This window comes from Pseudomonas sp. SDI, from assembly GCF_003105155.1.
GTDB lineage: Bacteria > Pseudomonadota > Gammaproteobacteria > Pseudomonadales > Pseudomonadaceae > Aquipseudomonas.
The window spans coordinates 1-56,570 of the sequence record NZ_QETK01000016.1 but is presented as its reverse complement, the minus strand read 5'-3'; the positions used below and the strand labels follow the sequence as shown (position 1 = coordinate 56,570).

Annotated in this window: 51 protein-coding genes and 5 pseudogenes (1 of these 56 running past the window's edge); 27 read left to right on the top strand and 29 right to left on the bottom strand. The window is 61.7% G+C overall.

The features are described from left to right. The 5 genes and pseudogenes from DCO48_RS12615 to DCO48_RS22975 all read right to left on the bottom strand — a co-directional run. Positions 1-714 carry the 5' portion of a uroporphyrinogen-III C-methyltransferase gene (locus tag DCO48_RS12615; protein ID WP_116550940.1) on the bottom strand. Its footprint begins 396 nt before the window's first position, so the window shows 714 of its 1,110 coding nt (coding positions 1-714); the start codon lies at positions 712-714; its stop codon lies off the left edge, out of view. Between the two features lie 46 nt (positions 715-760). Next, a complete protein-coding gene (locus tag DCO48_RS12610; RefSeq protein WP_116550939.1) occupies positions 761-1,528 on the bottom strand; it encodes a uroporphyrinogen-III synthase in 768 nt (255 codons plus the stop codon). After that, positions 1,525-2,466, bottom strand: a complete 942-nt coding sequence (gene hemC / locus DCO48_RS12605; protein ID WP_116550938.1) for a hydroxymethylbilane synthase — start codon at positions 2,464-2,466, stop codon at positions 1,525-1,527. Before hemC ends, DCO48_RS12610 begins: the two co-directional genes overlap by 4 nt. A 103-nt stretch (positions 2,467-2,569) precedes the next feature. Next, a complete protein-coding gene (locus DCO48_RS12600; RefSeq protein ID WP_116550937.1) occupies positions 2,570-3,316 on the bottom strand; it encodes a LytTR family DNA-binding domain-containing protein in 747 nt (248 codons plus the stop codon). Continuing rightward, positions 3,313-3,420, bottom strand: a pseudogene (locus DCO48_RS22975) (sensor histidine kinase); the annotation flags it as partial. The pseudogene DCO48_RS22975 and the gene DCO48_RS12600, both read right to left, overlap by 4 nt. Positions 3,421-3,641: 221 nt before the next feature. On the opposite strand from DCO48_RS22975, the gene argH reads away from it, so the two are divergent. Beyond that, on the top strand, positions 3,642-5,036 hold the full coding sequence (argH, locus tag DCO48_RS12595; RefSeq protein WP_116550936.1) for an argininosuccinate lyase: 1,395 nt from the start codon (positions 3,642-3,644) through the stop codon (positions 5,034-5,036). A gap of 51 nt (positions 5,037-5,087) precedes the next feature. Here the strand turns inward: argH and DCO48_RS12590 are convergent, their stop codons facing one another. Next, the gene (locus DCO48_RS12590; RefSeq protein WP_116550935.1) at positions 5,088-5,750 is read right to left on the bottom strand and encodes a glutathione S-transferase family protein; all 663 of its coding nucleotides are present in this window, start codon (positions 5,748-5,750) and stop codon (positions 5,088-5,090) included. A 146-nt stretch (positions 5,751-5,896) separates the two neighbouring features. Here DCO48_RS12590 and DCO48_RS12585 point away from each other — a divergent pair, with 146 nt between their 5' ends. The 3 genes from DCO48_RS12585 to DCO48_RS12575 all read left to right on the top strand — a co-directional run bounded on the left by DCO48_RS12585 (position 5,897) and on the right by DCO48_RS12575 (position 9,527). Next, positions 5,897-6,181 (top strand): hypothetical protein, encoded by a 285-nt coding sequence (locus tag DCO48_RS12585; protein ID WP_116550934.1) that lies wholly within the window; start codon positions 5,897-5,899, stop codon positions 6,179-6,181. An 84-nt stretch (positions 6,182-6,265) separates the two neighbouring features. Further along, the gene (locus DCO48_RS12580) at positions 6,266-6,511 is read left to right on the top strand and encodes a TIGR02647 family protein (protein ID WP_116550933.1); all 246 of its coding nucleotides are present in this window, start codon (positions 6,266-6,268) and stop codon (positions 6,509-6,511) included. A 166-nt stretch (positions 6,512-6,677) separates the two neighbouring features. Then, on the top strand, positions 6,678-9,527 hold the full coding sequence (locus tag DCO48_RS12575) for a class I adenylate cyclase (protein ID WP_116550932.1): 2,850 nt from the start codon (positions 6,678-6,680) through the stop codon (positions 9,525-9,527). Between the two features lie 83 nt (positions 9,528-9,610). On the opposite strand, the gene rnk is transcribed toward DCO48_RS12575, so the two are convergent. The 3 genes from rnk to cyaY form a co-directional block, all read right to left on the bottom strand. Beyond that, positions 9,611-10,021, bottom strand: a complete 411-nt coding sequence (rnk, locus tag DCO48_RS12570) for a nucleoside diphosphate kinase regulator (protein WP_116550931.1) — start codon at positions 10,019-10,021, stop codon at positions 9,611-9,613. A gap of 172 nt (positions 10,022-10,193) precedes the next feature. Continuing rightward, positions 10,194-10,415: a DUF1289 domain-containing protein gene (locus DCO48_RS12565; RefSeq protein ID WP_116550930.1), complete on the bottom strand. Its 222-nt coding sequence runs from the start codon at positions 10,413-10,415 to the stop codon at positions 10,194-10,196. 1 nt (position 10,416) lies between these two features. Continuing rightward, complete coding sequence (gene cyaY / locus DCO48_RS12560; protein ID WP_116550929.1) at positions 10,417-10,749, bottom strand: iron donor protein CyaY; 333 nt, start codon at positions 10,747-10,749, stop codon at positions 10,417-10,419. Between the two features lie 183 nt (positions 10,750-10,932). On the opposite strand from cyaY, the pseudogene DCO48_RS12555 reads away from it, so the two are divergent. The 6 genes and pseudogenes from DCO48_RS12555 to DCO48_RS12530 all read left to right on the top strand — a co-directional run. Further along, positions 10,933-11,067: pseudogene (locus DCO48_RS12555) on the top strand (lipoprotein); the annotation flags it as partial. A gap of 12 nt (positions 11,068-11,079) precedes the next feature. Further along, positions 11,080-12,327 carry a diaminopimelate decarboxylase gene (gene lysA, locus DCO48_RS12550; protein ID WP_116550927.1) on the top strand — a complete coding sequence of 416 codons (1,248 nt, stop codon included), beginning with the start codon at positions 11,080-11,082 and terminating at the stop codon, positions 12,325-12,327. Between the two features lie 4 nt (positions 12,328-12,331). Continuing rightward, complete coding sequence (dapF, locus tag DCO48_RS12545; protein WP_116550926.1) at positions 12,332-13,162, top strand: diaminopimelate epimerase; 831 nt, start codon at positions 12,332-12,334, stop codon at positions 13,160-13,162. 13 nt (positions 13,163-13,175) lie between these two features. After that, complete coding sequence (locus tag DCO48_RS12540) at positions 13,176-13,910, top strand: DUF484 family protein (protein WP_116550925.1); 735 nt, start codon at positions 13,176-13,178, stop codon at positions 13,908-13,910. Further along, complete coding sequence (gene xerC / locus DCO48_RS12535) at positions 13,910-14,809, top strand: tyrosine recombinase XerC (protein ID WP_116550924.1); 900 nt, start codon at positions 13,910-13,912, stop codon at positions 14,807-14,809. The genes DCO48_RS12540 and xerC overlap by 1 nt, the downstream gene beginning before the upstream one ends. Beyond that, positions 14,806-15,501, top strand: a complete 696-nt coding sequence (locus DCO48_RS12530; protein ID WP_116550923.1) for an HAD family hydrolase — start codon at positions 14,806-14,808, stop codon at positions 15,499-15,501. The genes xerC and DCO48_RS12530 overlap by 4 nt, the downstream gene beginning before the upstream one ends. Positions 15,502-15,596: 95 nt before the next feature. Here DCO48_RS12530 and sutA read toward each other — a convergent pair whose 3' ends face one another. The 3 genes from sutA to glnK all read right to left on the bottom strand — a co-directional run bounded on the left by sutA (position 15,597) and on the right by glnK (position 18,003). Next, positions 15,597-15,917: a transcriptional regulator SutA gene (gene sutA / locus DCO48_RS12525; protein WP_116550922.1), complete on the bottom strand. Its 321-nt coding sequence runs from the start codon at positions 15,915-15,917 to the stop codon at positions 15,597-15,599. 375 nt (positions 15,918-16,292) lie between these two features. Next, positions 16,293-17,624, bottom strand: coding sequence for an ammonium transporter (locus DCO48_RS12520; protein ID WP_116550921.1), 1,332 nt, complete (start codon positions 17,622-17,624; stop codon positions 16,293-16,295). 40 nt (positions 17,625-17,664) lie between these two features. Continuing rightward, complete coding sequence (glnK, locus tag DCO48_RS12515) at positions 17,665-18,003, bottom strand: P-II family nitrogen regulator (protein ID WP_002555808.1); 339 nt, start codon at positions 18,001-18,003, stop codon at positions 17,665-17,667. A gap of 343 nt (positions 18,004-18,346) precedes the next feature. On the opposite strand from glnK, the gene DCO48_RS12510 reads away from it, so the two are divergent. From DCO48_RS12510 to DCO48_RS12495, 4 genes and pseudogenes are all read left to right on the top strand, one after another. Next, the gene (locus DCO48_RS12510; protein WP_116550920.1) at positions 18,347-18,610 is read left to right on the top strand and encodes an accessory factor UbiK family protein; all 264 of its coding nucleotides are present in this window, start codon (positions 18,347-18,349) and stop codon (positions 18,608-18,610) included. A gap of 268 nt (positions 18,611-18,878) precedes the next feature. Then, a pseudogene (locus DCO48_RS12505) lies at positions 18,879-19,892 on the top strand (YifB family Mg chelatase-like AAA ATPase); the annotation flags it as partial. Beyond that, entirely contained in the window at positions 19,886-21,601 is a 1,716-nt protein-coding gene (locus DCO48_RS12500; RefSeq protein WP_116550918.1) for a recombinase family protein, read from the top strand. The pseudogene DCO48_RS12505 and the gene DCO48_RS12500, both read left to right, overlap by 7 nt. A gap of 167 nt (positions 21,602-21,768) precedes the next feature. Then, positions 21,769-22,326, top strand: a complete 558-nt coding sequence (locus DCO48_RS12495; protein ID WP_116550917.1) for a type 4 pilus major pilin — start codon at positions 21,769-21,771, stop codon at positions 22,324-22,326. A gap of 142 nt (positions 22,327-22,468) precedes the next feature. Here DCO48_RS12495 and DCO48_RS12490 read toward each other — a convergent pair whose 3' ends face one another. Next, the gene (locus DCO48_RS12490; protein ID WP_116550916.1) at positions 22,469-23,476 is read right to left on the bottom strand and encodes a replication initiation protein; all 1,008 of its coding nucleotides are present in this window, start codon (positions 23,474-23,476) and stop codon (positions 22,469-22,471) included. Between the two features lie 196 nt (positions 23,477-23,672). Continuing rightward, a complete protein-coding gene (locus DCO48_RS12485) occupies positions 23,673-25,322 on the bottom strand; it encodes a hypothetical protein (RefSeq protein WP_116550915.1) in 1,650 nt (549 codons plus the stop codon). 440 nt (positions 25,323-25,762) lie between these two features. On the opposite strand from DCO48_RS12485, the gene DCO48_RS12480 reads away from it, so the two are divergent. Further along, entirely contained in the window at positions 25,763-26,881 is a 1,119-nt protein-coding gene (locus tag DCO48_RS12480) for a DNA methyltransferase (protein WP_116550914.1), read from the top strand. A 3-nt stretch (positions 26,882-26,884) separates the two neighbouring features. On the opposite strand, the gene DCO48_RS12475 is transcribed toward DCO48_RS12480, so the two are convergent. Next, positions 26,885-27,508, bottom strand: coding sequence for a hypothetical protein (locus DCO48_RS12475; protein ID WP_218276124.1), 624 nt, complete (start codon positions 27,506-27,508; stop codon positions 26,885-26,887). Between the two features lie 123 nt (positions 27,509-27,631). Here DCO48_RS12475 and DCO48_RS12470 point away from each other — a divergent pair. Beyond that, positions 27,632-28,177: pseudogene (locus DCO48_RS12470) on the top strand (ATP-binding protein); the annotation flags it as partial. Positions 28,178-28,223: 46 nt separating this feature from the next. Here the strand turns inward: DCO48_RS12470 and DCO48_RS12465 are convergent. Beyond that, positions 28,224-28,526, bottom strand: a complete 303-nt coding sequence (locus DCO48_RS12465; RefSeq protein ID WP_116550911.1) for a hypothetical protein — start codon at positions 28,524-28,526, stop codon at positions 28,224-28,226. Positions 28,527-28,528: 2 nt separating this feature from the next. After that, positions 28,529-29,911: a hypothetical protein gene (locus DCO48_RS12460; protein ID WP_116550910.1), complete on the bottom strand. Its 1,383-nt coding sequence runs from the start codon at positions 29,909-29,911 to the stop codon at positions 28,529-28,531. Between the two features lie 213 nt (positions 29,912-30,124). On the opposite strand from DCO48_RS12460, the pseudogene DCO48_RS12455 reads away from it, so the two are divergent. Further along, positions 30,125-30,915: pseudogene (locus tag DCO48_RS12455) on the top strand (mechanosensitive ion channel family protein). Positions 30,916-30,918: 3 nt separating this feature from the next. Here the strand turns inward: DCO48_RS12455 and DCO48_RS12450 are convergent. Together DCO48_RS12450 and DCO48_RS12445 are read right to left on the bottom strand one after the other, a co-directional pair. After that, complete coding sequence (locus tag DCO48_RS12450; protein ID WP_116550909.1) at positions 30,919-32,205, bottom strand: FAD-binding oxidoreductase; 1,287 nt, start codon at positions 32,203-32,205, stop codon at positions 30,919-30,921. 89 nt (positions 32,206-32,294) lie between these two features. Next, positions 32,295-33,785: an aldehyde dehydrogenase family protein gene (locus DCO48_RS12445; protein ID WP_116550908.1), complete on the bottom strand. Its 1,491-nt coding sequence runs from the start codon at positions 33,783-33,785 to the stop codon at positions 32,295-32,297. Between the two features lie 139 nt (positions 33,786-33,924). Here DCO48_RS12445 and DCO48_RS12440 point away from each other — a divergent pair, with 139 nt between their 5' ends. Beyond that, a complete protein-coding gene (locus DCO48_RS12440; protein ID WP_116550990.1) occupies positions 33,925-34,824 on the top strand; it encodes a LysR substrate-binding domain-containing protein in 900 nt (299 codons plus the stop codon). Between the two features lie 95 nt (positions 34,825-34,919). Next, positions 34,920-36,314 carry a VOC family protein gene (locus DCO48_RS12435; RefSeq protein WP_116550907.1) on the top strand — a complete coding sequence of 465 codons (1,395 nt, stop codon included), beginning with the start codon at positions 34,920-34,922 and terminating at the stop codon, positions 36,312-36,314. Between the two features lie 73 nt (positions 36,315-36,387). Here the strand turns inward: DCO48_RS12435 and DCO48_RS12430 are convergent, their stop codons facing one another. Further along, complete coding sequence (locus tag DCO48_RS12430; protein WP_116550906.1) at positions 36,388-37,332, bottom strand: LysR substrate-binding domain-containing protein; 945 nt, start codon at positions 37,330-37,332, stop codon at positions 36,388-36,390. A 152-nt stretch (positions 37,333-37,484) separates the two neighbouring features. On the opposite strand from DCO48_RS12430, the gene DCO48_RS12425 reads away from it, so the two are divergent. Continuing rightward, on the top strand, positions 37,485-38,879 hold the full coding sequence (locus DCO48_RS12425) for a NorM family multidrug efflux MATE transporter (protein ID WP_116550905.1): 1,395 nt from the start codon (positions 37,485-37,487) through the stop codon (positions 38,877-38,879). A gap of 17 nt (positions 38,880-38,896) precedes the next feature. On the opposite strand, the gene DCO48_RS12420 is transcribed toward DCO48_RS12425, so the two are convergent. Continuing rightward, entirely contained in the window at positions 38,897-40,561 is a 1,665-nt protein-coding gene (locus DCO48_RS12420; RefSeq protein ID WP_116550904.1) for a bifunctional diguanylate cyclase/phosphodiesterase, read from the bottom strand. A 168-nt stretch (positions 40,562-40,729) separates the two neighbouring features. Here DCO48_RS12420 and rep point away from each other — a divergent pair, with 168 nt between their 5' ends. Beyond that, positions 40,730-42,739, top strand: coding sequence for a DNA helicase Rep (gene rep / locus DCO48_RS12415; RefSeq protein WP_116550903.1), 2,010 nt, complete (start codon positions 40,730-40,732; stop codon positions 42,737-42,739). Positions 42,740-42,801: 62 nt separating this feature from the next. Further along, positions 42,802-43,374 (top strand): xanthine phosphoribosyltransferase, encoded by a 573-nt coding sequence (locus tag DCO48_RS12410; protein ID WP_116550902.1) that lies wholly within the window; start codon positions 42,802-42,804, stop codon positions 43,372-43,374. Positions 43,375-43,417: 43 nt separating this feature from the next. Here DCO48_RS12410 and DCO48_RS12405 read toward each other — a convergent pair whose 3' ends face one another. The 5 genes from DCO48_RS12405 to dadA form a co-directional block, all read right to left on the bottom strand. Further along, positions 43,418-45,283, bottom strand: coding sequence for an acetyl-CoA hydrolase/transferase C-terminal domain-containing protein (locus tag DCO48_RS12405; RefSeq protein ID WP_116550989.1), 1,866 nt, complete (start codon positions 45,281-45,283; stop codon positions 43,418-43,420). A 110-nt stretch (positions 45,284-45,393) separates the two neighbouring features. Next, positions 45,394-45,816, bottom strand: a complete 423-nt coding sequence (locus tag DCO48_RS12400) for a cytochrome c5 family protein (RefSeq protein ID WP_177410612.1) — start codon at positions 45,814-45,816, stop codon at positions 45,394-45,396. Between the two features lie 145 nt (positions 45,817-45,961). Next, on the bottom strand, positions 45,962-46,510 hold the full coding sequence (locus DCO48_RS12395; RefSeq protein WP_116550900.1) for a cupin domain-containing protein: 549 nt from the start codon (positions 46,508-46,510) through the stop codon (positions 45,962-45,964). Between the two features lie 108 nt (positions 46,511-46,618). Beyond that, a complete protein-coding gene (gene alr, locus DCO48_RS12390; RefSeq protein WP_116550899.1) occupies positions 46,619-47,692 on the bottom strand; it encodes an alanine racemase in 1,074 nt (357 codons plus the stop codon). A 115-nt stretch (positions 47,693-47,807) separates the two neighbouring features. Beyond that, complete coding sequence (gene dadA / locus DCO48_RS12385) at positions 47,808-49,109, bottom strand: D-amino acid dehydrogenase (RefSeq protein ID WP_116550898.1); 1,302 nt, start codon at positions 49,107-49,109, stop codon at positions 47,808-47,810. Between the two features lie 156 nt (positions 49,110-49,265). Here dadA and dadR point away from each other — a divergent pair, with 156 nt between their 5' ends. Then, positions 49,266-49,754: a transcriptional regulator DadR gene (gene dadR / locus DCO48_RS12380; RefSeq protein ID WP_042121505.1), complete on the top strand. Its 489-nt coding sequence runs from the start codon at positions 49,266-49,268 to the stop codon at positions 49,752-49,754. A 3-nt stretch (positions 49,755-49,757) separates the two neighbouring features. Here dadR and DCO48_RS12375 read toward each other — a convergent pair whose 3' ends face one another. Continuing rightward, positions 49,758-50,111 (bottom strand): YkgJ family cysteine cluster protein, encoded by a 354-nt coding sequence (locus DCO48_RS12375; RefSeq protein WP_116550897.1) that lies wholly within the window; start codon positions 50,109-50,111, stop codon positions 49,758-49,760. A gap of 114 nt (positions 50,112-50,225) precedes the next feature. On the opposite strand from DCO48_RS12375, the gene DCO48_RS12370 reads away from it, so the two are divergent. Continuing rightward, the gene (locus DCO48_RS12370; RefSeq protein WP_116550896.1) at positions 50,226-51,530 is read left to right on the top strand and encodes an FAD-binding oxidoreductase; all 1,305 of its coding nucleotides are present in this window, start codon (positions 50,226-50,228) and stop codon (positions 51,528-51,530) included. On the opposite strand, the gene DCO48_RS12365 is transcribed toward DCO48_RS12370, so the two are convergent. Then, positions 51,527-51,760 (bottom strand): DUF1127 domain-containing protein, encoded by a 234-nt coding sequence (locus tag DCO48_RS12365; RefSeq protein ID WP_116550895.1) that lies wholly within the window; start codon positions 51,758-51,760, stop codon positions 51,527-51,529. The two genes, DCO48_RS12370 and DCO48_RS12365, sit on opposite strands and share 4 nt — an antisense overlap. Positions 51,761-51,937: 177 nt before the next feature. On the opposite strand from DCO48_RS12365, the gene DCO48_RS12360 reads away from it, so the two are divergent. The 3 genes from DCO48_RS12360 to DCO48_RS12350 all read left to right on the top strand — a co-directional run bounded on the left by DCO48_RS12360 (position 51,938) and on the right by DCO48_RS12350 (position 55,308). Next, a complete protein-coding gene (locus DCO48_RS12360) occupies positions 51,938-53,362 on the top strand; it encodes a PLP-dependent aminotransferase family protein (protein ID WP_116550894.1) in 1,425 nt (474 codons plus the stop codon). A 63-nt stretch (positions 53,363-53,425) separates the two neighbouring features. After that, positions 53,426-54,979 carry a phospholipase D family protein gene (locus DCO48_RS12355; RefSeq protein WP_371919505.1) on the top strand — a complete coding sequence of 518 codons (1,554 nt, stop codon included), beginning with the start codon at positions 53,426-53,428 and terminating at the stop codon, positions 54,977-54,979. A 104-nt stretch (positions 54,980-55,083) separates the two neighbouring features. Continuing rightward, positions 55,084-55,308, top strand: coding sequence for an I78 family peptidase inhibitor (locus tag DCO48_RS12350; RefSeq protein WP_256584064.1), 225 nt, complete (start codon positions 55,084-55,086; stop codon positions 55,306-55,308). Positions 55,309-55,370: 62 nt separating this feature from the next. On the opposite strand, the gene DCO48_RS12345 is transcribed toward DCO48_RS12350, so the two are convergent. Continuing rightward, positions 55,371-56,510 (bottom strand): MFS transporter, encoded by a 1,140-nt coding sequence (locus tag DCO48_RS12345; RefSeq protein WP_116550987.1) that lies wholly within the window; start codon positions 56,508-56,510, stop codon positions 55,371-55,373. Positions 56,511-56,570: the final 60 nt, after the last annotated feature.

Genomic DNA, 56,570 nt, shown 5'->3' with positions numbered 1-56,570 from the left:
GCTCGGCCCATCGCCATCGGCGGTCATGCCGAAGAGTGGCTTGCCGTCGTTGTCGAATGCCGGTGCCAACGCACTCAACTGCACCACCTGCTCACGCAATGCAGCCAGTTGCAGGAACAGCCCGGTGCGGTCCGGTTGCTCGACACTGTTCAGCGCCGCCAGGCTGCGCGCCAGCTGCTCACGAGCAGCGAACGAGGCTGGGTCGCTCTGCTCGCGCAGGATCTGGTCGGCACCTTCGACCAGCGCGCGAGCGCTGGCGATGTCCTGCAAGGCCGACAGGCGCAGGCTGGCCAGGCGCAGCAAGTGTTCAGCCTCGGCCAGGCGCCAGTCCTTGCGGCTGGCACCGAGCACGGTTTCCAGGCGCTGGCTCAGGCGCTGCTGATCGCCCTGCAGTTGCGCCACCAGGCGCCGGCGGTCTTCCAGCTCGGTCGCCGGCGGCATCCCGGCGAGCTGGCTGGACAATTTCTGTTCGCGCTGTTGCAGGGCCTGGGTTTCGATCCGCAGTTCCTGCAACTGGTCGTTCTGCGTCAGGTGCACGCTCTGCAACTGGCGGACCTGCCAGACACCCCAGCCGCCAACGGCGACGCCCGCTGCACCGAGCAGCAGGGCAACCACGGCCAGGCCATTGCCGGCACGCTTGGGGGCCACGGGGAGTTGCGCAGGCGCCTCGGGCGTCGACTGCAGATCATCGTTGGGCAAGGCAGTTTCGCTCACGTATCCATCCTTTGCATTGAGGCACGTCGCCAATCAGCTTAGCGCCTTAGAGGGCGGCTGCAGGGGTTTCCTGCAAGGCCGCCAGCAAAGCCGCGGCACTGGCACCGCGGCAATCCACCACCCGTTGTGCACCGGCGGCTCGGGCCAGTTCGGCAACACGCGGGCTCGGTACGAACAATGGCCACTGCGCCAGGCGCGGCCAGGCATCGCCGGCCAGCTGACGCAGGTGTTCGAATCCCTGCCCACTGCTGACCACCAGGCCGTTCAAGCGTTCCGCTTCGATGCGCCGCAGCAGCGTGGCCGGCGGGTAGTCCGGCAGCCGACGGCGGTACAGCGGCAGATAATCGACATGCGCACCCAACGCCGTCAACTGCTCGGCGAGCAGCTCGCGGCCGTCTTCGCCACGCATGATCAGCACTCGGGGTGTAGGCCCGGCCAGCGCCGCACGCAACGACGGCAGTTGCAGCAGGGCTTCGCTGTCGTCGCCACGTTCGGGGAACTGCACCGTCAGGCCCTCGGCCGCAAGTACCGTGGCCGAGGCAGCGCCGACGGTGAACCAGGCCGGCGTCAACGTGGCCGGGCCGTGTTGCGCCAGCAAGGCCAGGCCCAGACGGGCCGCCGGCTTGCTGACCACGATCACGGCACAATAACGGTTCAGCTCGCGAGCGATACGCTGTTGTTCGGCGGTCGGCGGCAGTGCTTCGATATCCAGCAACGGCAGGCTGCTGCCGAACTCGCCGGCGGCGGCAAGGGTAGCGGCCAGCGCCGCACACTCCTCAGCCGGCCGGGTCAGCAGCAGGCGCCAGCCGCTCACGGGTGACCGGCCTCGCCATAGACCGCCTTGAGGATCGCTTCGGCGCCTTGTGCGAGCAGATCTTCGGCGACCTGCACGCCCAGCGCTTCGGCATCCTTGCGCAAGGCGCGGGCCTGGGCGCTGAGCAGTTTGCCGCCGCTCGGCTCGCCGACCAGGCCGCGCAGCCACAGGTGCTCGCCTTCGAGCACCGCGTAGCAGGCAATCGGCACCTGGCAGCCGCCATTGAGGTGTTTGTTCAGCGCCCGCTCGGCCGTGACCCGGTCGGCGGTATCGGCGTGGTGCAGCGGCGCCAGCAAGGCATGGATCTCGCTATCGGCACTGCGGCATTCGATGCCGACCGCGCCCTGACCACCGGCCGGCAGGCTGTCGTCGACGCTGATGCTGGAGGTGATCCGCGCATCGAAGCCCAGGCGGATCAGCCCGGCGGCGGCCAGGATGATCGCGTCGTACTCGCCGGCATCGAGCTTGGCCAGGCGGGTGTTGACGTTACCGCGCAGGAAGCGGATTTCCAGGTCCGGCCGCCGCGCCAGCAGCTGTGCCTGACGGCGCAGGCTGGAGGTGCCGACGATGCTTCCCGCCGGCAGCGCGTCGAGGCTCTTGAAGGTGTTGGAAACAAAGGCGTCGCGCGGGTCTTCACGCTCGCAGATGCAGAACAGGCCCAGCCCCTCGGGGAAATCCATCGGCACATCTTTCATCGAGTGCACGGCGATATCGGCCTGGTTCTCGAGCAGGGCGGTTTCCAGCTCCTTGACGAACAGGCCCTTGCCACCGATTTTCGACAGCGGCGAGTCGAGCAGCTTGTCGCCCCGGCTGACCATCGGCACCAGGGTCACCAGCAAGCCGGGATGGGCCTGTTCCAGGCGGGCTTTGACGTATTCGGCCTGCCACAGGGCAAGGGCACTTTTGCGCGTGGCAATGCGGATTTCACGAGTGGACATGGATCGATCCGTACAAGGTAAATGCCACGGATGATAACAGCACATCCGCGCGCGCTTGCAGATCTATGTCATCAGCGCGGGTCGCTGCTCGACCCGGCACCGTTCAAAGTTGCTGCATCATCTTGCGCACGCCGGCCACATGGCGCCGGCTGACGATCAGGGCATCGCCGTTGAGGCCCTTGAGGTAGAGCTGAAAGTGCCCCAGCGGGGTGCGCTGCAAGCGTTCGATACGCTCGCGGGCCACCAGCGCGTTGCGGTGGATGCGCACGAAACGCTCGCCGAACTCGTCTTCCAGGGCCTTGAGCGGCTCGTCCAGCAACACTTCGCCGCCTTCATGGCGCAAGGTCACGTACTTGTGGTCGGCAATGAAGTAGATCACCTGGTCGAGCGGGATCAGTTCGATGCCCTTGCGGGTGCGCGCGCTGATATGGCTGCGTGGACCGTTGCCGCTTTCGGCAGCCGGTCGGGTCAACGCCGCCAGTTGCACGCGATTCGGTCGCTCGGCCTTGCGCAGGGCGTCGCGCAGGCCGGCCGCATCGGTGCCCTTCAGCACGAAGCTCAAGGTGCTGTCCTTGAAGGCCTGCACATCGAATTCGTCTTCGCGGGTGGTGAACAGTACGGCCGGCGGCGATTCGCGCTCGCACAACCGCGCCGCCACCTGCAGGCCATCGACCCCGGGCATGCGGATGTCGAGCAGGACCACCTCAGGTCTGAGGCTGTCGATCAGCGCCAGTGCCTCGTCGCCATTGGTGGCGCTGGGCTCCAGTACTGTATAGCCCTCCAGCTCGCCCAGCAGTCGGCTCAGGCGTTCGCGGGCTTGGGATTCGTCATCAACGATCAGGACATTCATATTGCGCTGGATTCCTGCGTGAGTCTCGCACAAGGATAGCGTAGACAGGTGAGGTGACGACCGTCACGGCGATCCACGCTCAGACTCGCACGATGGCTAAAGATTCACTGAAGCGACCTTAAAGTCGCCAATCCTCTGTCCAACTGTAGACGGTTGCCGGAACGCTGCCGTTCAATCGATAAATATCCTTTCAGCGAGCTGCTGTCGCGCCCCCGAGCTGCGACATAAACCCGCATTTGTGCCGACCGCCGAGCCCCGGCAGGGCGTGCAACCCTGTTATCATCTGCGCCACTTTTTCCCGTTCACGCCTTCAACGAGTGAATCCATGAGCACTGACAAGACCAACCAGTCCTGGGGCGGCCGTTTCAGTGAGCCGGTCGACGCCTTCGTCGCCCGCTTCACCGCCTCCGTCAACTTCGACCAGCGCCTGTACCGCCACGACATCATGGGTTCGATCGCCCACGCCACCATGCTGGCGAAGGTCGGCGTCCTCACCGAGGCCGAGCGCGACACCATCATCGACGGCCTGAAGACCATTCAGGACGAAATCGAGGCCGGCAACTTCGACTGGCGCATTGACCTCGAAGACGTGCACATGAACATCGAGGCGCGCCTGACCGACCGCATCGGTATCACCGGCAAGAAGCTGCACACCGGGCGTAGCCGTAACGACCAGGTGGCCACCGACATTCGCCTGTGGCTGCGTGACGAAATCGACCTGATCCTGGCCGAAATCACCCGCCTGCAGCAGGGCCTGCTGGAGCAGGCTGAGCGTGAAGCCGAAACCGTCATGCCTGGCTTCACCCACCTGCAAACCGCCCAGCCGGTGACCTTCGGTCACCACCTGCTGGCCTGGTTCGAAATGCTCAGCCGCGATTACGAGCGCCTGGTCGACTGCCGCAAGCGTGCCAACCGCATGCCGCTGGGCAGCGCTGCCCTCGCCGGCACTACCTACCCGATTGATCGCGAGCTGACCTGCCAGTTGCTGGGCTTCGAAGCCGTGGCCGGCAACTCGCTGGACGGCGTCTCCGACCGCGACTTCGCCATCGAGTTCTGCGCCGCGGCCAGCGTGGCGATGATGCACCTGTCGCGCTTCTCCGAAGAGCTGGTGCTGTGGACCAGCGCCCAGTTCCAGTTCATCGATCTGCCTGACCGGTTCTGCACCGGCAGCTCGATCATGCCGCAGAAGAAGAACCCGGATGTACCGGAACTGGTGCGTGGCAAGACCGGCCGCGTGTTTGGCGCCCTTACCGGCCTGCTGACCCTGATGAAAGGCCAACCGCTGGCCTACAACAAGGACAACCAGGAAGACAAGGAACCGCTGTTCGATGCCGCCGATACCTTGCGCGACTCGCTGCGGGCGTTCGCCGACATGATCCCGGCGATCAAACCGCGTCACGCCATCATGCGCGAAGCGGCCCTGCGTGGTTTCTCCACCGCCACCGACCTGGCCGATTACCTGGTTCGCCGGGGCCTGCCGTTCCGTGACTGCCACGAAATCGTTGGCCACGCGGTGAAGTACGGCGTCGACACCGGCAAGGACCTGGCGGAAATGAGCCTCGACGAACTGCGTCAGTTCAGCGACCAGATCGAGCAGGACGTGTTCGCCGTGCTCACCCTCGAAGGCTCGGTGAATGCCCGTAACCACATCGGCGGCACCGCACCGGCCCAGGTTCGCGCGGCCGTGACCCGCGGCAAGGCGCTGCTGGCCAGCCGCTAAACCGTATCCCCAGGCTCGGCGGCGCAATGCCGCGAGCCTGGCCTGGTGCACTCAGCGCTTGCCGCTGCGCACCATCTCGAGGAACGCCGGCATCTGCGCCTCCTTGTCGGCGGCAATCTTCTGCACGTTGGGGTTCTGCTTGAAATGTTCGAGCAGGGCCTTGGCCTGTGGGAAATCTTCCAACACATCCATGTTGAAGACTTTCTTGCCCACGGCGTAGGCCAGGTCGACGGTGAAACAGAACATCACGTCGGCGATGGTCATCTGCTCGCCCGTCACATAGGGGCTGAACGTAGCGTTGCGCTTGAGCGTCGCCAGCCCCGCCAGCAGCTCGCCCTTGGCTTTTTCCTTGATCACCGGGTCGACCTGGGCGCCGAAGAACGCCTCGGGGAAGCAGGCACGCGCCGGCAACTCGATGTACAGCTCGATCTCCTTGGCCAGCTCACGCACCTTGGCCTGGGCGAAAGCGCCTTCGGGCAGCAGTGCCTTGCCGGGCTGGGTCTGCTCGATGTAGTCGAGGATCAGGCTGGTTTCGCTGAGAAAGCCGTGCTCGGTTTCCAGCACCGGCACCTTGCCGCGCGGGCTGATCGTCAATGCCTGTGGGCTCTGACCGCCGAAGAACAGCACTTCTTCGAAGGGCAGGCCCTTCTCCAGCAGCGCCAGCTTGACCATGTTGTAGTAGTTGCTGACTGCAAATCCGTGAAGCTTGAGCATAGGTGACAGCCTCCAGGCCGTGAGGGGATGGCCGGGCTGTTATAGACCCAATAATCGAGCCTGACCAGCACCATGCGACGCGTCGATAACAGGGCATTGACGGCGCGCTCATGGCAAACTGAGCGTCCATCACGAGGAGTCCGCCCATGAGCGAGCACAACGAAATCGACAACGACGAAGAAGAATTCGCCGAGTCGACCCTGATCGAGGCGATCGAAAACCAGATCGAAAGCGACAACCCGCCTGCCGCCAAGGCCACCTTCAACAAGCTCACGCTGGTGGGCTACGAGCGTGACGACATCCTCAACCTCATGGCCCACGTGCTGGCCTATGAGATCGACGCGATGCTCGAAGACGACCGCGCCTTCGACACCCAGTGGTACGAAACCGCCCTGCGCGCGCTGCCGGAACTGCCCCCGGAAAAGGAATAAGGCGAAGGCGAAATTCCCTGACTACACTGCAAGACCAAGCACTGACGACAGTGCTGCCCTCCTTGTCTGGAAGTCGGAGTTTCTATGTCGTTCACCCCCGATCTGATTGCCGAACTGAAAGTGCTTGCCTTGTTCAACCTGGATAGCAGCCAGGAAGGCATCAAGGTGCACAACACGGCCACCCAGGATGTCATCGCTGCTGCGAAGCGCCTGTATGAGAAAAAGCTTACCGACCAGCCCGATGGCGGTTACCTGACCAGCCTCGGGCATGATGCTGCCGAGCATGCGCAGCAACTGCTGACCATCTTGCAAGTGGGCGAGCCCGCCTGAACCTTTGATGACCCCTGTGGGCGCCAGCCTTGCTGGCGATGCCCGGCCTGGCCGGGCCTCACAGGCCACGCCCAAAAATCTGACGTCAAAAATCAAATAGCGCTAATCGCTCTGCCTTGCAGCGGCTAAACTCGCCTTTGCTCCCCCAAGGCCGGTTGACGCTGCCATGAACCACCCTCACGAAATTCGCCCCGACCTGGACCAGGGTATCGACCGCAAGGTACTCAGCCAGCTGCGCGCACGTTTCCTGCGGTTGAACGAAGGGCGCCTGGCACGGGCCATGGATGGGCTATCGAGCCGCCAGCAACAGGTGCTGAACCTGCTGCCGCTGTTCTTCCACGTCAATCACCCGCTGCTCCCCGGCTATGTTTCCGGCGCCACCCCGGCCGGCGTCTCCGGCTTCGAGCCAGCTCCCAACACCCTCGCCGAAGCCCAACGCCTGACCCGCTCGTTTGCCTACAAAGCCAAACGCGGCAACCCAGTTCAGCCGATCCACGGCCTGTTCCTGATGGGCAGCCTCGGCACCCTGGCGCAGGCCGAACAAAGCGACATGGACGTGTGGGTCTGCCATGCACCGAACCTGAGCGAGGACGAGCTGGCCGAGCTGCGCCGCAAATGCCAATTGCTGGAAAGCTGGGCTGCCACCCAGGGCGCCGAGGCACACCTGTTTCTGATCGAGCCGCAGCGTTTCGTCACCGGCGAACGCGACCGTACGCTGAGCTCCGACGACTGCGGGACCGCCCAGCATTACCTGCTGCTGGACGAGTTCTACCGCACCGCGATCTGGCTGGCTGGGCGCACGCCGCTGTGGTGGCTGGTGCCGGTCTATGAGGAAGGCAGCTACGCGCGCTATACCCAGACCCTGCTGTCCAAGCGCTTCATCCGCGCCGAAGACGTGCTCGACCTGGGCAACCTGTCGCAGATTCCGCCCGGCGAGTTCGTCGGCGCCGGGCTCTGGCAACTGTTCAAGGGCATCGAGTCGCCGTACAAGTCGGTGCTCAAGTTGCTGCTGACTGAAGCCTATGCCAGCGAGCACCCGCAGGTGCAGTGCCTGAGCCTGCAGTTCAAGCAAGCGGTGTTCGCCAACCGGCTCGACCTCGATGAGCTGGACCCGTACATGATGGTGTACCGGCGAATCGAGCAGTACCTGCGCAAGCGTGGCGAGCAGCAGCGCCTGGAGCTGGTGCGGCGCAGCCTGTACCTGAAAGTAAACAAGAAGCTCAGCAGCCTGGCCCGTCAGCGCAACGGTGGCTGGCAGCGGACGTTGCTCGAACGGCTGACCGCCGAATGGGGCTGGGACGAACGCCAGTTGGCGCTGCTCGACAGCCGCAGCCAGTGGAAGGTACGCCAGGTGGAAGTCGAGCGGCGCGAGCTGGTGGCCGAGCTGAACCACAGCTACCGCTTCCTCGGCCAGTTTGCCCGCAGCCAGAACGCCGCCAACCGGATCGACCAGCGCGACCTCAATGTGCTCGGCCGGCGCCTGTATGCCGCGTTCGAGCGGCGCGCCGGCAAGGTCGAGTTCATCAACCCGGGGATTGCCCCGGACATCGCCGAAGACACCCTGACCCTGGTCCATTCGCCCAACCGCAAGGAACCCGGGCAAAGCCACTGGGGCTTGTACAACGGCACACTGAATACCCTGGAATGGGAGCACTTCGCACCGATCAAACGCAGCCGCGAGCTGCTTGAACTGCTGACCTGGGCGCACCGCAACGGCATCATCGACAGCAGCACGCGGCTGGCCCTGCACCCAGGCAACAGCGACCTGAGCGAGTACGAGCTGTTCAACCTGCTCGGCAGCCTGCAGCAAAGTGTGGCGCTACCGCTGGCGACCGTCAGCGAGGCGCGCCTGCTGCAACCGAGCGTGGCCGACGAGATCCTGCTGCTGGTGAACGTCGGCGTCGATCCGCTGCGGCATCACCGCGAGCTGAACATCCTGATGACCACCGAACGCACCGACTCGCTGAGCTATGCCGGGGTACGCGAAAACCTGGTGCTGACCCTCGACCAGGTCACCCTCAACAGCTGGAACGAAGTACAGGTACATCGCTACGACGGCGAGCATGCGCTGCTGCGCTGTGTGCGCGATTACCTGAGTAACCTCGGCAAGGGCGCACACCGCCCGCGACTGCGGGTGAGCTGCTTCTGCCACAACCGCGCGCAAGCGATCGCTGCGCGCGTCGAAGAGGTCTTCGCCGCGGCCGCAGCGCTGCTGCGCCAGGGCCTCAACCACCGCTACCTGATTCAGGTGCAACAGCACACTCACGTGCTGGAGTTGCTGGCCGACAGTGTTCAACTGATCACCCTGGACGGGCAGGACGCCCTGCTCGCCTATCTGGGCGAGGAGCGCCTGGACTACAGCCCGTTGCACCTGGACGCCAACGTGCTGGAAGAGCATGACCTGGCGCAGGTGCTACCGCAGGCCCTGCCGCAATGTATCCAGGTGTTCTACCGAGTGCAGGACAGCTGGGCGGACGTGTATGTGCTGGATGAGTTCAACGCACTGTGGCAACAGCGCTTGCCGTACCACGACGAGAGCAGCCTGCTGCTACCGTTGCAGCGCTTCCTGCAATCGATCGTGTTCCGCCGCGATGCGCGCCTGCCGCTGGACAGCGTGCACGCCCAGGGGTCGCTGGACATTCTTTACTACCAGTTGCTGCCATCGGGTATGGGGCGGGCGCGCCAGGTGGAGCCGCGGCAGACGCCGGATATCAACGTCGATGCCCAGCACTACGAAGTACAGGCGATCATTCAGACGGGAGCGGACGAAGGTTTGCAGGTGACGCTGTACTGCAACCAGAAGGAGTTTTCAGAGCTGGAGCACGGTGACCAGCTGTACGCGGTGGTGGCCCGCGAGATCATTGGCCAGCGCCGTGAGGCGCAGCGCTATCGCTGCTACATCACCGACCTGGACCTGTCCGACCTGCTCGCCGACGGGCTGGGTTCGAGCAACCTGCACCTGCGCTACAAGCAGGACCTGGAGCGGGAACTGAACCAGGCGTTGTTGCTGGTGTGAGAGAGCTGCTCAGCTTTTGTAGGAGCGGGCGCGTCCCGCTCCTACAAAATCACCCCAAAGCCATCCCTAACAGGGCCAGCGAATCAGAGATCGAAATCCCCCGCCGCCTCCGGCTGGTACTCGACCGCCAGCAAGGTCAGCTTCAGGGTCTTGCCGCCTGGCGCCGGCCAGTCGATCTGCTCACCCACCGACAAGCCCAGCAAGGCGCTGCCAATCGGCGCCAGGATCGACACCTTGCCGTCACCGCCGGCATCTTTCGGGTACACCAGGGTCAGGTGGTAATCCTTGCCACTGGCTTCCTCGCGGCAATGCACACGCGAGTTCATGGTCACGACGCCCGCCGGAACCTCGGTGTGCGCGACCACCTGTTCGGCACGGTCCAGCTCGGCCTGCAACGCCAGCACGCCCGGCGTGTTCTCGTCGAGGTTGTCGAGCATCTCCTCCAGCCGCTGTACGTCCAGCCGGGTGAGGATAAGGGAAGGCTTGCTGCTCATGATCCAGTCAGACTCCTTGTTTCTGGGCTAGGAATAACCAAAAAGTTTCGCCAGGCGACATAAAGCAAAACCCCGCCCAAGGGCGGGGTTTTCAGGTATTTCGGCAAGGCCGATGAGGATCGACACTACCACAGCCCGGCAAATACACAAGCGCCCGAGCGCCGCAGGCGGATCAGCCCGCGCTGGCCGCCGCGCGGCGCTGTTCGGCCTGGCCGACGATCTGCCGGCGCTGCTGGTCGTCGGCCGCACGCCACTGACGAATGTCCTCGACGTGGCGGAAACAGCCCAGGCAGACCTTGGCTTCGTCGAGCCGACACAGGCTGATGCAGGGCGACGGCACCGCCGGGCTGACGTTGCTGTACAGCGGCTTGGCCGGTTTGCTTACGCTGCTCATCTCAGATCTCGTCGAAGTCGAGCTTTTCGCCGGCCCGCGCCCAGACGATGCGCTCGAGCATTTCACCGAGCAGTTCCTCGGTTTTCTCACAGGTCCACTTGTTGCTCTGCTCGTCGTAGTCGAAGTGGAAGCCACCGGAACGGTCGGCCAGCCACAACTGACGCAGCGGCTCCTGGCGACTGAAGATCAGTTGGCTGCCGTTGTCGAAGGTGATGGTCAGAACACCGGCGGCGTTCTCCATATCCAGGTCCATCCCGCTCTCATCGAACAGGTCTTCCAGGGCCTGTTGGGTCGCGTCGACCAGGTCGTGAAAACGCGCTTCGGTCAAACTCATTGCAAGAACCTCGAAAATATCTGCTCACACGCAAGCCGGGCAAGATACGAGCGCGGCGCCTCGAATGCAAAGATTAACACCCCATGCCACCCGTGCCGCCCGACGGCTGGCCGGCCGCATAGGCAAGCCGCCGGGCGCTCGGTATACTCGGGCGCAATACTGCTTAAATTAAAGGATTTCGCCATGAAGCGCCTGATTTCCTCCCTCGCGGCGCTCGTCGCGGTTGCCTGCCTTGTCTCCGCCTGCGGTCAGAAAGGCCCGCTGTACCTGCCTGAAGATGGCAAGGACGGCAAGAAGTCGCACTCGCACCAGCACCAGTAAGGGATCCCCATGGACGCTTTCAACTACCGCGACGGGCAACTGTTCGCGGAAGGCGTGGCCCTGTCGGCTATCGCCGAACAGTTCGGTACGCCGACCTACGTGTACTCGCGGGCCCACATCGAAGCCCAGTACCGCAGCTATGCCGATGCCCTGCAGGGTGTTTCGCACCTGGTCTGCTACGCGGTCAAAGCCAACTCCAACCTCGCGGTGCTGAACCTGCTGGCGCGTCTCGGCGCCGGGTTCGACATCGTCTCCGGCGGTGAACTGGAGCGCGTGCTGGCCGCTGGCGGCCGCGCCGATCGCGTGGTCTTCTCCGGCGTTGGCAAAACCCGTGAAGACATGCGCCGCGCCCTCGAAGTCGGTGTGCACTGCTTCAACGTCGAATCCACCGACGAGCTCGAACGCCTGCAAGTGGTTGCCGCCGAGATGGGCGTCCGCGCGCCGGTTTCGCTGCGGGTCAACCCGGACGTCGATGCCGGCACCCACCCGTATATCTCCACCGGTCTCAAAGAGAACAAGTTCGGCATCGCCATTGCCGACGCCGAGGAGGTCTACATCCGCGCCGCGCAGCTGCCGAACCTGGAAGTGGTCGGCGTCGACTGCCATATCGGTTCACAACTGACCACCCTCGAGCCGTTCCTCGATGCCCTCGACCGCCTGCTGGACCTGATCGACCGCCTGGGCGATTGTGGCATCCTGCTGCGTCACCTCGACCTGGGTGGCGGCGTTGGCGTGCGCTATCGCGACGAAGAGCCACCGCTGGCCGGCGACTACATCAAGGCGATCCGCGCGCGCGTCGGCGATCGCGATCTGGCGCTGGTGTTCGAACCGGGCCGCTACATCGTGGCCAACGCCGGCGTGCTGCTGACCCGCGTCGAGTACCTCAAGCACACCGGACACAAAGACTTCGCCATCGTCGACGCGGCGATGAACGACCTGATCCGCCCGGCGCTGTACCAGGCCTGGATGGACGTCAGCGCCGTGCAGCCGCGCGAAGGCGAAGGCCGCACCTACGACGTGGTCGGGCCGATCTGTGAAACCGGCGACTTCCTGGCCAAGGAACGCACCCTGAACCTGGCCGAAGGCGACCTGCTGGCCGTGCATTCGGCCGGTGCCTATGGCTTCGTCATGAGCTCCAACTACAACACCCGCGGCCGTTGCGCCGAGGTGCTGGTAGATGGCGACCAGGCATTCGAAGTGCGTCGCCGCGAAACCGTGGCCGAGCTGTTTGCCGGCGAAAGCCTGCTGCCGGAGTGACCCCATGCTGCTGCGTTTTACCAAAATGCATGGGTTGGGCAATGACTTCATGGTCCTCGACCTGGTCAGCCAGCACGCGCACATCCTGCCCAAGCACGCCAAGCAATGGGGTGACCGGCACACCGGCGTTGGTTTCGACCAGTTGCTGATCGTCGAGGCACCGAGCAACCCGGAAGTGGATTTCCGCTACCGGATCTTCAACGCCGACGGCTCCGAAGTTGAGCAGTGCGGTAACGGTGCGCGCTGCTTTGCGCGCTTCGTGCTGGATAAACGCCTGACCGCGAAGAAACGCATCCGCGTCGAAACCCGTGGCGGCATCATCGAACTCGACGTGCGCAACGACGGGCAGATCTGCGTCGACATGGGCCCGCCACGGCTGGTTCCGGCAGAGATCCCGTTCCAGGCACCGGCCCAGGCCGCAAGCTACCCGCTGGAAGTGGCCGGGCGCACGGTGGAACTGGCCGCGGTGTCGATGGGCAACCCGCATGCGGTGCTGCGCGTCGATGACATCAACAGCGCCCCGGTACACGAACTCGGTCCGCAGATCGAACACCATCCGCGCTTCCCGCAACGGGTGAATGTCGGCTTCCTGCAAGTGATCGACCGCCACCGCGCGCAGTTGCGCGTGTGGGAACGCGGTGCCGGGGAAACCCAGGCCTGCGGTACCGGCGCCTGTGCAGCTGCCGTGGCGGCCATCAGCCAGGGCTGGATGGATTCGCCGCTGCTGATCGACCTGCCGGGTGGACGCCTGTCCATCGAGTGGGGCGGTCCCGGCACGTCGGTATTGATGACCGGCCCCGCCGTGCGCGTGTATGAAGGACAGGTTCGTCTATGAGGAAGTACCAGCCATGAACGATCAGCCCCAGGCGCCAGCCGAACAGCCCAGCGACAGCAATGTGGAGGGCTCGACGCCCACCCTCGGGGCTGAAGCCGTGGCTGCCTACCTACGCGACCACCCGACCTTCTTCAGCGCGCGCGACGAGCTGCTCGCCGAACTGCACATCCCCCACCAGCGCGGCGACAGTGTGTCGCTGGTGGAGCGCCAGCTCACGCTGCTGCGCGAGCGCAACATCGAGATGCGCCACCGCCTCTCGCACCTGATGGACGTTGCCCGCGACAACGACCGCCTGTTCGAAAAAACCCGCCGCCTGATCCTCGACCTGCTCGACGCCGACAGCCTCGAAGCGGTGGTCATGGCCGTGGAAGACAGCCTACGCCAGGAATTCCAGGTGCCCTTCGTCAGCCTTATCCTGTTCAGCGAGAACGCCACGCCGATCGGCCGTTGGGTCAACACGGCCGAGGCCCAACAAACCATCGGCGGCCTGCTCGGTGGCGGCAAGACCGTCAGCGGCAACCTGCGCGAGCATGAGCTGGCGTTCCTGTTTGGCGAGGAGCAGCGCAAGGAAGTCGCTTCCAGCGCCGTCGCCCCGCTCGACTACCAGGGCCTGCACGGTGTGCTGGCCATCGGCAGCCGCGACCCGCAGCACTACAAGAGCACGGTCGGGACGCTGTTCCTCGGTTACATTGCCGAAGTGCTGGGCCGGGTCATCCCGCGCTTTACCACCCTGCGCCCGGTGCGCTGATGAAGCGCCAGCTGCAGGCGTTTTGCGCGCACCTGCGCAACGAGCGCCAGGTGTCCGAGCACACCCAGCTGGCCTACCGCCGCGACCTCGACAACGTCCTGGCCTTCTGTGAGAAGACCGGCATCGGCAGTTGGGGTGACCTGCACATTCAGCAACTGCGCCAGTTCGTCGCCCGCCAGCACCATGCCGGGCAGTCCTCGCGCAGCCTGGCGCGGATGCTCTCGGCAGTGCGCGGTTTCTACCGCTACCTGAACCGCGAAGGCCTGTGCAGCCACGACCCGGCCAACGGCCTGACAGCGCCGAAGGGCGAGCGCCGTCTGCCCAAGACCCTCGACACCGATCGCGCCCTGCAACTGCTGGACGGCGCGGTGGACAACGACTTCATCGCCCGCCGCGACCAGGCCATGCTAGAGCTGTTCTACAGCTCGGGGCTGCGCCTGTCCGAGCTGACCAGCCTCGACCTGGGCCAGCTCGACCTGCCGGCCGGGCTGATCCAGGTGCATGGCAAGGGCAGCAAGACCCGTGTGTTGCCAATTGGCCGCAAGGCCCGCGAGGCCCTCGATGAGTGGCTGAAAATGCGCGGCATCGGCGCCCCGCAGGACGACGCGGTATTCATCAGCAAGCAGGGTCGGCGGCTCGGCCCGCGGGCGATCCAACTGCGCGTGCAGGCCGCTGGGGTACGCGAGCTGGGGCAGAAGCTGCACCCGCACATGTTGCGACATTCCTTCGCCAGCCATTTGCTCGAATCGTCCCAGGACCTGCGCGCAGTACAGGAAATGCTCGGCCATGCCGACATCGCCACCACGCAGATCTACACTCACCTGGACTTCCAGCATCTGGCTGCGGTGTACGACAGCGCCCACCCTCGGGCCAAACGCAGTAAAGGCGACGACTCATGAGCATCCAGCTGATCACCTTCGACCTCGACGACACGCTGTGGGATACCGCGCCGGTGATTGTCAGTGCCGAAGCCGTGCTGCGCGACTGGCTGGCGGCCAATGCGCCGAGCCTCGGCGCGGTGCCGGTGGAGCACCTGTACGCGATCCGCGAGCGCCTGGTACAGGCCGAACCCGGGCTCAGGCATCGCATCAGCGCGTTGCGCCGACGGGTGCTGTTCCATGCCTTGGAGGACGTCGGCTACAGCGCCGCTCACGCCAAGGAACTGGCCAACGAGGGTTTCGAGGTGTTCCTGCATGCGCGGCAGCAGGTCGATATTTTCCCCGAGGTGCAGCCGGTGCTGGAGATCCTGCGGCACAGCTATACCCTGGGCGTGGTAACCAATGGCAATGCCGATGTGCGCCGCATCGGGCTGGCGGATTACTTCAAGTTTGCGCTGTGTGCCGAGGATCTGGGCATCGGCAAGCCGGACCCGGCACCGTTTCTCGAGGCGTTGCGCCAGGGCCAGGTAGAGGCCGGCGCGGCGGTGCATGTCGGCGACCACCCCGGCGACGACATTGCCGGCGCCCAGCAGGCCGGCTTGCGCGCGGTATGGTTCAACCCGCAGGGCAAGGCCTGGGCATCCACACAACGCCCGGACGCGGAGATCCAGCGCCTGTCGCAACTGCCCGAGGTGCTGGCACGCTGGCGCTGAAAGATCGGCCTTGACGCCTACAGGTACAGCGCCGAGCACCACACGCCCACAAAAAAGCCCGCAGCGACGGCGGGCTTCTTTGCTGACGGTAACCCTTAGATAGGGCGGCTACCGTACTTGTTGTCCGGCTTCTTGGGCGGGTCGGCGACCACATTGGCCTCGACTTCCTGCACCTTGCCGCCACGGGAGAGAAACTCTTCCATCGCCTTGGCCAGGGCATCACGCTCCTTTTGCTTGGCTTCCATGCTCGGCATTTCATCTACCGAAACAGCCGCCTTGGACTTGCCCTTGGCCACCGGGGCCGGACTGTCGTCACCGCTGTCATCGGCTACGTCGTCAGCAGCCGCGTCAAGGCCTTCATCGCCTTCGTCGTCGCCCACTTCGAGGTCGTCGGTTTCCAGATCGTCGTCGCTCATGTTTCTACCTCATGACTTGCGAAAAGCAGGTTAGTTATAGACCAGCAGCACCGGATGTCGAAAGCTGCCAGAGAAAAGTTCGGGCCCGGGGAGCATCGGCTCACGCTGCATCGGCGGCTTGTTCTTGGACAAGCCTAGCAAAGGGCGGTGAAGTCTGCGGACACTGTGTCTGCACCCCACGGCGCGCATTCTAGCGTGCTCTGGGAAAAAGCAAAGTGCCTAAATATCCTTGATGCCTGTAAGTTTTAAACCTACATCTCAGCCCCTTCGCACCTGACGGAAAAACTGCGCCAGTAAACCGTTTGCGCAGCGCTCAACGTTCAAAATTCGGGCAAAAAAATGCCCGGCGAACCGGGCACGTTTTTTTCGAGGTCGTTACAGGTTGTAGCCACGCTCGTTGTGCTGAGCAAGGTCCAGACCGACCGCTTCTTCTTCTTCGTTTACCCGCAGGCCCATCACCAGATCCAGTACCTTGAGGATCAGGTAAGTGACGATTGCAGTGTAGATCACGGTAAAGCCGACACCTTTGGCCTGAATCCAGACCTGCGCACCGATGTCGGTGACGGTGCCGAAGCCGCCCAGGGCCGGGGCGGCGAACACGCCGGTGAGGATTGCCCCGACGATACCGCCGATACCGTGTACACCGAAGGCGTCCAGCGAGTCGTCGTAGCCCAGCTTGCGTTTCAGGCTGGTGGCGCAGAAGTAGCAAACCACACCGGCCACCAGGCCAATCACCAGCGCCCCCATCGGGCCAACAGTGCCAGCCGCCGGGGTCACCGCAACCAGGCCGGCCACCACACCCGAGGCGATGCCCAAGGCACTTGGCTTACCGTGGGTCAGCCATTCGGCGAACATCCAGCCCAGGGCCGCCGCAGCGGTAGCGATCTGGGTCACCAGCATGGCCATGCCGGCAGTGCCATTGGCCGCCGCAGCGGAGCCGGCGTTGAAGCCGAACCAGCCGATCCACAGCATGGCCGCGCCCATCAGGGTGTAACCGAGGTTGTGCGGGGCCATTGGCGTGGTCGGGAAGCCTTTGCGCTTGCCCAGTACCAGGCACGCCACCAGGCCGGCGATACCGGCGTTGATGTGCACCACGGTGCCGCCGGCGAAGTCGAGTACGCCCCAGTCCCACATCAGGCCGCCGTTACCGCTCCAGACCATGTGCGCAATCGGTGCGTAGACCAGGGTGAACCACACGCCCATGAAGATCAGCATGGCGGAGAACTTCATCCGCTCGGCGAAGGCACCGACGATCAGCGCAGGGGTGATGATGGCGAAGGTCATCTGGAAGGTGATGAACACCGCTTCCGGGAACAGCGCCGTCGGCGAGGTCAGGCTGGCCGGGGTGACACCGGCAAGGAAGGCCTTGGACAAGCCGCCCACGAAGGAATTGAAGTTGACTACACCCTGTTCCATACCGGTGGTATCGAACGCCATGCTGTAGCCGTAGATAACCCAGAGCACACTGATCAGGCCGGTGATGGCGAAGCACTGCATCATCACCGAAAGCACGTTTTTGGACCGCACCATGCCGCCGTAGAACAGGGCCAGGCCGGGGATGGTCATGAACAGCACCAGGGCTGTGGCGGTCAACATCCAGGCGGTGTCGCCGGAGTTGAGCACGGGGGCTGCCTCCTCTGCCAGGGCCAGGCCGGGCATTACGAGGGACAAAAGGGCTCCTAGCCCTGCGAACTGACGCAGAGTCATGTTGTTATCTCCTGGGGCGTTGGGGTTTGGGGCGGCTTGTTTAGATCGCGTCGGTATCGGTTTCGCCGGTACGGATGCGAATAGCCTGTTCCAGATTCACCACGAAAATCTTGCCGTCACCGATCTTGCCGGTGTTGGCCGCCTTGGTAATGGCCTCGATGACCCGATCCAGATCCTTGTCGTCGATGGCGACATCGATCTTCACTTTTGGCAGGAAATCGACCACGTATTCCGCGCCGCGGTACAGCTCGGTGTGACCCTTCTGCCGGCCGAAGCCTTTGACTTCAGTGACGGTAATGCCCTGCACGCCGATTTCGGACAGCGACTCGCGCACGTCGTCCAACTTGAACGGCTTGATGATGGCAGTGACTAGCTTCATGAAACTTTCTCCCGAATTGGTGGACTTGCCCCAGGAAAACAAACCCGACTCAAGTCTAAGCGCAGTGCCTGGCTTTGTAACGCTTCGTCGACCGCAACTCACCGGACCGACATCAGTGCATGGGTCGTAATGGTCTAAGCAGAAACCTTGCCAGCTCTTACAAACGTCGTGTTTACAACGACTTGCAGACGACGCCGGATCTTGGCCAGTCGCCAGCAGTGAGCCCCCGCACAACAACGGTGCGCAGACGTTGCCGGGGGTGCGCGAAAAGCGTGCAGTTAAAGGCCGATTTGTCTGCGTGATACACTGCCGGCCTCATTGTGCAGTTACCGGACGGACGATCATGCTCGCGCCCAAAGCCTTTCTTGATGCCCTGAGCGATCAGGCCTCGCGCCTGTTCAGCGGCGACACCTCGCAACCGCGCAGCGAACTGGAGAGCCAGTTCAAGGCCCTGCTGCAGAGCGGTTTCAGCAAACTGGAGCTGGTGAGCCGGGAAGAGTTCGACAGCCAGATGGTGGTGCTGGCCCGCACCCGCGCGCGGCTGGAAGCGTTGGAGGCGAAAGTTGAGGAGATGGAAGCGCGGTTGCAGCCGGTAGCCGCCGAGTAAGCTGCTCCGCCTGACTGACTGGCAGCAATCGCCTGTAGGCGCTGGCTTGCCTGCGACCGAGTGCGCAGCGCTCGTAAAGCCTCAGCCCGCGATGTTCTTGAAACACCGCATGTATAGGTTTTGCTGCCGCTTCGCGGCAGATCGCAGGCAAACCAGCGCCCACCGTTTCTGACAAACCCTGACGCACTCTCCCCCGCGCAGTAGCCCCACGCCCCACTATCCTTTGCCAAGCCGCAGGACGCGGCCTCGTAGCGATCATGGAGCGTTCATGTCCCTTGCCCTTGTCCACAGCCGCGCCCAGGTCGGCGTACTGGCCCCCGCTGTCATCGTCGAAGCACACCTGGCCAACGGCCTGCCAGCGCTGACCCTGGTCGGCCTGCCCGAAGCCACGGTCAAGGAAAGCAAAGACCGCGTTCGCAGCGCGATCCTCAATTCAGGCCTGGAATTCCCCGCCCGGCGCATCACCCTCAACCTCGCCCCCGCCGACCTGCCCAAGGACGGTGGACGCTTCGACCTGGCCATCGCCCTGGGCATCCTTGCGGCCAATGGGCAGATGCCTGCGGCAGCGCTGCACGGCATCGAATGCCTCGGCGAGCTGGCCCTGTCCGGCGCCCTACGACCCGTGCAGGGCGTGCTGCCAGCGGCGCTGGCCGCCCGTGAGGCCGGGCGCGCACTGGTGGTCCCCAAAGAGAATGCCGAAGAAGCCTGCCTGGCCTCGGGGCTGGTCGTGTATGCGGTCGAGCACCTGCTGGAACTGGTCGGCCACCTCAGTGGCCAACAGCCGCTCAACGCCTATCAGGCTAACGGCCTGCTACTGCACAGCCGACCCTACCCCGACCTCTGCGAGGTGCAGGGCCAGTTGGCGGCCAAACGCGCCCTGCTGATCGCGGCGGCCGGGGCGCACAATCTGTTGTTCAGCGGCCCGCCCGGCACTGGCAAGACCCTGCTCGCCAGCCGCCTGCCCGGCCTGCTGCCGGCGCTGGATGAACGCGAAGCGCTGGAAGTGGCGGCGATCCAGTCGGTGGCCAGCCCGGTGCCACTGAGCAGTTGGCCCCAGCGCCCCTTTCGCCACCCGCACCATTCGGCCTCCGGTGCCGCCCTGGTCGGCGGCGGCAGCCGCCCGCAGCCAGGGGAAATTACCCTGGCCCATCACGGCGTACTGTTTCTCGATGAATTGCCCGAGTTCGAACGACGGGTGCTGGAAGTGCTGCGCGAGCCACTGGAGAACGGTGGGTGGTATTCTCACATTTTCTCAGGTGCGACAGGAGGCCCGCGATGGCCACGGCATACGCCTACATTCGTTACTCGTCCAAAGCCCAAGGCGAGGCTGGCAAGGACTCCGTAGACCGTCAAATGGCTTCGATCCAAGCCATTACCAAGCAACAGGGCATTGAGCTGCTGCCGGAGAACATTTTCTCTGATACGGGGATTTCTGCCCATGACGGTAGCAACACTCGGAAAGGCAAGTTAAAGCACATAATCGAGATGCTTAATGACGTTCACATTAAGCCGGGCGACTTTATATTTGTTGAAAGTATTGATCGGTTAAGCCGCCAAAGGCTGCTACAAGCAAAAGAGCTTGTTAACGGCATATTGGAAAAAGGCGTGATATTGATCACCACAATTGACGGCCAAAGATATGAAAAGCCCAACGAAACCAACCGCATCGACGATTTACAGCAAGATATATTGCTCAGCGTAATAGCCAAGCGAGCGCACGAAGAAAGCCGCACGAAGTCTATCCGCCGTAAATCCGCATGGAATAGGGCCAAGAAATTGGCTCAGGATGAAAAGGAAATTTTCAACGGGCACAATCCTCCATACGGCATTAGTTACAACAGCGATGAAGATAAATTCGAGATCATCGAAGAAGAGGCCAAAGAAATACGGGATATTTTTGAGAGCTTGCAGCATGTAGGCGTTTCGCTAACGATTAAAAAACTCAACGAATATTCAAAAAGAAAATGGACTAATAAAAACGTCCAGCACCTACTACAAACGAAATACCCCCTTGGCGCTTATATGGCGCAGCGTAGGGACGAAAACAAAAGAAAGGTATTTGAGCGTTATGTGGAAAACTATTATCCACAAATCGTCTCATACGAGCTTTTTAACAGTGCCGTTCAAGCTATGAAAAACCGGGCTGACAGAAAGCATTATGGTAATCAAACAGTCGGAAGCCTGAACATTTTCAGGCATGTTATTAAATGCCAGTGCTGCAATACCTCAATGCTTTTTGAAAAACAGAGGAATCCCAAGGGAATAATTTACCCGTATTTTCACTGTTTCACCCGAAAAGAATTGAAGAATGGTTGTGATCAACCTCGTTTTCGTTTCGACTTGGCTTTCGGCCTGCTCTTGGAACTGATCTATCAAGCGACAACCAGAGAAGACTTCGACCCGCACCCTTGGCAGTTACAGATACCAGACGATGAGCCTCCAATGAGCGAGGAACGAGCCATTGAGGAAGAAGACGCAAACACAAATTTCAGAGATCTATTATTCAAACTACTTTCCAGCAAGACCAGCAAAGCCGCTGACAATAAAAAAGCCTACGAACTAAACAATCTACTATTGGAGCAAAAAAGTTACAAAGAGAACCTGCTTAAATCATTTTCAGGTTTTACCAGCGGAATTATCCCAGCAGAATTTTTAGAGGTAGTCAGTAAGACAGAGCTAAAAATCAGCGAGACAGAATTAGCCCTATCAAAGCTGCAAGCAGAGATAAATACCAAAAGAACAGCAATAAACATTTACTCTGAAAATGACATTATTGACCTGTATAAGACTGAGCAGGGCCGACTGCGACTAAATCAGTTCTTTATAAACAATGATATCGTATTCAAACTTCAATTTGAAAAATCAACAAGGACGCTTTATGGCAAAATCTATCACGAAGGCAGGTTCGTAGATTTAATCGCCAAGCAGTTCAACCTGCACAATCCGCTGAAAGAATACGGCATTGACAACTTGAACCAATACTTCAATTAAGCATTAGTTTCATCGATCAAAAAAACCGCCTTACGGCGGTTTAGTGGCTCAGTTTAATAACAACAAAAAACACAAGCTACATTTAGGTTAACATTTCAATTTCCAATAGCAAGGCTATTTATAAAAAATAAGTGATAGCATGTTATATATAACAAAAAATCACAACAATGATAAAAAACAAAAAAGACCTCGCGGGTCTTACCTTAATTGAAGCGTTAATCTGGTTCGCAATATTTGCGGCAGTGGTTGCTGGGGTATTCGCACTTTACTCCCAATCGAGAAATTCAAGCAACGCATCAACTGTCAACAAAGAACTATCAACAATTTTCGCCCAAACTGAGCAACTATTTGCATCGGAAGATACTGCGCAATTGACATCTGGTGGAAATACATTAGCAATGAACCTTGGAATTTATCCAAGCAGTTTAAAAACAGCCAAGGGCAGCACTGATGTTCAGAATGTATTCGGTGGCAAGGTAACTATCTCAGGACAAACCCCCAGTGGTTTCACTGTAACCTACACAAACATTCCGAGAGGCGAAGTCTGTGCAAATATTGTTAAAGCTCAGAAAGCAGTTGGCTGGGATAGCGTAATCGACGGCAACGTAAAATATAATGAAGATTATAAGATATCCGACGTATCGACAAACTGCGGAAGTAATGGAAGCGGAGTAATCAGTTTGGATTTCGTCAGAGAGAACGCTAATGGTGGAACCGGAACATAAATATAATGGATAAATGACCGCCTTAGATGGGCGGCTTTTATTTTCCGAAACTTACCTATGAACTGGGATAAATCCTCGCCAAGATACTCCCCCTACGGGGCTATTATCCCTGATATAGTAAAAGTGCAACTTTAGTGCCAAATTACACACCACTCACTTCAATTAGACCTTGGCTTTTCTTCCTGTAATACGTTCTGCGGCTCATATTCATTTTCTCCCAAGGCTTATTTTGTGCCTCTATCGGACGTTCCGCATCCACATTATTCTCCTTTCTATAATAATAAGTCCTTTTCGGAATACCTTCTTCTTCCCAAGGCTTGCTATCGACATAGATAAGATTTGCAGAGCTTTTCTGCCTCGACTGTTTAGCCCTCTCGCTTTTCAACTCATTAAGCCTTTCTATTGAGAAATTACGGTTTACAAAGCGATAGACGCTATCAGCAATGGTATCAACCTCTCTGCGCCCTAATTGACACTCAAAGTTATTGAATTGCTCCGCCTGTTCATGGATCACTGATTGCAGCTCTGCGGGGTGATGGTGCTGCCAATTGTTATATGCCCAGACTCGCAAATTGTCGAACAGAGTGCAGTTCCTACCAGATGCAAAACCATCCTCTATGTTTTTCTTCTTTTTGGCTTCGCGTTGTTTTTTGACGAGATCTTTATCTACAAATTCGTTTAGGTAGTCCAGGTCATACGGCTGATCAGCGAATGAAAGAACTTTAAAGGCAGATGAGTTAAATGGATTCTTTGTCAGCAGCCCGTTGTAGTTCATATCTGCGCCTACTCTGACTGCAAGCCCATGCTCTACATCAGAGCAGTATTTAAGAGGCTTTAAACGGCCACTCACGTCGATTTTGACGGATGTATTTAGTATGTATGTCATGTGGGAGCGACCATTATCCAGATTTCTGACTATCAGATGCGGCGGTGGCAAGCCTTTATCTGACCAATCAAGCACACTCATATCACTATCCAAATCCAAGATTATAAAATATTTATGGGTTAATGAATTAGGTTGAAGATAAGTAGCCTTCAAAGCTGAATTTAAAGAGCCGACTTGCTTGCCGAATGTATAGTTGTTCGTATGGTATGGTTTTGGTGGAAGTTTTGACTTGTAAAGTTCAAGGGCTGTTTCGGTATCACGCATATTCTCCTCTAAAATTATTATTTTTAGGAGAAGATTACGTTTTACCCTTGCAACTGAATTCTTAAATGTTAAACTGAATTAGCAATCAGATAATGTAGAAATTAAATAGCTTGCCGGCCCGTAATCTCTACTCCTTTATATAAACTAACATTTACCCTTTAAAGTGCAAATTTTAAGGGGTTTGTTTTTTGTGCGCCTAATTTTTTGGTTTGATTATCATCCTCCTTACCTCATTGGATTTTGGAATGTCAGGGAAAATCTCCTGATATTTATCCAATACAGTTAGTTGATTATCGACCTCGATTTCGGCAGTCTTGGTATATTTCTTTTCTTTCGTCTTATCATTTGTAGCAACTCGTTCAAAAGCGCTTTGAGCTTGTTTGAGGAATTTATCTTGGATCTCTTTGCGTCTATCTGCAAAAAGCTCGCCGATCCATCCAACTACGCCATCTATCAGATGGGATAGATTCGTCCTGAATAGCTCTAACGTCGCTTGCTCGCGGGCTATCTCGGCACGGATGCGGGCGGATTCAGCAGTATTGTTCACGATTGTCTGCTGGCTAATAGCAGATCTACGACGATAAGCATCGGCTTGTTCGTATTCTTCGGCTGTGGCCTGTTCTGCAAGCCTCTGACGCTCTGCGGCGTCCTTTGCAGACTTCTTGGCCTGCTCTGCCTTTGAGATCTGTGTGGACACGTATTGCTTGGCTTTTTGGGTGAAGTCCTTCGCTTCGGCTGCTTGTTTTTGTGCCTGATCTCTTTTTTCTTTTACCTGCTGATATAAGCTAAATTCGCGTTCTGATTTAGGCTTTCTTGCCTCTCCGTTGATATATCTGAGCTTGCTCATGTGCTCCTGAGTTTTTTCGTGCTTTTGGGCACGATAAAGAGTGTTTTTCAAAAGTTTGTTATTGGTGTGCGCATAGAACATATCTTGCAAATAGCCGAATAAAAGTTGGGACTCCAAATAATCTGGCTTTTCGCTGATGTGATCTGTTCCAGGTCTAACCTTATCAAGGTAGGCATTCACTAATTTGATTTGTGTTTCACGCAAATCATAACGCCCGGTTTTACTGTTTTTCGTCGAGATAAATAGGTGCGGGTGGTCGCTGTGATCTGTTAGGTCTGCGTCTTCATCCCCATGCAGGACGATAAAATGGATCGGGTAATTTGGAAAAGCGGCTTGATAAAAGTCCTTAATCAGATCAATGCGTTTTTCTGGGCTTATACCCTTCACCTCGTTTCGAGCAGGAAACTTGAAGAACGCTTCTTGGATGACTGCCTGATTTTTCTTGATCAGCGGTTTAGGGCCACGCTCTATCTCGTTATGGCAATCGAGAAACTGCCTTGCAGTGTCGAGCTTCTGGCTTTTGCGCTTAATATCGAACTGATCAAGGTCGGATAGAAGCCGTTCAGTATCCGCAATGCCTGACACGTTCAAAATGTTCTGAAAGGCAAGGATGCTACCTTCGTCAGTTTCTTTCTTACTGGCATTCTTTACCGTGTTTTTTAGCTTGGCTCGCAGCGCTATAAGTTCAGCTCTGTTGCTTTTGTCGATAGTTGGTGATTCCGCCTCATCGGTTATTTGGGCAAGAAGTGCTTCCCTCTTTTCCTTCGGATAATCGTCGAGCTTTATCGTTCCGGTTTCTGGTAGCCAGATTAGATTTAAGTTTGATTGCTCATCGAACCATTCCAGCTTCTTGGGCTGGCTTGCTGGAATGCGCAGAGAGTGGCGCAGACTCTTGAACAACTGACGACGGCCACCATGCCCATTGGTGGATTTTTTCTTGATCTCATTCGTATAGTTCAGCGTTTTGAAAATCATTGAAGTTATTTTTTTGCCATTCATTTTATCCTCATGTTGATAGTTAATTTTGAGTCCACACGGCTTTTGCTTCTGCCCTTCCGGCAAGGAACCCGTGCTTATTACCGGAAGCGAAGCGTCTTAACGAAGTTAAGTCTGGTAATAAGCCCAACGGGTTAACCATATGCGGACTTAATCAGTTTAACATTTCAAAAATGGATCTCGGTCTGCTTTTGCTTTTAGCCGGACTTGTTCGGCTGGCCCTGACTTGTTAGGGCTGCTTTGGGCTGGATTTGTCCAGCCTGCACGAATGTGTTCGTGCTGCTTTTAAGGCGTAGCCGTGAAAGGTGCCCAAGCTTGCTTGGGTGGCTTTGACGGCTGATCAATGCGGGGATTTCGACTTTTGTGACGTCCAGACGTCAGGTAATCTTGACGTCTGGACGTCAGATCTATAACCTGACTTCGCTCATTAAGGATGAACGAAAATGTCAGTCGCACCGGGTGCTATCAGAGATAAAATCATTTCCTACCTCCAAACCTGTGAGGGGGACGCCTCACCGGCCGAGATTGTGAAAGGAATCTCTCCGAGGTTGGGCAGCGTTTCGTCCTCGTCTGTTCGCTCATACCTGAGCCTGAACACCCCCAAGACGTTCTCACGGACTGCGCCGGGCCGTTATCGCCTGAATCAACCCGGTTTTGACACTGCTCACCAGCTTCGTTTGCCAGTTTCATCCACGACCATTGGGCAAGCCACTCTGGTTCATACTGACTGTTTTGACTGGCTCGCATCTCAACCAGCGGCTTCGGTGCATGCCGTGGTGACAGATCCGCCTTATGGTCTGGTTGAATACACCACCAAGGAAACTGAAAAGCTCCGCTCAGGCCAAGGTGGTATTTGGCGTATTCCTCCATCTTTTGATGGTCACGCTCGCTCACCGCTTCCACGCTTCACTGTTTTGAGTGATCAGGATAGAGAAGCATTGAGGACTTTTTTCACGAAGTTCGGACGTTTGATAGAGCGAGTTCTTGTGCCTGGCGCAAACGTAGTGATCGCATCCAACCCGCTGCTATCGCATATCGTTGCGGACGCATTGAGTTTAGCGGGCCTTGAACTTCGCGGCTACATTGCCCGTCAGGTAATGACGATGCGGGGGGGAGATCGCCCCAAGAATGCACATCACGAGTTTGAAGGCGTATCAGTCATGCCACGCTCCCAGTGGGAGCCGTGGGTGGTTCTGCGGAAACCGCTTGAAGGTCGCGTTCAAGACAATCTTCGCAAATGGAAGACAGGCGGCTTCCGCCGACCAAATGCCGATCAACCGTTTGGGGACGTTATCCGATCTAACCCAACGCCAAGCGCGGAGAAAAAAATTGCTCCGCACCCGTCCCTAAAACCGCAAGCGTTCATGCGCCAACTGGTCAGGGGTGTTTTACCTCTTGGCGAAGGCATCATCCTTGATCCGTTTATGGGCGGCGGTTCGACCCTCGCGGCTGCAAATGCGATTGGGTATAACAGCATTGGTCTTGAAATCGACGAAGGCTTTTACGGATTGGCTGCTGATGCGATTCCACAATTAGCGTCAGTGATTGTCAAACCAGCTTAGCCATTACCGCCCTGTTGAAAGGCCGCGCGAGGGAGCTTTATACACCCAGCCTTCCCGCAATTTTTTAACGCCTTCGGCGTGGAGAGTTGCGGTTCGCGTGCCTAATTCACCTCGTTCGTTCCTACGGAAGTCATCGACCGTAACATACGAAAGATAGACCTCGGTAAACTGCATGGGAAAGCGCTCGCTGACCGGCTGAGTTTCATTATCAATCTCATACACAAATACACACATCCATTGGGCGCGAGCGCCATGCGTATCGACTGCACCACCTTTTTTACGAGTACTTTTTACTTCAACTCCCTCAGTCCCTGATTTTACAGAGTCATTAGCGTAAACACCTCTTTTAACTAAATCGGGATGCCCGTTAAAGTAGGTATTTTCTACAAGCGTTCTGGAAGAGTTAGCCAGAGTTGCCGTAATCATGTCAGAGATTAAGCCAGACATCATCGCTGGTCGGGCCATGTCATCCATTCTGCGCAATCCTTTTCCGGCAAGTGTGTTATTCACATCACCAAAAAAATCATACACATCCTGCATTGCATGCTCGAAATCGATCAGTCTCAAGTCATAAGGCAATTCGATATTCGGATTGAACCCGTTCCGATCAATCACATTCCTCTTCATCAAGAACCTCTTCCTTGATCACTATTTCGTAGGTTGGGATGGCTGAACGCCATTGATCCGCCCACCTTATCAAATCCAGCATCCGAGCAGAACCTTGACGTAAATGTGTGAGATTCACCCCTACCATTGGAGTCGGGCGAAATCGTGATTGCCCGAGCCAAGGACAAGATCCGCTTTCCGGCGCGCTTCCAACTGGTGGCGGCGATGAACCCGTGCCCCTGCGGCTACCTGGGCGACCCGAGCGGGCGTTGCCGCTGTGGCAGCGAGCAGATCCAGCGCTACCGCAATAAATTGTCCGGGCCGCTGCTCGACCGTATCGACCTGCACCTGACCGTGGCGCGCGAGCCCACCGCCCTGTCGCCCGGCGAGCACAACGGCGAAAGCAGCGCCAGCGTCGCCGCGCGGGTGGCGGCGGCGCGGCAGATTCAGCAGCAGCGGCAGGGCTGCGCCAATGCCTTTCTCGACTTGCCGGGGCTGCGTGCGCACTGTCCGTTATCCACAGCCGATGCGCGCTGGCTGGAAAACGCCTGCGAACGGCTGACACTGTCACTCCGGGCGGCGCATCGGCTACTGAAGGTCGCGCGGACACTGGCCGATCTGGAGCAGGTGGCAGACCTGAAACGCGAGCATGTGGCGGAAGCGTTGCAGTATCGGCCGGTGAATCAGTAGCCGCGGCCAGGCCTCGCCATGGCGAGACCCGACGTTGGCTGACTGCTCAGTGGAAATGGTGAATGATTTCTTTGGCAATGGCCTTCACTTGCGCCAGGCTTTTGCGGTCTTCGGGCAGCTCGGGGCTCTGCAGTTCGCCAGTGAGGTACTCCGCAAAGCCGTCCTCGTCATAGATCACCTCATGCGGTGAAGCGTCCTCACGGCCATCGTGGATACCCTTGACGATGCTCACCGCACTAGCGCGGTCGTGGCCCTGCTGCACCAGGGCTGCGGCCTCAAGTGCCTTCAGTTGCCGCATAGATTCCTCGAAGTCTTCCATTTGTTGCTCCAGGTGCAAGTCGCTGCTCATATTTACCTCGGGTTCAGGGGGTTGGGTGGCGTGTTGGCCAGCAGTTCTTCATGAAAACGCTGCAGAATCCTGACCACCGTGTGCGCCGAATACGCTTTGAGCTGTTTCGGTATCCGGGCAAAAAACTCGGTCCTTCGTACCTTGGCGCGTCCATGCTCTGCGACTGCGCTGAACGTGCCCATGCCCTCTTCGGTTTCTACCCAAAGCGCCATGGAGGCCGCACTGCACAGCAATACCCGCAGTGACGGGTCAATCGGCCCAGGTCTGCCATCCAGGGCAGTCTTTACCAGGGCCTTGAAAGCCTGGTATGCCGATACTTCGCGCGTGCCGCGGCCCATTACCGTCACCGGCCACTTGGCTTTGTTGCGCCGCATCTGCTGCGCCACCGTGGTCGCAATCGCCAGCTCCCGCGGGTATCGATCCGCCGAAGGCTGCGGCAGGCGGGCGTAGTGCAGGTACAGGTCCAACAGGACCCGGCCCTGACTGACGATGTCCTTGGCCATCACCCGCCGATCCAGATCAAGCAGTCTGCGTACCGCAGCACGCACCCCGTCGATGCTATCCGGCAGGTCGAGCTCACCGATGTTTTTCGGAATAAACTCGCCCACCCGCTGCAGGACATGCGCGTGGGTCGCTGCAGTACCCGTCCAGTAGCGGTTCTCATCGCCAAGGACGTTGAGTTTCAACAGCCGCGAGCGCACCGACTCCGTGTCCCGATCCGGCGCGAACTCGCCGCATACGCGGGTGAACAGGGCCTCGGCATCGGCCAGCGCCTCGTCGAAGGCGAAATCTGCGGGCAGTGATGCAGGCCAGTAGCCGTAGCCATGTTCAGGATGACGGCTGCCGGTTTTGTAGTTGTGCGCGTAAATCCGCTGCCGCTGGTGGTTGGTGATATAGGTATTCAGGCACTGATTGGCCATGGCCAATGCCGACGTGATCCGGTCGCCCCGGCCGCCGTCCTGCAGGTCCATCAGGTTTTCGAACACCGGGAAATCCGGGTCGCGCCGATGCATGCCGGCCAGCAGGGATTGGTAGATCATGTTCTGCAGCGCGTGATTGCGTTGAAGCATCTCGTCGCTGCCAGCCTCTGAAGCCTGCGCCTCAAGGATGCCCGCGCGGTCGAAGTCATACAGCCGCAGCCACTGCGGCGTCTCGATGCCTGCCATATGGCACAGGGTCAGCAAGCGCATGCGCTCGTGCGGCTCGATCCGGCTTAGCGGGAAGTCAGCCTGCTCCATCCATTGCAGAAAGCTGCGGGTGGAGAACTCGCAATCGAAAAGCGGAACAATGAACGCGGACAATTTCTCATCCGTGCAATCGGCCGCCGGGATGGGCGCACGGTGGTAAGGCAGATAGGGGCTGTCGTCGGGCGTGGGCTGGCGCATGTGATCGGACCTGATGTCGTTGAGTGATCACAGCCTACCGCGTCCTCCGCCGGCATCACGAAATGGCGGAAATTGACGACGCTCGAATGCGCCCAATTGCCACCCAGGATTGCCTCGCTGTGGGCGCCGCAGTGCCCTTGCCGGCGATCAGGCCAGTAGTATTTCCCGGCAACCTGCTCTTTACTTGCAACACCCTACCGCCCCGAGGCTGGCATGCCTGCATTCCTCCACGATTTCCCCCTGCTGATCGGCACCACCCTGCTGCTGCTCGACCTGCTGCTATGGCGCGCCATCCCGCCGGAACAACGCCACTGGCGCATCGCCGCGCGAGTCGTGGCGTTCCTGCTGTTCAGCTGGGTGCTGATCGACGCCGGCATGAGCCCGCTGCAACCACCGCCCTGGGCCGACGACGTGGCGCGCAACCTGCTGGCCACCCTGCTCGAAATCGTCTGGTGGCTGTTCGCCGCGCGCACCCTCAGCGTGGTCCTCGGCCTGATGCTGATTGCCCGCAGCGGCCACACCGGGCGCCTGCTACAAGACGTGGTCGGCGCAGTGATCTTCCTGATCGCCATCGTCGCCGCCGCAGCCTACGTGATGCAACTGCCGGTCAAAGGCCTGCTGGCCACCTCCGGGGTGATGGCCATCGTCCTCGGCCTGGCCCTGCAAAGCACCCTCAGCGACGTGTTCTCCGGTATCGTCCTGAACACCACCCGGCCCTACCAGATCGATGACGTGATCGCTATCGACGGCACTGAAGGCAAGGTCATCGACATCGACTGGTACTCGATGGCAACAGTTCCAATGCCGAGTTTCGCAGCCTGACCAGTTGCACCCTCTACCGCATCGACAAGAACGACGTGCGCGGCTGCCTGGAACAACGTGGCGAGGTACTGGCGGCGCTGAACAAGCTACAGCGCTTCCGCCAGCAGGCCAGCCAGTCACTCTTGCTGCAGAAGCCAGCCGCCGTGAAGAAAGGCGGCTTCCTCAGCTGGCTGCACAAGTAGCGCCTACAGCACCACCCGCAGGCACTGCCCGGCGTGATAGAGCGAGAAGCCGGTTTCATACAGGCCGGTGCGTAACGACGGCGCCGACACCGGTTTCATCGGCGAGAACGGAATCGGCAGCGCGTCGGGATCGTCCTGCATCAGGTACTGGGCGAAGGCCTTGCCGATCACTGTGCCGGTGGTGTTGCCGCGACCGTTGTAGCCGGTAACGGCCACCACCCCCGGTGCCGGCTCGAACAGGCGCATCAGGTGATCCGGGGTGAAGTCGATGCAGCCGGTCCAGTGCATCTCCCACTCGACCTTGCCCAGCTGCGGGAAGTAATGGCTCTGAATGCGGTCGGCCCAGCTGCGGATGAACCACGCCGGCTTGTTGTCGACCCGGCCCATGCTGCCAAGCAGCAGGCGGCCCTGATCGTCGCGCCGGATGCTGCTGAGCACGGTGCGCGTATCCCACGAGCCCTGGCCGTGCTTGAGCACGTTATCGGCGGCGCTGCCATGCAGCGGCAGCGACGCCACTTGATAGTAATAGCCACGGAAATAGTGCCGTTGCAGGTCGCTCCAGTCGCCTTCGGTGTACGCCCCGGTGGAGATCACCACCTTGTCGGCGAGCACGGCGCCACGGTCGGTTTTCACGCACCAGCCGCTGCCGGCGCGCTCCAGCCCTTTGACTGGCGACTGCTGGAAGATCTGCCCGCCCAGGCGGCGCACGGCACTGGCCAGGCCCAGGGTGTAAGCCATCGGGTTGATGGTGCCGGCGCGGCGGTCGAGCAGCGCGGCGGAGATCTTGTCGGTGCCGCAATACGCCTGGCAGCGCGCGCCGGTCAGCAACTCGACGTCGGCGCCGCGGCGACTCCATTGCGCGTGACGGGCTTGCAGGTCGGCCTCGCCGCTGGCGTTGTGGGCCATGTGCAGGGTGCCCTGGTGGCGGGCCTGGCAGTCGATGCCGAGGCGTTCGATGGTGGCGAAGACTTCGCCGGGGGCGTCGCCCAGCACTTTGTTCAGGCGGCTGCCGTGCGGCTGGCCGAGGGTGGCTTCGACGTCGTCGGGGCGAATCCAGGTGCCGGCGTTGACCAGCCCGACGTTACGCCCGGAACCGCCGTGGCCGATTTTCCAGGCTTCGAGCAAGATCACCGACTTGCCTTGTTCCAGCAGGTGGAGGGCGGCGGACAGGCCGGTGATGCCACCACCGATCACGCAGACGTCGGCGCGGGCCTCGCCGGCCAAGGCTTCGGCAGTTGCCGCCGACGGTGTAACGAACTCCCACAGACACTCTCGACGCAGTTCGGTCATGGCCGGCTCCGCTGTTGTTCTTGGTCTTCTATCGGTGCTGCTGCCTATCGCGGGACGCGGCGGGTCGCCGCGTCCCGCGATGAAGGCGCTCAGTCGAACACAATCCCCTGTGCCAACGGAAGCTCGCGCGAGTAGTTCACGGTGTTGGTCTGCCGGCGCATGTAAGCCTTCCACGCGTCCGAGCCGGACTCGCGCCCGCCGCCGGTTTCCTTCTCGCCGCCAAACGCCCCGCCAATCTCCGCGCCGCTGGTGCCGATGTTGACGTTGGCGATCCCGCAGTCGCTGCCCGCCGCACTCTGGAAACGCTCGGCCTCGCGCAGGTCGGTGGTGAAGATGCACGAGGACAGCCCCTGCGGCACCTCGTTGTTCAAGCGCAGCGCTTCGTCGAACTCGTCATACGCCAGCACATAGAGGATCGGCGCAAACGTCTCGTGCCGCACCACCTCGCTCTGCCCCGGCATTTCGACGATCGCCGGCGACACGTAGTAGGCGTTCGGGTACTGCTCGGCCAGTTGCCGCTCGCCACCGAACACCTGACCGCCCTCGTCGCGGGCGCGGGTCAGGGCGTCCTGCATGCCCTGGAACGACGCCTTGTCGATCAGCGGGCCAACCAGGTTGTCCTTGCGCGGATCGCCGATGCGCACCTTGGCGTAGGCAGCCTTGACCTTCGCCACTACCTCGTCCTTGATCGAGCGATGCACGATCAGCCGGCGCAAGGTGGTGCAACGCTGCCCGGCCGTGCCCACGGCGCTGAACAGGATGCCGCGTACGGCCAGGTCGAGATCGGCGCTCGGCGCCAGAATCATCGCGTTGTTGCCGCCCAGCTCCAAGATGCTGCGGCCAAAGCGCGCCGCCACCCGTGGGCCGACTTCGCGGCCCATGCGGGTGCTGCCGGTGGCACTCACCAGCGGTACACGCGGGTCGTCGACCAGCACCTGGCCGGCGTCACGATCACCGATGATCAGTTGGCTCAGGCCCGCCGGCGCATCGCCGAACAGCTTCAGGGCCTTCTCGAACAGCGCCTGGCAGGCCAGCGCGGTCAGCGGGGTTTTCTCCGACGGTTTCCACACCACGGCATTCCCGGCCACCAGCGCCAGCGTGGTGTTCCACGCCCACACCGCCACCGGGAAGTTGAATGCACTGATCACCCCGACCACGCCCAGCGGGTGCCAGGTCTCGCGCATGTGGTGGCCCGGACGCTCGGAGGCGATGGTCAGGCCGTACAGCTGACGCGACAGGCCAACGGCGAAGTCGCAGATGTCGATCATTTCCTGCACTTCGCCGAGGCCTTCCTGGGTGATCTTGCCGGCTTCGATCGAGACCAGCTCACCCAGCGCGGCCTTGTGCTCGCGCAGCACTTCACCGAACAGCCGGATCAGCTCGCCGCGGCGCGGCGCCGGCACATTGCGCCAGGCCTGGAAGGCCTGCGCAGCCTGGTCGATCTTGTTCAGCACCTGCTCCTTGGACTCCAGATACACCGCAGCAATCGCGCTGCCATCGATCGGGGTATGAACCGGGTGGTTGCCGTGGGTATAGGCGCTAGCCGCGACGCCCAGACGTTCAAGCAGTGCATCAACCATGAGTCTTCTCCAGCAAGGCGGTGAAAGGTTGTAATTGTCCTAGGGATCAGTATTAATCCGATCACTCTGGCGCAACAAACGACCTTTATTCAGCACATCATTCCGCCAGGTAATGATCTGCCGGGTGAGCGAGCTTTTCATGTCCAAACGTCTGGTGCCGTCGATGGCCGCCCTGCAATGCTTCGAGGCCGCCGCCCGGCACTTGAGCTTCACCCGTGCCGCCGAGGAGCTGCACCTGACCCAGAGCGCGGTGAGCAAGCAGGTGGCGCAACTGGAGGAAATGCTCCGTCATCACCTGTTCCTGCGCATCCGCCGGCGCCTGCAACTGACCCCGGCCGGCGCGCTGTACCTGGCCGAGGTGAACAAGATCCTCACCCAGGTGGACATGTCCAGCCGTTACATCCTCTCCTACGGCGAGCAGACTGAAGTGCTCAAGGTGGCCACCCAGCCGAGCTTCGGCGTGCGCTGGCTGATCCCCAGCCTCAAGGGGTTCGGCAAGCGCTACCCGAACATCCACCTCGACATCCGCAACGAAATGGAGCCATTCGCCCTGCTCCAGGCCACCGCCGACGTGGTGTTCTTCTATGGCCAGGGCACCTGGCCGGGCGCTACCTGCATCGAACTGTTCGGCGAGGACGTGCTGCCGGTGTGCGCGCCGGAGCTGCTGCAAGGCCGGGTGCTGCAGGATGCCAGCGAGCTGTCCGGGCTGGTGCTGCTGCAAAGCACCTCGCGGCCCGAGGCCTGGCATGAATGGTTCCTCGAACAAGGTCTGCATTCGGCCAACAGCTACCACGGGCCGCGCTTCGACACCTTTTATATGTGCCTGAGCGCCGCCCAGGCCGGCTGCGGCGTGGCGCTGGTGCCGCGCTACCTGGTGGAACAGGAGCTGGCCGAAGGCAAGCTGGTGGTCCCCTGGCAGCACAGCATGCGCAGCAGCGGCGCGCATTTCCTGGCGTTCTCCGAACACGCGGCCGAGGTGCCCAAGGTGCGCAGCCTGGTGAGCTGGATCGAGGAACAGCTCGCCAGCCAAAGGTCCTGAATTTGTGGAATGACAGCTCGACTTTTTTTCGCTTGAACTGAGCCTGCATTCCTCGCTTTCATGTAAGCGTGACCTTCACCACCAGGAAGCTTTCGATGCCCGCTCAAGATTTCGTCAGCCCGGACAGCATTCGCGCGCAGTTTTCTGCGGCCATGTCGCTCATGTACAAGCAGGAAGTGCCGCTGTATGGCCGCCTGCTGACACTGGTGAGCGAGACCAACCAGCAGGTGCTGGACGAACGCCCGCAGTTGGCCGAGGCCCTGCGCTGGACCGGTGAAATCGAGCGGCTCGATCAGGAGCGCCATGGCGCGATCCGCGTCGGCACCGCAGCGGAGCTGGCCACCATCGGCCGGCTGTTCGCGGTGATGGGCATGCAGCCGGTGGGTTATTACGACCTGAGTTCGGCGGGGGTGCCGGTGCATTCCACGGCATTTCGCGCGGTGCATGAACAGTCGTTGCAGGTGAGCCCGTTCCGCGTGTTCACGTCGTTGCTGCGCCTGGAACTGATCGACAACTCTGAGCTACGCGAGCTGGCCCGGTCGATTCTGGCCCGCCGGCAGATCTTCACCCCACGGGCACTGGCCTTGATCGAGCAATGCGAACGCGAAGGCGGCCTGCGCGCCGAGGACGCCCGCGCCTTTGTCCAGGAAGCCCTGCACACCTTCCGCTGGCACCCACACGCCACGGTCACGGCGGCGCAGTACCAGCAGTTGCACGACCAGCACCGGCTGATCGCCGATGTGGTGGCGTTCAAGGGCCCGCATATCAATCACCTGACACCGCGCACCCTGGATATCGACGCGATCCAGCGCGGCATGCCGGCCAAAGGTATCCCGCCGAAGGCGGTGATCGAGGGACCGCCGCCGCGCCAGCAGCCAATCCTGTTGCGCCAGACCAGTTTCAAGGCACTGGAGGAGCGCGTGGCGTTCAGCGATCAGACGGCAGCGGCCGGCAGCCATACGGCGCGCTTTGGCGAGATCGAGCAGCGTGGCGCCGCGCTCACGCCCAAGGGCCGGCAGTTGTATGACCGGCTGCTGGAGGCGGCGCGTGAGGCCTTGGGCGGAGTGCCGGCGGAAGCGAATGCCGAGCGTTACATGCAGTTGTTGAGCGAGCAGTTCGAAGCGTTTGCCGATGACCTCGGGCAGATGCGCGAGCAGGGCCTGGCATATTTCCGCTACTTCCCGACTGAGCGCGGGCTGGCGGCGCGCGGCGCGCCGGGGCGACCGACAACGCTGGAGGGCTTGGTGGCGGCCGGGCATGTGCACTTCGAGGCGCTGGTGTATGAGGACTTCTTGCCGGTCAGTGCGGCGGGGATTTTCCAGTCGAACCTGGGCGATGAGGCGCAGAGCGAATATGGCAGCAATGCCAATCGCGAGGCGTTCGAGCAGGCGCTGGGCAAAGCCGTGCAGGATGAGCTGGCGCTGTATGCACTGAGTGAGCAGCGGTCGCTGGAAGCCTGTGCCCGGGCCCTGGATCTGCCGGAGCTGTGAGCCTGAAACCGGCGCTGATTCGGCCAGGCATCGATTTGCCTGCGTCGGTTACCCGGATACTTAGCACAACCGATTATTCGCCGAGGATGGCCTCATTTGCCTTCAGGATTTTCACATCGGGCAACGCCATGGCCTGCACTTCGCCTTGCAGAAAGTCGGCCAGCCGACGCAGACGCTCACCGCCCGGGCGGGTGCGCGGCCACACCAGGAAGTAGTCCAGGCCACTGACCACCGCCGTCGGCCAGGGCAGGCTGAGGCGACCCTGGGCGACATCTTCGGCCACCATCAACAGGTCGCCCATCGACACGCCATAGCCGCGTGCGGCGGCGATCATGCCCAGTTCGAGGGTGTCGAACACCTGCCCGCCCTTGAGCGACACCTGCTCGCTGAGGCCCATGCAGGCCAGCCAGCTGCGCCAGTCGCGCTTGTCCGGCGTCGGGTGCAGCAGCTCGCAGGCAGCCAGGCGGGCGGCGTCCCACGGCTGCTCGCTGAGCAGCGCCGGCGCCCCCACCGGGATCAGCAATTCGGCGAACAGCCGGCGCACTTCCCAGTCCGGCGGAAAGTGGCCGTCGCCCAGCAGCACCGCGCAATCGAACGGTTCGTGATTGAAGTCGACGTGGTCGACGTCCATCCAGGCGCTGGTCAGTTGCACCTCGTTGCCCGGCTGTAGATGGCGGAAGCGGCTGAGCCGTGCCAGCAACCAGCGCATGGTCAGGGTCGAAGGCGCCTTCATGCGCAGCACGCCCTCCTCGCTACGTAATGTATTGCAGGCACGTTCCAGCGCACCGAAGCCTTCGCGCACACCGGGCAGCAGCAGCCGCGCCGCTTCGCTCAACTGCAGGGTGCGGCCGTTGCGCAGGAACAGCCGGCAGGCGAAGTGCTCTTCGAGGGTGCGGATATGGCGACTGACCGCGCTCTGGGTGATCGATAACTCATCGGCGGCACGGCTGAACGAGCTGTGCCGGGCGGCCGCCTCGAACGCGCGCAGAGCGTACAGAGGCGGTAATCTGTTTGACATGGGCGGCTCCACAGCGGGTCGTCGAATGGATGTACTGGATCATACTCGCATGAGTTTTAGTCATGCCAATGATCGTTTTTATCCTTTTGCGCAGTGGCCGGTAAAGGCCGAGAATCGACCTCTTGCTGATTGCTTCAAAAAGGGAGACCACCATGCAGGCTGCGCCCACTCATGAACTCAAGGCACTGTTGCGGCTGGCCGGGCCGCTGATCGCCTCGCAGTTGGCGCACATGCTGATGGTGTTGACCGACACCCTGATGATGGCCCGTATCAGCCCCGAGGCCCTGGCCGGCGGCGGCCTCGGTGCGGCCAGCTATTCGTTCGTATCGATCTTCTGCCTGGGGGTGATCGCGGCCGTCGGCACCCTGGTCGCGATCCGTCAGGGCGCCGGCGATATCGGCGGCGCCACCCGCCTGACCCAAGCCGGGCTCTGGCTGGCCTGGGGCATGGCGATCGTTGCCGCGCTGGTGCTGTGGAACCTGCAACCGGTGCTGCTTGCCCTTGGGCAAACGCCGGAGAACGTCGCCCATGCCGGGCAGTTCCTGCTGCTGCTGCCGCTGGCCCTGCCCGGTTACCTGAGCTTCATGGCCCTGCGCGGGTTCACCAGCGCGCTGGGGCGCTCGGCGCCGGTGATGGTCATCAGCCTGGTCGGCACGCTGCTGAACTTCCTGCTGAACTATGCCCTGATCGAGGGCCTGTTCGGCCTGCCCAAGCTCGGCCTGATGGGCATCGGCCTGGTGACGGCGATCGTCGCCAACCTGATGGCGGTGGCCCTGGCGCTGTACATCGGCCTGCACAAGGCCTACCTGGCCTACCCGATTCGCCAGGGCCTGAGCCGGCCGTCGCTGCCGGCACTGCGCGAGCTGTGGCGGCTGGGCCTGCCGATTGGCGGCACCTACACCGTGGAAGTCGGGCTGTTCGCCTTTGCCGCGCTGTGCATCGGTACCATGGGCAGCACCGACCTGGGCGCACACCAGATCGCCCTGCAGATCGTGTCGACGGCGTTCATGATTCCAGCAGGGTTGTCGTATGCGGTCACCATGCGGGTGGGCCTGCATTACGGAGGCGGCAACCTGTTGCTGGCACGGCATGCCGGGCGGGTCGGAATCGGCTTCGGCGCGTCGATGATGCTGGGCTTCTCGCTGCTGTTCTGGCTGTTCCCGGAGGCCCTGGTGGGGCTGTTCGTCGACCGTAGCGACCCGGCGTTTGCCGGCGTCTTCAGCCTGGCGGTGAGCCTGGTGATGACGGCGGCGTGGTTCGAGCTGTTCGATGGCATCCAGACCATTGCGATGGGTTCGATTCGCGGGCTGAAGGACGCCAAGACCACCTTCCTGGTGGGGCTGGGGTGCTACTGGCTGATCGGCGCACCGGCGGCGTGGATCTTTGCCTTCCCGCTGCAAGGTGGCGCGGTGGGCGTGTGGTGGGGCCTGGCGCTGGGGCTGGCGTGCGCGGCGGTGAGCCTGACCTGGGCGTTTGAATGGAAGATGAAGCGAATGCTGGGGGCCAGTGGGTTTACAGCGACTGCTGGGGCCTCATCGCGGGACTAGCCCGCGCTTGTAGGCGTTCACACCGCTACCGGCTCCTGCGCCGCGCCCAGCAGCAGGTAATCCACCAGCAATTCGAACGGCAACGGCTTGCTGATCAGGTAGCCCTGCACCTGATCGCAGCCGAAGCTGCGCAGCAGGTCCATCTGCTCTGGCGTCTCCACCCCTTCGGCCACCACCTCCAGGTGAAGGTTGTGCGCCAGGTTGATCATCGCGTGCACCAGCTTGCGGTTCTCTTCGCGCTGTTCCATGCCGCCGACAAAGCTGCGGTCGACCTTGAGCAAGGTGATCGGCAAGCTGTTCAGGTGTACAAACGAGGAGAAGCCGGTGCCGAAGTCGTCCAGCGAGAACCTCACGCCCAAACGCCCCAAGGCATCCATGGTCTGCTTCACCAGGTCGTTGCGGCGCATCACCGCGGTTTCGGTCAGCTCGAACTCCAGCCAGCGCGCATCCACCCCATGCTCAATGATCAACCGGCTCAGGGTCGCCAGCAACTGGCTGTCCTGGAACTGGCGGAACGACAGGTTCACCGCCATGTGCAACGGGCCCAGGCCCTGCTCGCGCAACGCCTGCATGTCGCGCAGTGCACGGGAAATCACCCAGTAACCGAGCGGCACGATCAAACCGCTCTGCTCGGCCAGCGGCACGAACTCGCTCGGCGGCAGCAGGCCGCGCTCGGCATGCCGCCAGCGTACCAGCGCCTCAAGGCCGACAATGCGCCCGTCGCTGAGGTCCAGGCGCGGCTGGTAGTGCAGTTCCAGCTCGTCGCGACGCAAGGCCCGGCGCAGCTCGGCTTCAAGGTCGGCCAGGCTGCGCGCGTTGCGATTGATACGTTCATTGAACACATGGAAGGTGCACCCCTGGGTGCTCTTGGCCTGCTGCATGGCTATGTGCGCGTGCCACATCAGCGGGTCGGCACCGGCTTGCGCGCGGGCATGCGCGACCCCCAGGCTGGCGCCGAGCAGCAGGCTTTCGCCGTCGATCCAGTAGGGCTCGGCCAGCACCTCGACAATCCGCTCGGCCATCCACTCGGCGCGCTGCGGCTCGCGCCGGGTGTCGATCAGCAGGGCAAACTCGTCGCTGCCCAGCCGCGCCACCTGATCGCCGGCCTCCAGCTGGCTTTTCAGCCGGCCGACCACCTGCAGGATCAGCCGGTCGCCAGCCTGATGACCCAGGGCATCGTTGGCATGGCGGAAGTTGTCCAGGTCCAGGTGCCCAAGGGCGACACCACGGCCGTCGTTTTCGGCCAGGCGCGCGGCCAGCAAGGTCTGGAAGCCCTGGCGGTTGGCGATGCCGGTCAGCGGATCCTGTTCGGCCAGGCGCTGCAAGGTAGCCTCAAGCACACCGCGCTCACGCACGTGGCGCAGGCAGCGGCGCAGCGTGTCGGTACTCAATTGGCCGCGGACCAGCCAGTCGCTGACACCCGGCGGCGCATCGTCCGGCTCGGCGTCGAGCAGCAGGATCATCGGCAGGTCGCAGCGACCCGGCGCCGGTTGCAGGCGCGGGGTGGCCAGCACCAACGCGTTGCGGTCGCGGGCAAACAAGCTGTCGACCGAATCCCAGCTCGGCGCGGTCAGCAATACCGCCGCGCCGAACAGCGGCAGCAGGCACTCTCCGAGGCGTGCCGCCCAATCCGGCTCATCAGCCAACAGCAGCAAACGCAACGGTTCGACAGGCGTAGACAAGCTGGCTCCTTAGCGTGTGGGCATCAATTCGCCACGCATCCTGCGGGAAAGTAGCAGAACCGGCAAATTTAGATAGCGTGCTGCATCACACTGTCAGACGGTCGCGGCACAAATCGCTCGCGCCTGTTAAAATGCCCGGCTATTTTTCAGCGACCCCCGGTTAACGTCATGTCCCGACTCAACCCCCGGCAACAGGAAGCCGTGAATTATGTCGGCGGCCCTCTTTTGGTGCTCGCCGGTGCAGGCTCCGGCAAGACCAGCGTGATCACGCGCAAGATCGCCCACCTGGTGCAGAACTGTGGCATTCGTGCGCAGTACATCGTCGCGATGACCTTCACCAACAAGGCCGCGCGCGAGATGAAAGAGCGGGTCGGCAGCCTGCTGCGCCCGGGCGAAGGCCGCGGCCTGACGGTGTGTACGTTCCACAACCTGGGCCTGAACATCATCCGCAAGGAGCATGAACGGCTGGGCTACAAGCCGGGGTTCTCGATTTTCGACGAGACCGACGTCAAAGCCCTGATGGCCGACATCATGCAGAAGGAGTACTCCGGGGACGACGGCGTCGACGAGATCAAGAACATGATCGGCGCCTGGAAAAACGACCTGATCCTGCCGCCCGAGGCGCTGGAACAGGCGCGCAACCCCAAGGAACAGACCGCCGCCATCGTCTATGCCCACTACCAGCGTACGCTCAAGGCGTTCAACGCGGTGGACTTCGACGACCTGATCCTGCTGCCGGTCAAGCTGTTCCAGGAACATGCCGACATCCTCGAAAAGTGGCAGAACCGTGTCCGCTATCTGCTGGTGGACGAATACCAGGACACCAACGCCAGCCAGTACCTGCTGGTGAAGATGCTGATCGGTACGCGCAACCAGTTCACCGTGGTGGGCGACGACGACCAGTCGATCTACGCCTGGCGCGGCGCGCGCCCGGAAAACCTGATGCTGCTCAAGGACGACTATCCGTCTCTGAAAGTGGTGATGCTCGAACAGAACTACCGCTCCACCAGCCGTATCCTGCGCTGCGCCAACGTGCTGATCTCGAACAACCCGCACGAATTCGAGAAGCAGCTGTGGAGTGACATGGGCCACGGCGACGAAATCCGCGTGATCCGCTGCAAGAACGAGGAAGCCGAGGCCGAGCGCGTGGCCATGGAAATCCTCAGCCTGCACCTGCGCACCGACCGCCCGTACAGCGATTTCGCCATCCTCTATCGCGGTAACTACCAGGCCAAACTGATCGAACTGAAGCTGCAGCACCACCAGGTGCCCTACCGTCTGTCGGGCGGCAACAGCTTCTTCGGGCGCCAGGAAGTGAAGGACCTGATGGCCTACTTCCGCCTGCTGGTGAACCCGGACGACGACAACGCCTACCTGCGGGTAATCAACGTGCCGCGCCGGGAAATCGGCTCGACCACCCTGGAAAAGCTCGGCAACTACGCCACCGAGCGCAAGATCTCGATGTACGCCGCCAGCGAGGAGCTGGGCCTGAGCGAGCACCTCGACAGTCGCTTCACCGACCGCCTGCAGCGCTTCAAGCGCTGGATGGACGGGGTGCGCGAGCAGGTTGCGCTGAACGACCCGATTGCGGCGCTGCGCAGCATGGTCATGGACATCGACTACGAAAACTGGATTCGCACGAACAGCTCCAGCGACAAGGCCGCGGACTTCCGCATGGGCAACGTCTGGTTCCTGATCGAAGCGTTGAAGAACACCCTCGAGAAGGATGACGAGGGGGAAATGACGATCGAGGAGGCCATCGGCAAGCTTGTCCTGCGCGATATGCTCGAACGTCAGCAGGAAGAGGAAGACGGCGCCGAGGGTGTGCAGATGATGACCCTGCATGCCTCCAAGGGCCTGGAGTTCCCCTACGTGTTCATCATGGGCATGGAAGAGGAAATCCTCCCGCACCGTTCCAGCATCGAGGCGGACACCATCGAGGAAGAGCGGCGCCTGGCGTACGTGGGGATTACCCGCGCACGGCAGACGCTGGCGTTCACCTTTGCCGCCAAGCGCAAGCAGTACGGCGAAATCATCGATTGCTCGCCCAGCCGCTTCCTGGACGAGCTGCCCGACGACGACCTGGCCTGGGAGGGCCTGGACGACGCCCCGGTCGAGGTCAAGGCCGCGCGCGGCAATAACGCATTGGCGGATATCCGCGCGATGCTCAAACGTTAGATAATCCCACTTTGTCCTGGCCTGTTGCCGGGGCCACATGGCTACATCGAGGAAATACCACAGTGGAAGCACTGCACCAGAAGATTCGCGAAGAAGGCATCGTGCTTTCCGATCAGGTCCTTAAAGTCGATGCGTTTCTCAACCATCAGATCGACCCTGCACTGATGAACCTGATTGGCGACGAGTTCGCCAAGCGTTTCGCCGACTCGGGCGTCACCAAGATCGTCACCATCGAAGCCTCGGGCATCGCCCCGGCAGTGATGACGGGCCTGAAGCTGGGCGTGCCGGTGATCTTCGCGCGCAAGCACCAGTCGCTGACCCTGACCGAAAACCTGCTGACCGCCTCGGTGTACTCCTTCACCAAGCAGACCGAGAACACTGTCGCGATTTCGCCGCGTCACCTGAACAGCAGCGACCGCGTGCTGGTGATCGATGACTTCCTGGCTAACGGTAAAGCCTCGCAGGCGCTGATTTCGATCATCAAGCAGGCCGGTGCCACCGTTGCCGGCCTGGGTATCGTGATCGAGAAGTCGTTCCAGGGCGGTCGTGCCGAGCTGGACAGCCAGGGTTACCGGGTTGAATCGCTGGCCCGCGTGCAATCGCTGGCCGGTGGTGTGGTGACCTTCATCGAGTAAGCGTGACGGCCCTATCGCGGGACGAGTCGGGGCGCCGCACCGACTAGTCCCGCGATGAGGCCCGCAAGCCCGCCAGCAACAAACGCTGGTACACCTCCTCCCGCAACCCCTGCGGCTGCGCCAGCCCCATGCGCTGCAATTGCGCTGGGTAGTCCTGCGCCGCCGGCGCCTCCAGTGCCGCCCTGCCCAGCTGCAACACCTCGCTCAGCTTCAGCTTGCTCTTAAGCCAGTTCAACGCGCGCAACACGTCGCGCTCCTCAGCGGTGAAATCACTGCCCAACGGATACTCCGGGAACAACCGCACATGCCGCGCACGGAGCGTTTCCAGGCGCTGCGGCGTGTTCTGGGCAAAACGCGGATCGAGCACAAAATCCCCAGGCAGTTTGCCGGCCTGCTGCGCCTGCTCGATCAACTCAGCCTGGAAGCGCGAATCGCTGATCGCCAGCAACCGCGCGATCACCTCGGCATCGGTCTGCCCGCGCAGATCGGCTATCCCGTACTCGGTGACAACGATGTCGCGCAAATGCCGCGGGATGGTGCAATGGCCATAGCGCCAGACCAGGTTCGAGGTCACCTCGCCACCCGCCTCGCGCCAGCTGCGCAGCAGCAGGATAGAGCGTGCGCCTTCCAGCGCATGGCCCTGGGCGACGAAGTTGTACTGCCCACCTACCCCGCTCAGTACCCGCCCATCCTCCAACTGGTCGGCCACCGCCGCGCCCAGCAGGGTGTGGCAGAACACCGTGTTGATGAAGCGCGCGTCACGGCGCTGCGCCCGCTTGAGCGGCTCATCGCCGTACAGCTCGTTGATGTAGCTGATCGCACTCATGGCAAAGCGTTTGCGCTGGGCCAGCGGCATCTCGCGCAAGCGCTGGTAAAACGCCTGCGGCCCCAGGAAGAAACCGCCATGCACCAGCACGCCGTCGGCCACCGGGCGGCGCACGATGCCGGCCTCCACCAACGCCAGCAGGCCGTTGACGAACATCTCGCTGCAGCCATAGAGGCCCTCGGCAAACGGTGCCAAGCCCCCTTCACGGTCGATCAGGCCCTGCCAGGGAGAGAGGTCCAGCTCATCGAGCAACGCCCGGTAACCCGTGGTATCCGCCTGGCGTGCCAGCAGCGCGGCGGTCAGTGCATCGCCCATGGCGCCGATACCGACCTGCAGGGTGCCGCCGTCGCGCACCAGGGTGCTGGCGTGCAGGCCGATGAAATGGTCCTGGGTGGTGACCGGCATGTTCGGTGTGGAAAACAGCCGGCTGCGCTCGGGCTGCTCGATCAACAGGTCGAAGGCTTCGCGCGGCAGCTCGCAGGCGCCGGGCATATACGGCAGCTCGGTATGCACCTGGCCGAGGAGCAGGATGGTCTCCCCCGCTGCTCGGCGTCGCGCGACCAGCGGCAGCAGGTCGAGGGTGATATCCGGGTTGCAGCTCAGGCTCAACTGACCAGGGCGTTCGGGATCTTCGGCAACCAGTTGGGCGATCAGGTTCAGGCCCTTGGCGTTGATGTCGCGCGCCGCATGGCTGTAGTTGCTGCTGACGTAGTCCTGCTGGGCGGCCTGGCTGTGCAGCAGGCTGCCCGGCTGCATGAAGAACTGCTCGACGCGGATGTTCGGCGGCAGGCGGTCGGCGCGCAGGTCGGCGAGGTAGTCGAGTTCGGGGTAATCGGCGAACACCCGCGCGACAAAGGGTTCGAGAAAGCGCCGCTGCAGGCCGTCGCCCAAGGCCGGGCGGCCGAGACTGAGGGCGGTGTAGAGGGTCAACTGGCGCTCCGGCAGGTCGCGCACTCGGGCATACAGGGCGTTGACGAAGCGGTTGGGCTTGCCCAGCCCCAGCGGCAGGCCCATGTGGATATGCGCCGGCAGGCGCGCGAGCACCTCGTCCACCGCCGTGTCGATCGAACAGCTGTACGCCATCTCGGCCTCCTGTGGCATCCCTCAATCCAGGTTGGACCGAGCATGCCCGGAGAATGCCGCAGAAACAACAAAGCCCGCACAAGGCGGGCTTTGTTAGCGAAGCGCGAAGCTTACAGGCCGGACATCTTCTTGATGGCGCCCCTGAGATCTTCATCCGAGCAGTCGGCACAGGTACCTTTCGGCGGCATCGCGTTCACACCGGTGATGGCTTTGGCAAGGATGCCGTCCAGGCCACCCTGGTGATCCGCACGCTCTTTCCAGGCAGCGGTGTCGCCGATCTTCGGCGCATTCAGCAGACCAGTGCCATGGCAAGCGTTGCAGTGCTTGGCAATGATTTCGTCGGGGGTCTTGGCACCGCCGCCGCCGGCCGAGGCCGCCACTTCCATTCCCTTGCATTCCTGACCTTGAACACAGACCTGGCCGACCGGCTCCAGTCGCTTGGCGATGTCGTCGTTGGTCGCAGCCTGAACACTAACGGCCCAAAGGGCTACTACGGCAGCTGGTACGGCCAGCATTTTCTTGATTAGATTCACGCGTACACCCTCATGGTGGCTAGTCACGCCCGCGGCCACGGTTTCGCAGGCGGCGCAAGTATAACGGGAACCCTGCCCCACCGAAACAACCCTATAGTCCAAAGGGGTTTAGCCGCGACAATCAGCCGCGCCTTACACCTGGGAACTAGAAGTTCGCCGGGGTTGCCGCACTGATCAGCCGCGCCGGCTCATCATAGGGGTTGCGGAAACGATGTGGCTTGGTGCTCTCGAAATAGTAGCTGTCGCCCGCTTCGAGGACGAAAGTTTCCAGGCCCACTACCAACTCGAGTTTACCTTCGAGCAGGATGCCGGTCTCTTCGCCGTCGTGGGTGAGCATCTCTTCACCGGTATCGGCACCGGGCGGGTAGATCTCGTTGAGGAAGGCGATGGCCCGGCTCGGGTGCGCCTTGCCAACCAGCTTCATGGTGACCGCACCGTCTGAAATGTCGATCAGCTCGTGGGCTTTGTAGACGATCTGCGTCGGGTTTTCCGGCTGCAGTTCTTCGGAAAAGAACTCGACCATGGACATCGGAATACCGCCCAGCACCTTGCGCAGCGAGCTGATCGAAGGGCTGACGCTGTTCTTCTCGATCATCGAGATCGTGCTGTTGGTGACGCCCGCGCGTTTGGCGAGTTCACGTTGAGACAGGCCCTTGAGCTTGCGAATGGCTTGCAGTCGTTCACCGACGTCCAATGCTGGAGCCCTCCTAAACGAACGAGTGGGGTCGAAATTGAACGGTATCATCGCAACAGCGTTCAGTATTTACAACACTTCGACCCGCAGCCTGTCCGCTTTGGCGCCTCAATCGCCGCTGTAGACCAGCGGCACCCGACGCAGGTTGCAGAAGATCTGGTACGGGATGGTGCCGGCGTGCATCGCTACATCGCTGGCCAACACGTTTTTACCCCACAGCTCGACCGGGCTGCCGAGGCCGGCTTCCGGCACATCGGTCAGGTCGATGCAGAGCATGTCCATCGAGACCCGACCGATGATCTGGCTGCGCTTGCCGGCCACCAGCACCGGGGTGCCGGTGGGTGCCTGACGCGGGTAGCCGTCGGCATAGCCCATGGCAACCACACCCACCCGGGTCGGGCGCGGGCTGATGAATTTGGCGCCGTAGCCCACCGGCTCGCCGGCCGGCAGTTCACGCACGCAGATCACTTTCGACTCCAGGGTCATCACCGGCTGCAAACGCGCGGCTTCGGCCTGCGGCACGTCGAACGGCGTCGCGCCGTACAGCATGATGCCCGGACGCACCCAGTCGCTGGGCACTTGTGGCCAGCCAAGCACGGCCGGCGAGTTGCGCAGGCTGATTTCGGCACTCAGGCCCTGGCGCGCCGCTTCGAACACGGCCACCTGTTCGCTGCTGGCGCTGCTGTCGAGCTCGTCGGCGCGAGCGAAGTGGCTCATCAGCACGATCTTCGACACCTTGCCGGTGGCCAGCAGGCGCTGATAGGCCGCCTGATAATCCTTCGGGTGCAGACCGACGCGGTGCATGCCCGAGTCGAGCTTGAGCCAGACATTGATCGGCTTGGCCAGGCGGGTCTGCTCGATGGCTTCGAGCTGCCATAGCGAATGCACCACGCACCACAGGTCATGCTCGACGATCAGCGCCAGCTCGCTGGCCTCGAAGATACCTTCGAGCAGCAGTACCGGTGCCTTGATCCCGCCGGCACGCAGGGCTAGCGCTTCCTCGATGCAGGCCACGGCAAAACCATCGGCGTCGGCTTCCAGCGCCTGGGCACAACGCACGGCGCCATGCCCATAGGCATCGGCCTTGATCACCGCCAGGGCACGGGCCCCGGACAGCTGACGCGCGAGTTGATAGTTGTGACGCAGTGCTTGGAGGTCGATCAGGGCACGGGCGGGACGCATGACGGCAGCCTTCTGGCAGTCTGGGTGGAAATAAAAACCCGGTGCGTACGCGCAGCATTGTGGGCCGCAGGCCACACCGGGCGAGGGAGCAGGTACTAACGACAGGTTACCGCCATCACTGGTGAGCGGGGGCTGGCTGACCGTGTTTGGCGACTTCCTGCTTGCTGCCGTAGCGCGAAATGTCCAGGCCTTCGGCGCTGATCTGCGGCTTCTTGCGCGCAATCAGGTCGGCCAGCAAGCGACCGGAACCGCAGGCCATGGTCCAGCCGAGCGTGCCGTGACCGGTATTCAGGAACAGGTTACGGAACGGCGTGGCACCGACGATCGGCGTACCGTCCGGGGTAGTCGGACGCAGGCCGGTCCAGAAACTGGCCTGGCTCAGGTCGCCGCCACGAGGATAAAGATCGTTGACGATCATCTCCAGCGTTTCGCGTCGACGCGGGTTCAGCGACAGGTCAAAACCGGCGATCTCCGCCATGCCGCCAACGCGGATGCGGTTGTCGAAACGGGTGATTGCGACCTTGTAGGTCTCGTCGAGAATGGTCGAGGTCGGGGCCATCGCCGGATCGGTGATCGGCACGGTCAACGAGTAGCCCTTGAGCGGGTACACCGGCGCCTTGATACCCAGCGGCTTGAGCAACTGCGGCGAGTAGCTGCCCAGCGCCAGCACGTAGCGGTCGGCGGTTTCCAGCTTGCCGTCGATCCACACGCCGTTGATTCGGTCGCCGGCGTAGTCGAGGCGCTGGATGTCCTGGCCGAAGCGGAATTCGACGCCCAGCTTGATCGCCATCTCGGCCAGGCGAGTGGTGAACAGTTGGCAGTCGCCGGTCTGGTCGTTGGGCAGGCGCAGGGCGCCGGCCAGAATGTCGGTGACGTTGGCCAGGGCCGGTTCGACGCGGGCGATGCCGGCGCGGTCGAGCACTTCGTAGGGGACGCCGGACTGTTCGAGTACGGCGATATCCTTGGCCGCGTTGTCCAGCTGCGCCTGGGTACGGAACAGTTGGGTGGTGCCCAGGGTGCGGCCTTCGTAGGCGATGCCGGTTTCGGCGCGCAGCTCGTCGAGGCAGTCGCGGCTGTACTCGGACAGGCGGACCATGCGCTCCTTGTTCACCGCATAGCGGTTAGCGGTGCAGTTGCGCAGCATTTGCGCCATCCACAGGTACTGGTCGATATCGGCAGTGGCCTTGATCGCCAGCGGGGCGTGGCGCTCCAGCAGCCACTTGATGGCCTTGAGCGGCACACCCGGGGCGGCCCACGGCGAGGCATAACCCGGCGAGACCTGGCCGGCGTTGGCAAAACTGGTTTCCATGGCCACTGCCGGCTGGCGATCGACCACCACAACCTCGAAACCTTGCCGCGCCAGGTAGTAGGCACTGGCGGTCCCGATGACACCGCTACCAAGTACCAGAACTCGCATGTTGTTATCCCTCGAAGCGGCGCACCGCAGACATTTATTGTGAATGGCGTAGATGCGCGCAGTATAGGAATCTCGGGGCAGTGCTTTTCACTATATAAAAGCCTATATTTGGCGAGAATACTTGGCGAAAACGGCTTTTACAGAGGGGCATCCACTATGAGAACCCAGCACCAGAGCAAGCGCGAACTGGACAAGATCGACCGCAACATTCTGCGCATCCTGCAAACCGACGGGCGCATCTCCTTTACCGAACTGGGCGAGAAGGTCGGCCTGTCGACCACCCCGTGCACCGAACGGGTACGGCGCCTGGAGCGCGAAGGGATCATCATGGGCTACAACGCCCGACTCAACCCGCAGCACCTCAAGGGCAGCCTGCTGGTGTTCGTCGAGATCAGCCTGGACTACAAGTCCGGCGACACCTTCGAGGAGTTCCGCCGTGCCGTGCTGAAGCTGCCGCACGTGCTGGAGTGCCACCTGGTGTCGGGAGATTTCGACTACCTGGTGAAAGCGCGGATCTCGGAGATGGCCTCCTACCGCAAGCTGCTCGGCGACATCCTGCTGAAGTTGCCGCACGTGCGCGAATCGAAGAGCTATATCGTCATGGAAGAGGTGAAAGAGAGCCTCAACCTGCCGATTCCGGATTGAGGCTCAGACCAGCACCTGGCGGGTGCTGGCGATGTAGTCGTGGACCAGGCGCTCGGCCTGTGGATCGATCGGCTCGGCCGGGCCACGGCCATTCGGGCACGGCAGGCGCGGCGTAGTGCCGAACAGCCGGCAGATCAGCGGGCGCTCCTCGTACACCGTGCAGCCATTGGGCCCCAGGTGCACACAGTTGAGTTCGGCCAGTGCCGCCTCCTGCTCGGCAGCGCTCTTGCGCGGCAGCCGGGCCATTTCTGCCGAGGAGGTGGTGACCGGCCCGCAGCAGTCGTGGCAGCCGGGCACACACTCGAAGGACGGGATCTGCTCGCGCAAGAAGCGGATCTTGTGGCTGTTGCAACTCATGGTGGCCTTCGATGAAGCAGGAATAGGCGGCAATTTTGCCTGATGGTTGCCGCTTCATGAAAGTGCGGCTTATCCTGCGTCAATTTTTCCAAACACCCGAATCAGGACCTCGCCATGACCGTCGGTGCTTCCCAGCCCGCCTCGCACACCGCTTCCTACTATGCCGCGCACAGCCTGCCGCAGCCGGACTATGCAGCGCTGCGCGGCGAGCAGGTGTGCGACGTGTGCGTGGTTGGCGGCGGCTTTTCCGGGTTGAACACCGCCATCGAGCTGGCCGAACGCGGCCTCAGCGTGGTGCTGCTGGAAGCTCGGCGCATTGGCTGGGGCGCCAGCGGGCGCAATGGTGGCCAGCTGATTCGCGGGGTTGGCCATGGCCTCGAGCAGTTCCGCGCGCAACTCGGCGACAGCGGCGTGCGCGAACTGAAACTGATGGGCCTGGAAGCGGTGGAAATTGTCCGCCAGCGAATCGAGCGCCACGCCATCGACTGCGACCTGACCTGGGGTTACTGCGACCTGGCCAACAAGCCGCGCGATTACCAGGGCTTCATCGAGGACGCCGAAGAGCTGCAGAGCCTCGGCTATCGCCATGAGCTACGCCTGATCGAAGCGGCGCAGATGGGCTCGGTGATCGGCTCACAGCGGTATGTGGGGGGCATGGTCGACATGGGCTCGGGCCACCTGCACCCGCTGAACCTGGCCATCGGCGAAGCCGCCGTGGCCGCGCAACTGGGCGTGCGGCTGTACGAACAGTCGGCAGTCACCCGCATCGACTACGGCCCGCACGTACGGGTGCACACCGCGCAAGGCACGGTACGCGCCAACACGCTGGTGCTCGGCTGTAACGCCTACCTGAACGACCTCAACCCGCAGTTGGGCGGCAAGGTGCTCCCGGCTGGCAGCTACATCATCGCCACCGAGCCCCTGAGCGAAGCCCAGGCCAGGCAGTTGCTCCCGCAGAACATGGCCGTCTGCGACCAGCGGGTGACGGTGGATTACTTCCGCCTCTCGGCCGACCGCCGACTGCTGTTCGGTGGCGCCTGTCACTACTCCGGCCGCGACCCGCAGGACATCGCCGGCTATATGCGGCCGAAAATGCTGAAGGTGTTCCCGCAACTGGCCGAGGTACGCATCGACTACCAGTGGGGCGGCATGATCGGTATCGGCGCCAACCGCCTGCCGCAGATCGGTCGCCTGCGCGAGCACCCGAATGTGTATTACGCCCAGGCCTATTCCGGCCATGGCCTGAACGCCACGCACCTGGCCGGACGGCTGCTCGGCGAGGCGATCAGCGGTGAACAGGGCGGACGCTTCGACCTGTTCGCCCAGGTGCCACACATCACCTTCCCTGGCGGCAAACACCTGCGTTCGCCGCTGCTGGCACTGGGCATGCTCTGGCATCGGCTGAAAGAGCTGGTTTAACCCTTCCAGAACGGCTTGATGCCTTCACGCCAGGCCTGCTCGGCGGTCAGGCCGATATCGCGCAACTGCTCGGCGTCCAGTTCGAGCAGGTCCCGGCGCGAGCGCCAGCGGTGCAGCAGCAATTGCCAACGACTCATCGCTGTCGAAGCGCTGCTGTAGAGCTGTGGACGTTGTACGTCCTGCAACTCGTCGCCATGCAGCTTCAGGCGCACATCGCTCAAGCCGTTCATCGTGTCATTCCTCCAGGGTGGGTAGACCGTGTAGAAATGATGCAGGCTTGTTAAAAAGCATTACAGATTCACCGGCAGACAATTAATTCCATACAGATCTGCCGGATTCAGCTCTGAATGATGTATTTTTCCCACATCTGTATTGGTAGTTTTCTGTAGGAAAACCAGGAGTACGCCATGACGCTCTATGTCAACCTTGCCGAATTGCTGGGCGCACGCATCGAACAGGGGCTATACCGGCCCGGCGACCGTCTACCGTCGGTGCGGGCGCTGAGCGTCGAGCATGGCGTGAGCCTGAGCACCGTGCAGCAGGCCTACCGGCTGCTGGAAGACAACGGCCTGGCGGCACCGCGACCGAAGTCCGGCTACTTCGTCCCCACCGACCGCAACCTCCCGGCACTACCGGCCGTGAGCCGCCCAGCCCAGCGCCCGGTGGAAATCTCGCAGTGGGAACAGGTGGTCGAATTGGTCCGCAGCACGCCGAGCAAAGATGTGGTGCAACTGGGCCGCGGCATGCCCGACGTCAACTGCCCGACGCTCAAGCCGCTGTTGCGCAGCCTGGCCCAGTTGAGCCGCCGGCAGGACATGCCGGGCCTGTATTACGACACCATCTGCGGCACCCCGGCCCTGCGCGAGCAGGTCGCACGGCTGATGCTCGACTCCGGCTGTACCCTGAGCGCCGCCGACCTGGTGATCACCACCGGCTGTCACGAAGCGCTGTCGGCCAGCATTCGCGCGGTGTGCGAGCCGGGCGATATCGTCGCAGTGGATTCGCCGAGCTTCCACGGCGCCATGCAAACCCTGAAGGGCCTGGGCATGAAAGCCCTGGAAATCCCCACCGACCCGATTACCGGGATCAGCCTGGAAGCGCTGGAACTGGCCCTGGAACAGTGGCCGATCAAGCTGATCCAGCTCACCCCCAGTTGCAACAACCCACTCGGCTACATCATGCCCGAGGCCCGCAAACGTGCGCTGCTGACCCTGGCCCAGCGCTTCGACGTGGCGATCCTCGAAGATGACGTCTACGGCGACCTGGCCTATACCTACCCACGCCCACGCACCATCAAGTCGTTCGACGAAGACGGCCGGGTACTGCTCTGCAGTTCGTTCTCGAAAACCCTGGCACCAGGCCTGCGCATCGGCTGGGTAGCGCCGGGACGCTACCTGGAGCGGGTGCTGCACATGAAGTACATCAGCACCGGCTGCACGGCCACCCAGCCGCAGTTGGCCATCGCCGATTTCATCGAGTGCGGCCACTACCAGCCGCATGTGCGGCGCATGCGCAGCCAGTACCAGCGCGGCCGCGACCAGATGATCGACTGGGTCACCCGCTACTTTCCGGTCGGTACCCGCTGCAGTCGTCCGCAAGGTGGCTTCATGCTCTGGGTGGAATTGCCGGAGAGTTTCGACACACTGCGCCTGAACCGGGCTTTACTTGAGCAGGGCGTACAGATTGCGGTGGGCAGCATCTTTTCGGCCTCGGGCAAGTACCGCAACTGCCTGCGTATGAACTTCGCCGCGCGGCCGAGTGCCGAAGTGGAAGCGGCGGTGCGCAAGGTCGGCGAAAGCGCCATTCGTCTACTGGCCGCAGATCAGTCCTGAACGTAAGGTTCTGCCGCCTGCGCCCCCTCTACATAACCCTTGCGCCAGGACCTAGCCACGTTGATAACGCACCGGGTGTTGCCCTTTCTCCTGCTGCTGACGCTGGCCCTCGGCGGCTGCGCCAGTCTCGGCGGCCCTCGCCAGGTCAGCCAGGCCCTGCCGGCCAGCGACTCGACGTTCGGCCGCTCGGTGCAGCGCCAGGCCGCGCCCTACAGCGGCCGCTCGGGCTTTCGCCTGCTGCCCAACAGCAACGAGGCATTCCGCGCCCGCGCCGAGCTGATCCGCAACGCCCAGGGCAGCATCGACTTGCAGTACTACATCGTCCACGACGGGCTGAGCACCCGCGCCCTGGTGCACGAGCTGTTGCTGGCCGCCGACCGTGGCGTGCGCGTGCGCATCCTGCTCGACGACACCACCAGCGATGGCCTGGAAGACAGCATCGGCATGCTCGATGCCCACCCGAACATCCACATCCGCGTGTTCAACCCGTTGCACCTGGGCCGCAGCACCGGCGTCACCCGCGCCCTGGGGCGACTGTTCAACCTGTCGCTGCAGCACCGGCGCATGCACAACAAGCTGTTCCTGGTCGACAGCAGTATGGCCATCGTCGGTGGGCGCAACCTTGGCGACGAATACTTCGATGCCGAGCCGAACCTGAATTTCACCGACATCGACCTGCTCGGAGTCGGCCCGGTGGCCGAGCAGCTCGGGCACAGCTTCGACCAGTACTGGAACAGCGCCCTGAGCCGACCGATCGGCGACTTCCTCTACCGCAAGCCCGACGCCGACGACCTGCGCGCCAGCCGCCAGCACCTGGATGCCTCGCTGGCCGAGGCCAAGGTCAAGCGCTCGGCGCTGTACGAGCGACTGATGGCCTACCAGCGCAACCCGCGCCTGGACGTGTGGCGCAACGAGCTGATCTGGGCGCACAACCAGGCCCTATGGGATGCACCGAGCAAAATCCTGGCCCGCGACGAGCCAGACCCGCAACTGCTGATGACCCGGCAACTGGCGCCCGAGCTGAACAGCGTTCAGCACGAGCTGATCCTGATTTCCGCCTACTTCGTGCCCGGCGAGACCGGCCTGCTGTACCTGACCGGCCGCGCCGATGCCGGAGTGGCGGTAGACCTGCTGACCAACTCGCTGGAAGCCACCGACGTGCCGGCCGTGCATGGTGGCTACGCACCGTACCGCAAGGCCTTGCTCGAACATGGTGTGCGCCTGCACGAGCTGCGGCGCCAGCCGGGCGACCCGCACAACGTACGGATCCAGCCCTTTGGCAGCGCCTCGGACTCCAGCCTGCACAGCAAGGCGATTGTCTTCGACCGGCGCAAGACCTTCATCGGCTCGTTCAACTTCGACCCACGCTCGGTGCTCTGGAATACCGAGGTCGGCGTGCTGGTCGACAGCCGGGAACTGGCCGAGTACACCCGCGAGCTGGCCGCCCAGGGTATGGCGCCAGCCCTCAGCTACGAGCCGAAACTGGAGAACGGACAGTTGGTCTGGGTGACCGAGGACAACGGCCAGTTGCACACCCTGACCACCGAGCCCGGCGGCCTGTGGCGGCGCTTCAATGCCTGGATCAGCAAGGCGGTGGGCCTGGAACAGATGCTCTAGTCGTGCCCAGGGCCCGATAAATAGGTAGTGCCTGCCGACCGGGCTCAGGCCGGAGTATGGCGCTCGTCCCTACGGACAACCCATTACTGAACGGAATCGGAACCATGACTCAATGCACCCCTAGCCTGTCCAACGAAGAAGTCGAAGCTGCCCTGGCACACCTGATCGGTACTGACTACGAAAGCAGCCTGAAGGCCGAAGTCAGCACCCTGACGGGACGCGAACGCGTCAATGGCCCAGGCGACTTCTCCACTAAGGAATACGATCCTAAGCGTGTGACCCTGGTCACCGACGACAAGAACATCATCACCCGAATCTGCTTTGGCTGATCGTTGAAGCGAAACCAGCGCGCTGCTGCGGGCTGGTTTCCGAGCCCGGGCCAGGCCCCTTCTCAGGCAGCCGCCGGCTCGAATGCATTCGGGCGGCGCACCAGCACTACCAAGCCGAAGGCCCCAGCGGCCATCAACAGCGGCAACGCATGACCACTCACCCACTGCCCGCCCGCTCCCGCCAGCAATGGGCCGATCAGGCAGCCAATGCCCCACAGCTGGGCGACATGGGCGTTGGCCCGAACCAGCGCATCGTCGCGAAAGCGCTCGCCGATCAGGATCAGCGACAGGGTGAACAACCCGCCAGCACTGGCACCGAACAGCACCCACAGCGGCCAGATCAATGGCGTCTGCATCAGCAGCGGGATCAGCAGGCTCGACCCCAGCAACGTCACCGCGCAACCGCTGAACAGCGTACGCCGCGACATGCGGTCGGCCAGCGCACCGATCGGCAACTGCAACACGGCATCGCCGACCACCACGGTACTGACCATGAACAACGCCAGCTCGGCGCTGAACCCTTGCTGCAGGCAGTACACCGGCAACAGGGTGAGGATCATCGCCTCGAAGGCGGCGAACAGGGCGATGCCCCAGGCGATCACCGGCAGGCTTTTACAGAACCCGACCAGGTCGCGCAGGCTCACCGCGCCAGCCTCGCTGCTCGGCGCGCCACTGCGGCCGATCAACGCCAACGGGGCCAGCAGCATCAGACCGACACCGATCCAGAAGCCCAGGTCGTCGGCGCTACCGACCACCCCGAGCAGCAGCGGCCCAGCCAGCTGGCTAAGGGCGTAGCTACTGCCATACAGCGCCACCAGGCGACCGCGCCAGGCTTCAACGACGATCTGATTGATCCAGCTTTCGCCAAGGATGAATACGATGGTCAGGATCACCCCGATCACCAGGCGCAGCAGCAGCCACACCGGGTAATACGGCAACAGCGCCAGCAAGCCGATCGACACCGCACCGGCGAGCAGGCACAGGCGCATCAGGTTGACCGTGCCCAGGCGCGCGGCGAGCCGGCTCGACAGGCTCGCGCCGACCAGCACACCGATTGCCGGCATGGCGGCCATGACGCCGATGGCAAAGCTGCCATAGCCCCAGGCTTCCAGGCGCAGCGATACCAATGGCATGCTCACGCCCAGGGTCAGGCCGACACTGAGCACGGCCGAGAGCACGGCGAAATAGGTTCCCCAGCGCATTTCACGCTCCTGATCGGTGTTGAATGCAAACGCGGGACGAGCCCGCTCCCACAGCGTCAT

Excerpts from the sequence above, each read along its gene's own strand:
- hemC (WP_116550938.1), bottom strand. The coding sequence starts at position 2,466 with ATGTCCACTCGTGAAATCCGCATTGCCACGCGCAAAAGTGCCCTTGCC.
- DCO48_RS12600 (WP_116550937.1), bottom strand. The coding sequence starts at position 3,316 with ATGAATGTCCTGATCGTTGATGACGAATCCCAAGCCCGCGAACGCCTG.
- argH (WP_116550936.1), top strand. The coding sequence starts at position 3,642 with ATGAGCACTGACAAGACCAACCAGTCCTGGGGCGGCCGTTTCAGTGAG.
- DCO48_RS12590 (WP_116550935.1), bottom strand. The coding sequence starts at position 5,750 with ATGCTCAAGCTTCACGGATTTGCAGTCAGCAACTACTACAACATGGTC.
- DCO48_RS12585 (WP_116550934.1), top strand. The coding sequence starts at position 5,897 with ATGAGCGAGCACAACGAAATCGACAACGACGAAGAAGAATTCGCCGAG.
- DCO48_RS12580 (WP_116550933.1), top strand. The coding sequence starts at position 6,266 with ATGTCGTTCACCCCCGATCTGATTGCCGAACTGAAAGTGCTTGCCTTG.
- DCO48_RS12575 (WP_116550932.1), top strand. The coding sequence starts at position 6,678 with ATGAACCACCCTCACGAAATTCGCCCCGACCTGGACCAGGGTATCGAC.
- rnk (WP_116550931.1), bottom strand. The coding sequence starts at position 10,021 with ATGAGCAGCAAGCCTTCCCTTATCCTCACCCGGCTGGACGTACAGCGG.
- DCO48_RS12565 (WP_116550930.1), bottom strand. The coding sequence starts at position 10,415 with ATGAGCAGCGTAAGCAAACCGGCCAAGCCGCTGTACAGCAACGTCAGC.
- cyaY (WP_116550929.1), bottom strand. The coding sequence starts at position 10,749 with ATGAGTTTGACCGAAGCGCGTTTTCACGACCTGGTCGACGCGACCCAA.
- lysA (WP_116550927.1), top strand. The coding sequence starts at position 11,080 with ATGGACGCTTTCAACTACCGCGACGGGCAACTGTTCGCGGAAGGCGTG.
- dapF (WP_116550926.1), top strand. The coding sequence starts at position 12,332 with ATGCTGCTGCGTTTTACCAAAATGCATGGGTTGGGCAATGACTTCATG.
- DCO48_RS12540 (WP_116550925.1), top strand. The coding sequence starts at position 13,176 with ATGAACGATCAGCCCCAGGCGCCAGCCGAACAGCCCAGCGACAGCAAT.
- xerC (WP_116550924.1), top strand. The coding sequence starts at position 13,910 with ATGAAGCGCCAGCTGCAGGCGTTTTGCGCGCACCTGCGCAACGAGCGC.
- DCO48_RS12530 (WP_116550923.1), top strand. The coding sequence starts at position 14,806 with ATGAGCATCCAGCTGATCACCTTCGACCTCGACGACACGCTGTGGGAT.
- sutA (WP_116550922.1), bottom strand. The coding sequence starts at position 15,917 with ATGAGCGACGACGATCTGGAAACCGACGACCTCGAAGTGGGCGACGAC.
- DCO48_RS12520 (WP_116550921.1), bottom strand. The coding sequence starts at position 17,624 with ATGACTCTGCGTCAGTTCGCAGGGCTAGGAGCCCTTTTGTCCCTCGTA.
- glnK (WP_002555808.1), bottom strand. The coding sequence starts at position 18,003 with ATGAAGCTAGTCACTGCCATCATCAAGCCGTTCAAGTTGGACGACGTG.
- DCO48_RS12510 (WP_116550920.1), top strand. The coding sequence starts at position 18,347 with ATGCTCGCGCCCAAAGCCTTTCTTGATGCCCTGAGCGATCAGGCCTCG.
- DCO48_RS12500 (WP_116550918.1), top strand. The coding sequence starts at position 19,886 with ATGGCCACGGCATACGCCTACATTCGTTACTCGTCCAAAGCCCAAGGC.
- DCO48_RS12495 (WP_116550917.1), top strand. The coding sequence starts at position 21,769 with ATGATAAAAAACAAAAAAGACCTCGCGGGTCTTACCTTAATTGAAGCG.
- DCO48_RS12490 (WP_116550916.1), bottom strand. The coding sequence starts at position 23,476 with ATGCGTGATACCGAAACAGCCCTTGAACTTTACAAGTCAAAACTTCCA.
- DCO48_RS12485 (WP_116550915.1), bottom strand. The coding sequence starts at position 25,322 with ATGAATGGCAAAAAAATAACTTCAATGATTTTCAAAACGCTGAACTAT.
- DCO48_RS12480 (WP_116550914.1), top strand. The coding sequence starts at position 25,763 with ATGTCAGTCGCACCGGGTGCTATCAGAGATAAAATCATTTCCTACCTC.
- DCO48_RS12475 (WP_218276124.1), bottom strand. The coding sequence starts at position 27,508 with ATGAAGAGGAATGTGATTGATCGGAACGGGTTCAATCCGAATATCGAA.
- DCO48_RS12465 (WP_116550911.1), bottom strand. The coding sequence starts at position 28,526 with ATGAGCAGCGACTTGCACCTGGAGCAACAAATGGAAGACTTCGAGGAA.
- DCO48_RS12460 (WP_116550910.1), bottom strand. The coding sequence starts at position 29,911 with ATGCGCCAGCCCACGCCCGACGACAGCCCCTATCTGCCTTACCACCGT.
- DCO48_RS12450 (WP_116550909.1), bottom strand. The coding sequence starts at position 32,205 with ATGACCGAACTGCGTCGAGAGTGTCTGTGGGAGTTCGTTACACCGTCG.
- DCO48_RS12445 (WP_116550908.1), bottom strand. The coding sequence starts at position 33,785 with ATGGTTGATGCACTGCTTGAACGTCTGGGCGTCGCGGCTAGCGCCTAT.
- DCO48_RS12440 (WP_116550990.1), top strand. The coding sequence starts at position 33,925 with ATGTCCAAACGTCTGGTGCCGTCGATGGCCGCCCTGCAATGCTTCGAG.
- DCO48_RS12435 (WP_116550907.1), top strand. The coding sequence starts at position 34,920 with ATGCCCGCTCAAGATTTCGTCAGCCCGGACAGCATTCGCGCGCAGTTT.
- DCO48_RS12430 (WP_116550906.1), bottom strand. The coding sequence starts at position 37,332 with ATGTCAAACAGATTACCGCCTCTGTACGCTCTGCGCGCGTTCGAGGCG.
- DCO48_RS12425 (WP_116550905.1), top strand. The coding sequence starts at position 37,485 with ATGCAGGCTGCGCCCACTCATGAACTCAAGGCACTGTTGCGGCTGGCC.
- rep (WP_116550903.1), top strand. The coding sequence starts at position 40,730 with ATGTCCCGACTCAACCCCCGGCAACAGGAAGCCGTGAATTATGTCGGC.
- DCO48_RS12405 (WP_116550989.1), bottom strand. The coding sequence starts at position 45,283 with ATGGCGTACAGCTGTTCGATCGACACGGCGGTGGACGAGGTGCTCGCG.
- alr (WP_116550899.1), bottom strand. The coding sequence starts at position 47,692 with ATGCGTCCCGCCCGTGCCCTGATCGACCTCCAAGCACTGCGTCACAAC.
- dadA (WP_116550898.1), bottom strand. The coding sequence starts at position 49,109 with ATGCGAGTTCTGGTACTTGGTAGCGGTGTCATCGGGACCGCCAGTGCC.
- dadR (WP_042121505.1), top strand. The coding sequence starts at position 49,266 with ATGAGAACCCAGCACCAGAGCAAGCGCGAACTGGACAAGATCGACCGC.
- DCO48_RS12375 (WP_116550897.1), bottom strand. The coding sequence starts at position 50,111 with ATGAGTTGCAACAGCCACAAGATCCGCTTCTTGCGCGAGCAGATCCCG.
- DCO48_RS12370 (WP_116550896.1), top strand. The coding sequence starts at position 50,226 with ATGACCGTCGGTGCTTCCCAGCCCGCCTCGCACACCGCTTCCTACTAT.
- DCO48_RS12365 (WP_116550895.1), bottom strand. The coding sequence starts at position 51,760 with ATGAACGGCTTGAGCGATGTGCGCCTGAAGCTGCATGGCGACGAGTTG.
- DCO48_RS12360 (WP_116550894.1), top strand. The coding sequence starts at position 51,938 with ATGACGCTCTATGTCAACCTTGCCGAATTGCTGGGCGCACGCATCGAA.
- DCO48_RS12350 (WP_256584064.1), top strand. The coding sequence starts at position 55,084 with ATGACTCAATGCACCCCTAGCCTGTCCAACGAAGAAGTCGAAGCTGCC.
- DCO48_RS12345 (WP_116550987.1), bottom strand. The coding sequence starts at position 56,510 with ATGCGCTGGGGAACCTATTTCGCCGTGCTCTCGGCCGTGCTCAGTGTC.